The sequence below is a fragment of the Halobacillus naozhouensis genome (assembly GCF_029714185.1).
Classification (GTDB): domain Bacteria; phylum Bacillota; class Bacilli; order Bacillales; family Halobacillaceae; genus Halobacillus_A; species Halobacillus_A naozhouensis.
Map to the genome: position 1 here is coordinate 2305623 of NZ_CP121671.1, position 57671 is coordinate 2363293.

At 41.8% G+C, this 57671-nt stretch carries 58 protein-coding genes (2 of these 58 cut by a window edge); 11 read left to right on the forward strand and 47 right to left on the reverse strand.

The genetic code is table 11. The features are described from left to right. From lysA to P9989_RS12230, 20 genes are all read right to left on the reverse strand, one after another. Nucleotides 1-1212, reverse strand: partial view of a diaminopimelate decarboxylase gene (lysA, locus tag P9989_RS12135; protein ID WP_283075178.1) — the 5' portion only. 99 nt of this gene lie to the left of the window's left edge; only the first 1212 of its 1311 coding nucleotides appear in the window; its start codon is at nt 1210-1212; its stop codon lies off the left edge, out of view. 157 nt (nt 1213-1369) lie between these two features. Continuing rightward, on the reverse strand, nt 1370-2842 hold the full coding sequence (locus P9989_RS12140; RefSeq protein WP_283075179.1) for a spore germination protein: 1473 nt from the start codon (nt 2840-2842) through the stop codon (nt 1370-1372). A gap of 22 nt (nt 2843-2864) precedes the next feature. Continuing rightward, nucleotides 2865-3215 (reverse strand): stage V sporulation protein AE, encoded by a 351-nt coding sequence (spoVAE, locus tag P9989_RS12145; RefSeq protein ID WP_283075180.1) that lies wholly within the window; start codon nt 3213-3215, stop codon nt 2865-2867. Next, nucleotides 3215-4225 carry a stage V sporulation protein AD gene (spoVAD, locus tag P9989_RS12150; RefSeq protein ID WP_283075181.1) on the reverse strand — a complete coding sequence of 337 codons (1011 nt, stop codon included), beginning with the start codon at nt 4223-4225 and terminating at the stop codon, nt 3215-3217. Before spoVAD ends, spoVAE begins: the two co-directional genes overlap by 1 nt. A 12-nt stretch (nt 4226-4237) precedes the next feature. Continuing rightward, on the reverse strand, nt 4238-4690 hold the full coding sequence (spoVAC, locus tag P9989_RS12155; protein ID WP_283075182.1) for a stage V sporulation protein AC: 453 nt from the start codon (nt 4688-4690) through the stop codon (nt 4238-4240). 14 nt (nt 4691-4704) lie between these two features. Continuing rightward, nucleotides 4705-5115: a stage V sporulation protein AB gene (locus tag P9989_RS12160; RefSeq protein WP_283075183.1), complete on the reverse strand. Its 411-nt coding sequence runs from the start codon at nt 5113-5115 to the stop codon at nt 4705-4707. Continuing rightward, nucleotides 5102-5719, reverse strand: coding sequence for a stage V sporulation protein AA (locus P9989_RS12165; RefSeq protein ID WP_283075184.1), 618 nt, complete (start codon nt 5717-5719; stop codon nt 5102-5104). The genes P9989_RS12160 and P9989_RS12165 overlap by 14 nt, the downstream gene beginning before the upstream one ends. A 139-nt stretch (nt 5720-5858) precedes the next feature. Further along, entirely contained in the window at nt 5859-6602 is a 744-nt protein-coding gene (gene sigF / locus P9989_RS12170; protein WP_283075185.1) for an RNA polymerase sporulation sigma factor SigF, read from the reverse strand. 10 nt (nt 6603-6612) lie between these two features. Beyond that, nucleotides 6613-7053: an anti-sigma F factor gene (gene spoIIAB / locus P9989_RS12175; RefSeq protein ID WP_283075186.1), complete on the reverse strand. Its 441-nt coding sequence runs from the start codon at nt 7051-7053 to the stop codon at nt 6613-6615. Further along, nucleotides 7050-7403, reverse strand: coding sequence for an anti-sigma F factor antagonist (gene spoIIAA, locus P9989_RS12180; protein WP_163526285.1), 354 nt, complete (start codon nt 7401-7403; stop codon nt 7050-7052). Before spoIIAA ends, spoIIAB begins: the two co-directional genes overlap by 4 nt. A 92-nt stretch (nt 7404-7495) precedes the next feature. Continuing rightward, nucleotides 7496-8668 (reverse strand): D-alanyl-D-alanine carboxypeptidase family protein, encoded by a 1173-nt coding sequence (locus P9989_RS12185; protein WP_283075187.1) that lies wholly within the window; start codon nt 8666-8668, stop codon nt 7496-7498. Nucleotides 8669-8794: 126 nt separating this feature from the next. After that, nucleotides 8795-10096: a pyrimidine-nucleoside phosphorylase gene (locus P9989_RS12190; protein ID WP_283075188.1), complete on the reverse strand. Its 1302-nt coding sequence runs from the start codon at nt 10094-10096 to the stop codon at nt 8795-8797. A 16-nt stretch (nt 10097-10112) separates the two neighbouring features. Beyond that, entirely contained in the window at nt 10113-10931 is an 819-nt protein-coding gene (locus P9989_RS12195) for a purine-nucleoside phosphorylase (protein WP_283075189.1), read from the reverse strand. A 13-nt stretch (nt 10932-10944) separates the two neighbouring features. After that, on the reverse strand, nt 10945-12123 hold the full coding sequence (deoB, locus tag P9989_RS12200; protein ID WP_283075190.1) for a phosphopentomutase: 1179 nt from the start codon (nt 12121-12123) through the stop codon (nt 10945-10947). Nucleotides 12124-12221: 98 nt separating this feature from the next. After that, nucleotides 12222-13109 (reverse strand): site-specific tyrosine recombinase XerD, encoded by an 888-nt coding sequence (gene xerD / locus P9989_RS12205; RefSeq protein WP_283075191.1) that lies wholly within the window; start codon nt 13107-13109, stop codon nt 12222-12224. Between the two features lie 4 nt (nt 13110-13113). Further along, entirely contained in the window at nt 13114-13332 is a 219-nt protein-coding gene (locus P9989_RS12210) for a YqzK family protein (protein ID WP_283075192.1), read from the reverse strand. 238 nt (nt 13333-13570) lie between these two features. Continuing rightward, nucleotides 13571-14035: a ferric iron uptake transcriptional regulator gene (fur, locus tag P9989_RS12215; RefSeq protein ID WP_283075193.1), complete on the reverse strand. Its 465-nt coding sequence runs from the start codon at nt 14033-14035 to the stop codon at nt 13571-13573. A 113-nt stretch (nt 14036-14148) separates the two neighbouring features. After that, nucleotides 14149-14769: a stage II sporulation protein M gene (spoIIM, locus tag P9989_RS12220; protein WP_283075194.1), complete on the reverse strand. Its 621-nt coding sequence runs from the start codon at nt 14767-14769 to the stop codon at nt 14149-14151. Nucleotides 14770-14857: 88 nt separating this feature from the next. Next, a complete protein-coding gene (locus tag P9989_RS12225; RefSeq protein WP_283075195.1) occupies nt 14858-16036 on the reverse strand; it encodes an endonuclease Q family protein in 1179 nt (392 codons plus the stop codon). Continuing rightward, nucleotides 16033-16581 (reverse strand): NUDIX hydrolase, encoded by a 549-nt coding sequence (locus P9989_RS12230; RefSeq protein WP_283075196.1) that lies wholly within the window; start codon nt 16579-16581, stop codon nt 16033-16035. Before P9989_RS12230 ends, P9989_RS12225 begins: the two co-directional genes overlap by 4 nt. Nucleotides 16582-16681: 100 nt before the next feature. On the opposite strand from P9989_RS12230, the gene P9989_RS12235 reads away from it, so the two are divergent. Further along, entirely contained in the window at nt 16682-17602 is a 921-nt protein-coding gene (locus P9989_RS12235) for an aldo/keto reductase (protein WP_283075197.1), read from the forward strand. A 20-nt stretch (nt 17603-17622) separates the two neighbouring features. On the opposite strand, the gene P9989_RS21710 is transcribed toward P9989_RS12235, so the two are convergent. From P9989_RS21710 to P9989_RS12260, 5 genes are all read right to left on the reverse strand, one after another. Then, nucleotides 17623-17880 carry a hypothetical protein gene (locus tag P9989_RS21710; protein WP_428841940.1) on the reverse strand — a complete coding sequence of 86 codons (258 nt, stop codon included), beginning with the start codon at nt 17878-17880 and terminating at the stop codon, nt 17623-17625. After that, nucleotides 17877-18215, reverse strand: coding sequence for an iron-sulfur cluster biosynthesis family protein (locus tag P9989_RS12245; RefSeq protein WP_283075199.1), 339 nt, complete (start codon nt 18213-18215; stop codon nt 17877-17879). Before P9989_RS12245 ends, P9989_RS21710 begins: the two co-directional genes overlap by 4 nt. A gap of 124 nt (nt 18216-18339) precedes the next feature. Continuing rightward, nucleotides 18340-19134: an SDR family NAD(P)-dependent oxidoreductase gene (locus P9989_RS12250; protein ID WP_283075200.1), complete on the reverse strand. Its 795-nt coding sequence runs from the start codon at nt 19132-19134 to the stop codon at nt 18340-18342. A 5-nt stretch (nt 19135-19139) separates the two neighbouring features. Continuing rightward, nucleotides 19140-20105: an MBL fold metallo-hydrolase gene (locus P9989_RS12255; protein ID WP_283075201.1), complete on the reverse strand. Its 966-nt coding sequence runs from the start codon at nt 20103-20105 to the stop codon at nt 19140-19142. Between the two features lie 100 nt (nt 20106-20205). Continuing rightward, nucleotides 20206-21822 (reverse strand): M20/M25/M40 family metallo-hydrolase, encoded by a 1617-nt coding sequence (locus P9989_RS12260; protein ID WP_283075202.1) that lies wholly within the window; start codon nt 21820-21822, stop codon nt 20206-20208. Nucleotides 21823-21915: 93 nt separating this feature from the next. Between P9989_RS12260 and P9989_RS12265 the strand changes: the two genes are divergently transcribed. The 4 genes from P9989_RS12265 (at nt 21916) to P9989_RS12280 (ending at nt 26001) form a co-directional block, all read left to right on the forward strand. Further along, nucleotides 21916-22644, forward strand: a complete 729-nt coding sequence (locus P9989_RS12265) for a glycerophosphodiester phosphodiesterase (RefSeq protein WP_283075203.1) — start codon at nt 21916-21918, stop codon at nt 22642-22644. 299 nt (nt 22645-22943) lie between these two features. Beyond that, nucleotides 22944-23966 carry an NADPH dehydrogenase NamA gene (namA, locus tag P9989_RS12270; RefSeq protein ID WP_283075204.1) on the forward strand — a complete coding sequence of 341 codons (1023 nt, stop codon included), beginning with the start codon at nt 22944-22946 and terminating at the stop codon, nt 23964-23966. 74 nt (nt 23967-24040) lie between these two features. Continuing rightward, nucleotides 24041-24967 (forward strand): ribonuclease Z, encoded by a 927-nt coding sequence (gene rnz / locus P9989_RS12275; protein WP_283075205.1) that lies wholly within the window; start codon nt 24041-24043, stop codon nt 24965-24967. Nucleotides 24968-25362: 395 nt separating this feature from the next. After that, nucleotides 25363-26001 carry a YczE/YyaS/YitT family protein gene (locus P9989_RS12280; RefSeq protein WP_283075206.1) on the forward strand — a complete coding sequence of 213 codons (639 nt, stop codon included), beginning with the start codon at nt 25363-25365 and terminating at the stop codon, nt 25999-26001. 60 nt (nt 26002-26061) lie between these two features. Here the strand turns inward: P9989_RS12280 and P9989_RS12285 are convergent, their stop codons facing one another. Next, nucleotides 26062-26187, reverse strand: a complete 126-nt coding sequence (locus tag P9989_RS12285) for a hypothetical protein (protein ID WP_283075207.1) — start codon at nt 26185-26187, stop codon at nt 26062-26064. 374 nt (nt 26188-26561) lie between these two features. Here P9989_RS12285 and P9989_RS12290 point away from each other — a divergent pair, with 374 nt between their 5' ends. Continuing rightward, nucleotides 26562-28193, forward strand: a complete 1632-nt coding sequence (locus P9989_RS12290) for an acetolactate synthase large subunit (protein WP_283075208.1) — start codon at nt 26562-26564, stop codon at nt 28191-28193. Nucleotides 28194-28205: 12 nt separating this feature from the next. After that, nucleotides 28206-29648 (forward strand): aldehyde dehydrogenase family protein, encoded by a 1443-nt coding sequence (locus tag P9989_RS12295; RefSeq protein ID WP_283075209.1) that lies wholly within the window; start codon nt 28206-28208, stop codon nt 29646-29648. Nucleotides 29649-29676: 28 nt separating this feature from the next. Here P9989_RS12295 and P9989_RS12300 read toward each other — a convergent pair whose 3' ends face one another. The 6 genes from P9989_RS12300 to P9989_RS12325 form a co-directional block, all read right to left on the reverse strand. Next, nucleotides 29677-31011, reverse strand: a complete 1335-nt coding sequence (locus P9989_RS12300) for a Glu/Leu/Phe/Val family dehydrogenase (protein WP_283075210.1) — start codon at nt 31009-31011, stop codon at nt 29677-29679. 134 nt (nt 31012-31145) lie between these two features. Continuing rightward, nucleotides 31146-32393, reverse strand: coding sequence for a DNA polymerase IV (locus P9989_RS12305; protein WP_283075211.1), 1248 nt, complete (start codon nt 32391-32393; stop codon nt 31146-31148). A 93-nt stretch (nt 32394-32486) separates the two neighbouring features. Beyond that, a complete protein-coding gene (locus tag P9989_RS12310) occupies nt 32487-33611 on the reverse strand; it encodes a M20/M25/M40 family metallo-hydrolase (RefSeq protein WP_283075212.1) in 1125 nt (374 codons plus the stop codon). Between the two features lie 78 nt (nt 33612-33689). Then, nucleotides 33690-35237, reverse strand: a complete 1548-nt coding sequence (locus tag P9989_RS12315) for an acyl-CoA carboxylase subunit beta (protein ID WP_283075213.1) — start codon at nt 35235-35237, stop codon at nt 33690-33692. 2 nt (nt 35238-35239) lie between these two features. Next, a complete protein-coding gene (gene mce, locus P9989_RS12320) occupies nt 35240-36052 on the reverse strand; it encodes a methylmalonyl-CoA epimerase (RefSeq protein ID WP_283075214.1) in 813 nt (270 codons plus the stop codon). A gap of 15 nt (nt 36053-36067) precedes the next feature. Then, entirely contained in the window at nt 36068-37723 is a 1656-nt protein-coding gene (locus P9989_RS12325; protein ID WP_283075215.1) for an acyl-CoA mutase large subunit family protein, read from the reverse strand. Nucleotides 37724-37900: 177 nt separating this feature from the next. Between P9989_RS12325 and prli42 the strand changes: the two genes are divergently transcribed. Further along, nucleotides 37901-38020, forward strand: coding sequence for a stressosome-associated protein Prli42 (gene prli42 / locus P9989_RS12330; protein ID WP_139377165.1), 120 nt, complete (start codon nt 37901-37903; stop codon nt 38018-38020). A gap of 73 nt (nt 38021-38093) precedes the next feature. On the opposite strand, the gene P9989_RS12335 is transcribed toward prli42, so the two are convergent. The 11 genes from P9989_RS12335 to P9989_RS12385 all read right to left on the reverse strand — a co-directional run bounded on the left by P9989_RS12335 (nt 38094) and on the right by P9989_RS12385 (nt 50287). Then, nucleotides 38094-38609: a L,D-transpeptidase gene (locus P9989_RS12335; RefSeq protein ID WP_283075216.1), complete on the reverse strand. Its 516-nt coding sequence runs from the start codon at nt 38607-38609 to the stop codon at nt 38094-38096. 44 nt (nt 38610-38653) lie between these two features. After that, entirely contained in the window at nt 38654-39604 is a 951-nt protein-coding gene (locus P9989_RS12340; protein WP_283075217.1) for an aromatic acid exporter family protein, read from the reverse strand. A 78-nt stretch (nt 39605-39682) separates the two neighbouring features. After that, nucleotides 39683-40120 carry a BrxA/BrxB family bacilliredoxin gene (locus P9989_RS12345; protein WP_283075218.1) on the reverse strand — a complete coding sequence of 146 codons (438 nt, stop codon included), beginning with the start codon at nt 40118-40120 and terminating at the stop codon, nt 39683-39685. Between the two features lie 143 nt (nt 40121-40263). Then, nucleotides 40264-41583: a dihydrolipoamide acetyltransferase family protein gene (locus P9989_RS12350; protein WP_283075219.1), complete on the reverse strand. Its 1320-nt coding sequence runs from the start codon at nt 41581-41583 to the stop codon at nt 40264-40266. Nucleotides 41584-41601: 18 nt separating this feature from the next. Continuing rightward, nucleotides 41602-42585: an alpha-ketoacid dehydrogenase subunit beta gene (locus P9989_RS12355; RefSeq protein ID WP_283075220.1), complete on the reverse strand. Its 984-nt coding sequence runs from the start codon at nt 42583-42585 to the stop codon at nt 41602-41604. Nucleotides 42586-42603: 18 nt separating this feature from the next. After that, complete coding sequence (locus P9989_RS12360) at nt 42604-43623, reverse strand: thiamine pyrophosphate-dependent dehydrogenase E1 component subunit alpha (protein ID WP_283075221.1); 1020 nt, start codon at nt 43621-43623, stop codon at nt 42604-42606. Then, on the reverse strand, nt 43616-45037 hold the full coding sequence (gene lpdA, locus P9989_RS12365) for a dihydrolipoyl dehydrogenase (protein ID WP_283075222.1): 1422 nt from the start codon (nt 45035-45037) through the stop codon (nt 43616-43618). The genes P9989_RS12360 and lpdA overlap by 8 nt, the downstream gene beginning before the upstream one ends. 16 nt (nt 45038-45053) lie before the next feature. Continuing rightward, complete coding sequence (buk, locus tag P9989_RS12370; protein WP_283075223.1) at nt 45054-46139, reverse strand: butyrate kinase; 1086 nt, start codon at nt 46137-46139, stop codon at nt 45054-45056. 20 nt (nt 46140-46159) lie between these two features. Then, entirely contained in the window at nt 46160-47254 is a 1095-nt protein-coding gene (gene bcd / locus P9989_RS12375) for a branched-chain amino acid dehydrogenase (RefSeq protein ID WP_283075224.1), read from the reverse strand. A gap of 15 nt (nt 47255-47269) precedes the next feature. After that, nucleotides 47270-48169, reverse strand: coding sequence for a phosphate butyryltransferase (gene yqiS, locus P9989_RS12380; RefSeq protein ID WP_283075225.1), 900 nt, complete (start codon nt 48167-48169; stop codon nt 47270-47272). A 48-nt stretch (nt 48170-48217) separates the two neighbouring features. Then, nucleotides 48218-50287: a sigma 54-interacting transcriptional regulator gene (locus P9989_RS12385; RefSeq protein WP_283075226.1), complete on the reverse strand. Its 2070-nt coding sequence runs from the start codon at nt 50285-50287 to the stop codon at nt 48218-48220. A 137-nt stretch (nt 50288-50424) separates the two neighbouring features. On the opposite strand from P9989_RS12385, the gene P9989_RS12390 reads away from it, so the two are divergent. The 3 genes from P9989_RS12390 (at nt 50425) to P9989_RS12400 (ending at nt 53409) form a co-directional block, all read left to right on the forward strand. Further along, nucleotides 50425-50658, forward strand: coding sequence for a DUF2627 domain-containing protein (locus P9989_RS12390; protein ID WP_283075227.1), 234 nt, complete (start codon nt 50425-50427; stop codon nt 50656-50658). Nucleotides 50659-50755: 97 nt separating this feature from the next. Continuing rightward, a complete protein-coding gene (locus P9989_RS12395) occupies nt 50756-52663 on the forward strand; it encodes a DUF294 nucleotidyltransferase-like domain-containing protein (RefSeq protein WP_283075228.1) in 1908 nt (635 codons plus the stop codon). Nucleotides 52664-52740: 77 nt separating this feature from the next. After that, complete coding sequence (locus P9989_RS12400) at nt 52741-53409, forward strand: 3'-5' exonuclease (RefSeq protein ID WP_283075229.1); 669 nt, start codon at nt 52741-52743, stop codon at nt 53407-53409. Nucleotides 53410-53430: 21 nt separating this feature from the next. Here P9989_RS12400 and P9989_RS12405 read toward each other — a convergent pair whose 3' ends face one another. The 4 genes from P9989_RS12405 to recN form a co-directional block, all read right to left on the reverse strand. After that, nucleotides 53431-54780, reverse strand: coding sequence for an aspartate kinase (locus tag P9989_RS12405; protein WP_283075230.1), 1350 nt, complete (start codon nt 54778-54780; stop codon nt 53431-53433). A gap of 109 nt (nt 54781-54889) precedes the next feature. Further along, nucleotides 54890-55663, reverse strand: a complete 774-nt coding sequence (spo0A, locus tag P9989_RS12410; protein WP_283075231.1) for a sporulation transcription factor Spo0A — start codon at nt 55661-55663, stop codon at nt 54890-54892. Nucleotides 55664-55894: 231 nt separating this feature from the next. Next, the gene (gene spoIVB, locus P9989_RS12415; protein WP_390307102.1) at nt 55895-57163 is read right to left on the reverse strand and encodes a SpoIVB peptidase; all 1269 of its coding nucleotides are present in this window, start codon (nt 57161-57163) and stop codon (nt 55895-55897) included. Between the two features lie 263 nt (nt 57164-57426). Beyond that, nucleotides 57427-57671: the 3' end of a DNA repair protein RecN gene (gene recN, locus P9989_RS12420; protein WP_283075232.1), read on the reverse strand. 1483 nt of this gene lie beyond the right edge of the window; the window shows 245 of its 1728 coding nt (coding positions 1484-1728); its start codon lies off the right edge, out of view — the gene reads right to left on this strand; its stop codon occupies nt 57427-57429.

Below are 57671 nucleotides of genomic sequence, written 5' to 3' on the forward strand. Positions count from 1 at the left end.
GAATACAACCGCTGCTTTTCCAAAACGATTATAGTTATTCGCCATGGAATAGCCGTAAGCCCCTGTGCTAAATACAGCCAGTAAGTCATTATGTTCTACTTCTGGAAGCTCAACATCCCATAATAGCATATCTCCTGATTCACAGCACTTTCCTGCAATCGCGTAATCTTTAGAACTCTTGTCATTCATACGGTTAGCCAGCACAGCATCGTATTTTGCCTGGTAGAGTGCCGGCCTGATATTGTCAGTCATTCCTCCATCTACAGAGACATATGTGCGAATACCCGGTATTTCTTTGATCGCCCCTAACGTATAGAGTGTAAGACCTGCATCACCGACAATAGCTCGTCCAGGTTCAATCCAGATTTCAGGCAGTGGATAAGCTGAATCTGCTGATTGCTGTTTTACTTCATTGATTAGGGCGAGGGCATACTGATCGAGTGATAGCGGATCATCCTCTTCTGTATATCGAATACCAAATCCACCACCCAGATTTAGTACTTCAGCAATAAATTGGAACTTGTTACGCCACTCTTTCATCGTCGTAAATAACTTTCTCGTGGCTAATGTGAATCCACTCGCTTCAAATATTTGTGAACCAATATGACAATGAAGGCCTTTTACATGAAGTCTTTCATTATTATGAAGAAGCGAAAAAGCTTTCTCTGCCTGGCCGCTTGATAAATCAAAGCCGAACTTTGAATCTTCTTGCCCTGTTAAAATATAATCATGGGTATGGGCTTCAATCCCTGGTGTTACACGCAGAAGCACATCCATAGTTGAATTATTTTGTTCTACCAGTTCAGACAGCAATGCAATTTCGTAAAAGTTATCAACCACAATACAACCAATTCTAGCGTCAACCGCCATTTGAAGTTCAGCTAGGCTTTTATTATTGCCATGCATATGAATTTTTTCAACCGGAAACTCAGCTTTAAGTGCAGTATGGAGTTCGCCTTCTGAAACCACGTCCAAACTTAATCCTTCTTCTTTCGCCACCTGAAGCATAGCAACGGAGGAAAATGCCTTGCTTGCATAGGCCACCTGTGCAGGTACTTTCTGTTGTTCAAAGGTCTGAACAAATGCCCTTGCATTTTCGCGTATGCGTTCAACGTCATATACGTACACAGGGGTACCATAGGCTTCCGCTATTTCTTGCGCTGGGATTCCCCCAATTACTAGTTGTCCATCACCATTGATTGTCCGATTCATAGCCTTTTCCGCCTTTCCTCCCTTAATAAAAAGAAAATGTTCCTTTTATAAGGAAAAGGAACATTTTCAAATTATTTTTAATTTATCACAACTTTAGAACGCTGGCAATAAACTGGGTCACTCTGCTACTCTTTCTACTACGCCATGTATAATAGGCCTATCCTTTACGTCTATTATTTTGAGGATGGACAATACTTGGGCGTATTTTAGATAGCGGCACTGACATACGGATCAATACTTGCATAAGCGCTTTCGCATTGAATGGCAGAAATGGCCATAAATAAGGGGTGCTTAAGGATTTCGTTCTCGCCAGCAGCAGAATGTATGCGGTAGAACCTACAACGAATCCAGGCAATCCAAATATACCTGTAATAATAACTAAAACAACACGCACCATTTTATTAGCTACAGATAGTTCGTAACTTGGTGTCGAATAAGAGCCAATGGCAGCTAAAGATATATATAAGATGACTTCTGGAACAAACATCCCCACTTCAATAGCTATTTGTCCCACTAAGACAGCGGCTATTAACCCCATAGCAGTTGATAAAGGTGTCGGTGTGTGGATCGCCGCTATCCTTAGCATTTCTAAGCCTAAGTCAGCGATTAATAACTGGATAATGATCGGAATCGTGGATTCCTCAGTTGGTCCTATAAATGACAAATTTTCTGGGAGAAGTTCTGGATTTACGACAAATAACATCCATAATGGCAATAAAAAGACTGAAAAAAGGATCCCGATAAAACGAACCCATCTAACAAATGAACCTACCATTGGCGACTGACGATATTCTTCTGCATGTTGAACATGATGAAAGTATGTGGTAGGTGTAATGATCATACTGGGTGACGTGTCCACCATGACTAAAACATGCCCTTCAAATAAGTGGGCAGAAGCCACATCTGGCCTTTCAGTATAACGGACTAGTGGAAAAGGATTATATCCCTGTCTGACTAAAAATTCCTCGACTGATTTATCAGCCATCGATAAACCGTCCGTATCTATATTCTTCATTTCTTCTTTAATCAGCTGAACCATGCCTGGATCGACAATATCATTAATGTAGGCTATACAAATATCGGTTTTTGAACGCTCCCCCACTTGTAACATTTCAAATCGCAAACGTTCATCTCTGATTCTTCTTCGAGTTAGAGCCGTATTTTCTACAATATTTTCCGTATAACCATCTCGCGAGCCCCTAATAACCTTTTCAGTATCCGGCTCCGTCGGGGTACGTCCAGGGTAAGAGCGCACGTCTACGATAAAGGCTTCCGATGCGCCTTCTACAAATATAACGATCAATCCAGAGAGTACCCTGGTGATCGATTTTTCAATTGACTGAGTAAGTTCAACCTGTTGGTGAACTAATTCATCATGGATAGATTGAAACGCTTCATCCTCCCCCGTATTTTCATCGTCAAGTTCATTGAGCTGACGTAATATCTGAATGATATACGATGTATCACATAACCCTGTTACATAGTACAAATTAATTTCATGACCTAGAATAGTTATGCTTCTAAAGCCTACATCAAAAGAGGTGTTGACACCGATCCGTTCATTCATCAGCTTTCTGTTTTGTTCAAGTTTCATCACAATCGGTGTTTCTTTTTCTGCCGGTTTTGACATCGTCTCAACTCCTTCGTTGCTTCTACCCCTTAGGTTTAAAAACAAGAGCGACTAAAAATCCAAATAAAATCGCTGTTGCAATTCCTGTTGAAGTTAATTCAAAAATACCAATGGCTACTCCAATAAAACCATGCTCATCTGCTTGATCCATTGCTCCGTGCAGCAAGGAATGCCCAAAACTCGTGATGGGGACAGTAGCTCCAGCTCCTGCAAACCGAATTAAGTTATCGTACAGATCGAAGGCATCAAGCACAGCCCCCGCCACTACGAAGGAGGACATAACATGGGCAGGAGTTAATTTAGCAACATCAAGTAACAGCTGGCCAATCACACATATTCCGCCTCCAACGACGAAAGCCCATAAAAACTCCATCAGTTTTCCTCCTTCGTAAGTACAACGCCGTGAGCAATACATGGAATTGTTTCTTTTTGTTGAATCATCATCGGGTTCATTAAGGCGCCCGTTGCAACGATAAGGATTCGCTTATACTTACCTTGCTTTAAGTCATCAATTAATTTCGAATAGGTGACGACAGCGGAACAAGCACAACCACTCCCCCCGCTAAAAACCGGCTGGTCACTATGGTAAACCATCAGCCCGCAATCATTATGAACTTCATCCACATCATAACCATCATTCTTTAGCATATCTCGCACAATAGGTGTTCCCACACTCGATAGGTCACCTGTTGCAATCACGTCATAATCGGATGGCATACGTCCCATATCTTCTAAATGGACTTTAATAGTGCTCCATGCTGCAGGAGCCATCGCTGATCCGAGGTCAAAAGGATCATTCGTTCCATAATCCATAACCCGCCCAATAGTTGCTGCCTCAATACGGATTGAGGAAGGCTGAGTAGACACGAGTGCAGCCCCACTTCCAGTCACGGTAAATGTTGCTGTTTTCGGCTTTTGACCCCCATATTCAGTTGGGTACCTGTATTGCCTTTCTGCGGTAGCATTATGTGAACTTACTGCTGCAATCGCCTGTTTAGCATAACCAGATTCAACCAGCGCTGCCGATAATGCGAGGGTTTCCATTGAAGTTGAGCATGCTCCAAACATGCCAAGTAACGGAATTCCAAGCTGCCGCGCTACATAGTTCCCTGTGACGTTTTGATTCAATAGATCTCCTGTTAATAAAAGGTCGATACTGGTTTGGTCAACTCCAGCTTTTTGCAGGCAATAACGAACTGCTTCTGACATCAATTTTCGTTCTGCGAGTTCCCAGTTTGCTTCGCCACAATGCAAATCATCATAACTAAAATCAAATAAGTTTTTCAGTGGACCGGCCCCTTCAAGCGGCCCGACTACAGTTCCTGTTGATTGAATATAAACAGGTTTTGCAAATGTCCATGTTTGTTTTCCTGCTTGTCCCACAAGTCATTCCTCCTAAAATAGCAAATGCCAGAAATAACGAATGATTCCTAACACGTAAGCTGCCACGACCCCAAAGACGATAACAGAGCCTGCAAGCTTGAAAAGATTTGTTGCAATCCCCAGTACAATGCCTTCACTCTTGTGTTCTAAAGCAGCCGATGTAATGGAATTCGCAAACCCCGTAATAGGTACAGCTGAACCCGCACCGGCAAATTGTCCTAAACGATCGTATATCCCAAATCCTGTTGCAAGAGAGGATAAAAGAATTAAGGTGGCTACTGTAGGGTTACTCGCATCCTTTTCACTGAAACCGAACCAGGAAATATACATTTCGGATAAGAGCTGTCCAAAAGTACAAATTAACCCACCCACAATAAAAGCTTTTAAACAATTCATAAAATAAGGAGGCTTCGGCTGATAATCCTTACTTTTTTGCTTATAATTTTTAGCGTCAAATGATTGCATAATTTCGTCTCCTTTTAACGTACAAAAATCACCCATTGAAATAGCGAGCCAGCAATTTTACCTAAGGCAAATGCCATAAGCAAGGGAAACAAGTAAACTTCTACTCCAATCCGTTTAAACAATAAGGGAAACACATTTATGACCTCTGTTAACGCTGCAGCCAGCAAACCAATAAATATTCCATGAAACAGCCCCCAGATGATCAGCCCGATAACAGGGAAACTGATAGGAAGGTCCCCAAAAGATAAGTATATCCCGAAAAAGACTCCTGTCAGAATCGCTCCTTCGTACCACCGAATTTTCGATTTAGAACGACTAAGCTGCATTAAACGAGGTACTACCCCTAAAACGGTCAGAAAGGCTACAAACCCTGTTCCTACCGCAAAACCGGACGCAAGACCTATAATTGCCTCAATGATCCTCATCTTGCTCAACCTTGTTCTCATTAATGGCTACATAGTGATCTAAGTCTTCCTGATATTTAAATACTTCTACTTCCATAGGATTAGGCTCCTCATTGAATTTTTTATGGAACCAATGATTAAAAAACAAAATCATCCCCAGGCCTAACCCTATGGAATAAGGAACCTGAATCCACAGCGGATGCTCTTTCTTTTCACCCGTTAACATGAAATGCAGCTTTTGTTGAACCGCCTCCATACTGACATCGTAGTGAAAGTTCATAATCGTCATGGCAGCTCCTATAAATAGAAGCACCCAAATTGCAGAAATTAAGATTAGCGAAGGATTTTTCGCCTGTTTCTTGTCGACATGTACAACACATTGATTTGGTCCTAGTATTTCAAGTTCAATATGTGGAAACCGTTGTAAAATGAGTTCGATTAAAGGATGAACATCAATGACGACAATATTCTTATCCTTTTCCTCTATGTTATAAATGGCCATATTCTCAAGGATTTGTTTATAACTGCTTGAACCGGCCACCTTTGCCACATCTTTCACACGAACTACATGATTTGTTGAAACACGGATAGACTGCCTCATTCGAATATATACAGGAGTTGCCATTTGCTGTACGCCTCCCCTGAAAGATTTCTTTGTTAGTATGTGTGAAATGGAAAGAAACATACAAAAAAAAGCTACGCAGGAGTGCGTAACTTTTTCACCTTACTTATTGAGTTTTTCCTGTTAAATAGGCAAAACTTGTTCATTCATTCATGGTTTCTTTCATATGCACAAGGATTTTCTTCTCCAACCTTGAAACTTGGACTTGGGATATACCCAATCTTTCGGCTACTTCACTCTGGGTCTGATCCTTGAAATAGCGTAAATAAATAATTAAGCGTTCCCGTTTCTCCAGTTTATTCATCATATCATGGAGCGTTAAATGCTCGAACCAGTGGGAATCTTCTTCAGCTATCTGATCTACTAGTGTGATCGGATCACCTTCACTTTCATAGACCGTTTCATAAATGGATTGGGGAGATCGGCCCGCTTCTTCTGCTTGAACGACATCCTCTGCAGTAAGATCAAGGGAATCCGCTATCTCATTCACTGTAGGAGATCGCCCCAACTCCTTCAATAACTCTTCCTTTTTCCCACGCACTTTATGATATGTTTCCTTTAGACTTCGACTTACTTTCACACTGCCATCATCTCTAATAAACCGCTGAATTTCACCGATAATCATAGGAACAGCATACGTTGAAAATTTCACATCATAACTAAGATCAAATTTATCAACTGACTTCAATAAGCCAATGCATCCAATTTGATACAAATCATCGGGGTCATAACCTCGCTTTAAATACCGTTGAACAACCGACCATACAAGCCTCGTATTACGCTCAACTAAATAATGCCTCGCCTCTTGATCTCCGGCTTGACTCTTTTTTATTAACTCCCTTACTTCTTTATCGGATAGACGCTCTTTAGTAATATCTGTTTTCATACTCATCGCCCTAATTAGCCAGTGCTCTAGTTGACGTGAGCTGCTTTACCATCCGGATTGTCGTGCCTGCCCCTTCATCTGATTTGATCTCCACCTTATCCATGAAATTCTCCATAATGGTAAATCCCATGCCGGAACGCTCCCACTCAGGTTTCGATGTAAAGAGAGGTTCCCGGGCTTGTTCGATATCGGCCATCCCGATCCCATTATCCTTAATGATAATTTCGATTTGCTCATCTTCCATAGCACACTCAAGAAGTACCGTTTGATCAGGCTTATCTTCATAGCCATGAATAATCGCATTTGTTACAGCTTCTGATACTACCGTTTTAATATCAGTGAGTTCATCCATGGTTGGATTCATTTGACTAATAAAAGAAGCTACGGAAATCCGCGCAAGGGCTTCGTTTTGGCTGACACTTAAAAACTCGATTTTCATATGATTTTTCATGACGCCACCCCCAGCATCTGCAACGCAAAATCTTCATTGTCAACCAATTTAACAATTTTAAACATTCCGGATAGATCAAATAACCTGCGAACTTCTGGCGAGATAGAACAAATCACCATTTCACTGCCTGCAGCCTGAATTTCTTTATATCGTCCAAGCATGACGCCCAGTCCAGAACTGTCCATAAACGATAATTTTTCTAAATTAACGATTACATTTCCTACGTTATTCTGAGCAAGCTGGGCCTGCCATTCTTCACGAAGACTTGTCGCTTCGTGGTGATCTAATTCTCCGGCTAACCTGACGAGCAGCACATTCTCTTTTACAGCAAAATCTACATGAAGACTCAAGTTCTCTTCCTCCTCTATCTTTTAGAGTCACTTAAGTCTTTCGCAGATTTAATTGCATTTTCCTTCTCCAAAACAATACTAGTGGCATATCGCTAAAACTTCTGAAAACTCGTCAAATTTCTAAAGGATCGTTCGAATAACTCTAATATATTTGCGCGCTTGACCGGTTTTGTGGCCTCTAATCGGACTTTTGTTACTTCCTGCCCATTATTTGTAATCACAATCCATCCAAAGTGATCCCCTTTCTTGACTGGAAGATCAAGTGATTTACGCACCTTAAGAGTTGCCTTATATTTTCCTTTTGGCTGATTCTTTTTCTTTAGGACGACAACATCTTTTTCAGGGGCTAAAGGCAGGACTTTCGGTGTCCCTCTCGTAGTTTTCAGTGAATGAAGCACATCATTTTTTGAAAAAAGTTGAACTCCCTCATACTGACTGAATCCGTAATCGAGCATGCTAGTTACATCAGCATTACGTTTCTTTGGAGTTTCTGCTCCCATTACAACGGCAATCATATGAAGATCACCTTTCTTCGCAGAAGCAGTAAGACAGTATTTTGCCTTATCCGTATAACCCGTTTTTAAACCATCCACGCCAGGATATGATTTAATAAGTTTGTTAGTATTCACGAGCCAAAATTCATTCTCCTGACCTTTACGTAAATAGTCTTCATACGTGCTCGTATATTCCGTAATATCCTCATGTAATAATAATTCTCGTGCCATCACCGCCATGTCTCTTGCCGTACTGTAATGTCCTTTCGCGGGAAGACCTGTTGGATTTTCAAAGTGCGTGTTCTTCAGCCCTAGACTTTTAGCCTTTTCATTCATTAATTTGACGAAAGCTTTTTCACTGCCGGCAATTCGTTCAGCCATAGCCACACTTGCATCGTTCCCCGAAGCAATGGCAATTCCCTTAATCAGGTCCTTAACAGTCATCTCTTCCCCTGCTTCAAGAAATATTTGAGATCCTCCCATCGATGCTGCGTTTTCACTGACCCTCACTTTTTCATCTAATGAAATATTACTTTTCTCAAGCTCCTCCATGATCAGGAGGAGGGTCATAATTTTAGTCATACTGGCTGGCGGCAGTTTTTTATCTGCCTGCTTTTCGTATAACGTCATTCCACTGTTTTTCTCCATCAAGATAGCGGATGGCGCCGAATTTACCAGCTCTTCAGCTGTTTCCTCTGCCTTTGCGTAGGTTGGAGTATACATCACTCCTAAAACAGTGATCGCTATTAGTAAGCTGAGTAATCGTTTCATATGTTTCCCACCTTCTTCTGTAAGTGTTCCTATATTTCCCTGTATGAACACTTCTATACGGATATTCAGACGTAAAAAAAGAACCCCGACGCCATGGTCAGAGTTCTTACATGAAACTTAATGTCCTTATTTAATAACTTTATGAATCAATCGAGGAGCTTCTACTTTTTCATTCGAGATTATATAGGCTTGTTTAACTTTTTCGATGGAGGAATCGGGGTTCTCATCATCACTATGAAGTACGACTAATGTTTCGCCCGCCTTTATTGCGTCACCTATTTTTTTCTTGAGTGTAATTCCGACACCGTGATTGATCAAATCGTCCTTTGTAGACCGTCCAGCCCCCAGATACATGGCTGCTACACCTATAGACTCTGCATCAATTTCAGCGATATACCCATCCTGATCTGCCGTCACTTCAATATGGTGCGAGGAAGTTGGCAGGTTTGTTAAGTCATCCACCATGGACAGATCACCATTTTGGGCTTCAATAAAGCTTCTAAAGGCCTCAAATGCTTTACCATTTTCAAGATTCTGTTCAAGTGTCTCGTACGCCTCTTCGTAACTTGCGAAAATTTCAGCGAGAACCGTCATATGTGAAGCCAGTTCCAGTGACAGATTTCTTAAATCTTCTACCTTTTTACCTTGCAGGATTTCAGCAGCTTCTCTGATTTCGTTGGCATTCCCCACTTCGAATCCAAGCGGCTGGTTCATATCACTGATTACAGCAACCGTATTTCTGCCGAGACTGTTACCGATATTCACCATTTCACGAGCAAGTGATTCAGAGTCTTCAAGAGTTTTCATAAACGCACCACTGCCTGTTTTTACGTCGAGCACAATGCTGTCTGCCCCGGAAGCCAACTTTTTACTCATGATTGAGCCGGCAATGAGGGGCAATGAATCAACAGTGCCTATAACGTCTCTGAGCGCATATAACTTTTTATCAGCAGGCGCAAGGTTTCCTGTTTGACCAGCCACAGCTAACTTATGTTCATTGACGTTTTTAATAAATTGTTCCTTTTCCATTTCAATTTTGAGATCCTTAATGGCTTCCAATTTATCAAGGGTCCCCCCTGTGTGACCAAGCCCGCGCCCCGACATTTTAGCTACGGGCACCCCTACTGAGGCTACGAGCGGGCCGACAATAAATGTCACTTTATCACCGACACCTCCAGTAGAGTGTTTATCAACCTTATGGCCCTTTATCGCTGAGAGGTCAATGGTTTCCCCGGAATTGACCATTGCCTGAGTTAAGGTGGCGGTCTCCGCTTGTGTCATCCCTTGAAAATAAATGGCCATCGTAAAAGCAGCCGCCTGATAGTCAGGAATGTCACCTTTTGTGTAGCCATCAATAAAATAATCAATCTCCTGCTTCGTTAACTCTCCACCGTCTCTTTTTTTCACAATGATGTCGTACATTCTCATATTGTCCACCCCTATTTTATGCTGGTAATGTTTTAAGTAAATCTTTTACAAACCCAAGAAAGTCCTCTCTTACTTTGCCAGTTGTTTCAATTACTTCATCATGTGTTAGAGGCTGATCTAAGATCCCTGCAGCCATATTTGAGATACAGGAGATTCCAAGAACACGGATACCCATATGATTCGCTACAATAACTTCCGGGACGGTTGACATACCAACTGCGTCCCCTCCAAGAGTACGAATCATCCGTACTTCAGCCGCTGTTTCGTAAGCAGGCCCGGTATTTCCCACGTAAACTCCTTTTTGAATGTTCAAACTAAGCCGTTCAGCACTTTGTTCAGCATGATGAATTAATGCACGGTCGTAAGCTTCGGACATGTCAGGAAAACGAGGGCCTAGTTCTTCATCATTCACACCCATTAAAGGGTTGTCTCCCATGTTGTTGATGTGATCGGTGATGACCATAAGATTACCCGCCTCAAATGATTCATTCACTCCTCCAGCAGCGTTCGTCACAAACAACGTTTCCACTCCTAATTCCTTCATGACGCGAACCGGGAATGTTACTTGCTTCATGTCATAGCCCTCATAATAATGAAAACGCCCCTGCATGGCGATGACTTGGCGGCCCTCAAGCTTGCCAATGACTAGCTGTCCTTTGTGACCGGACACGGTTGATTCTGGGAAATGCGGGATCTCTTTATATTGGATCATGACAGGATTTTCTATTTCATCGGCAAGTACGCCTAAGCCTGAGCCTAAGATCAGTCCTACTGTCGGCTCAACCTCTACTTTCTCCTGGATAAATGCTGCTGCTTCTTGACTTTGTTGTCTCATATTCGAATCTCCTCTACTGAATATTTTTTAAGAAACTTTTTCCGTACTTCGGCATTTCAACTGAAAAGTTTTCTGCGATCGTAGCACCGATATCAGCAAACGTCTCGCGTTGTTCAAGTTCATTCCCCTTGTTTATGCCATTGTGATAGACAAGCAATGGTACTAGTTCTCTCGTGTGGTCGGTGCCATGATGAATTGGATCATTACCATGATCGGCTGTAATAATTAATAAGTCTTCATCATTAAGCCTATCGAGCACTTCCGGCAGCCGTGCATCGTAGGCCTCAAGTGCTTCGCCATAGCCTTGAGGGTCACGACGATGGCCAAACTTCGCATCGAAATCCACGAGGTTCAAAAAGTTTAAACCAGTAAAGTCCTGGTCCATAGATGCAACCAACTGGTCCATGCCGTCCATGTTATGTTTCGTGCGAATCGCCTCTGTGACACCTTCTCCATCATAAATATCAGAAATTTTACCCAATGCAATAACATCTAAATCAGCGTCAGCCATCTCATTCATAACGGTTCTTCCAAATGGTTTTAAAGCATAATCATGACGATTTGACGTTCTTTCAAAATCTCCAGGTTTACCGGTGAATGGTCGTGCGATCACTCGCCCTACCATATATTCTTCAGCCTTCGTCAATTCACGAGCATACTCGCAAATTTCATAGAGCTCTTCTAAAGGAACTACATCTTCATGGGCTGCAATTTGCAGAACAGAATCAGCAGATGTGTAAGCGATTAGATCTCCTGTATCCATATGGTGCTCCCCTAGTTCTTTGATAATCTCGGTGCCTGAAGCTGGTTTATTCCCCACGATCCCGCGTCCTGTTTTTGTCTTGATCTTTTGGAGCAATTCATCAGGAAATCCGTCTGGAAAAGTACGAAAAGGCTGATCGATGTATAGCCCCATAATCTCCCAATGGCCAGTCATCGTGTCTTTACCGTGTGAGGCTTCCACCATAGTCGTATAGTGTGCGGAAGAGTCCTCCACTTGTTTAATTCCATGAACCGGTGCAATGTTACCAAGCCCCAGTTTCTCCATATTCGGCATCGTCAATCCGTTCATATGTCCGGCAATGTGCCCAAGAGTATGGGCCCCTTTATCGTTGAATTTGTCAGCGTCAGGTGCTTCTCCAATACCAACTGAATCCATCACAATCAAAAATACCCTTTTAAATGATTTCATTTTGTTATACCTCCTAAAATATATTGTCTCTACTCTGTTCAAAACTATATCCTGAAAAGAAGATGTAGGATGTCAGACAACTTGAAAGAAAAAAATGATTACGCTCGTGGATGAAACGAGCGATAAACATCTTTAAGCCGTGATTTGGTTACGTGTGTATAAATTTGAGTCGTGGAAATATCGGCATGTCCAAGCATTTCCTGAACTGCGCGTAAATCTGCCCCGTTTTCTAACAAATGAGTAGCAAAGGAATGGCGTAAGGTGTGCGGAGTGATCTCTTTATTGATTCCCGCTTCAACAGCAACCGCTTTCAATATTTTCCAAAAACCCTGCCTTGACAACGGATTCCCGTGATGGTTGACAAACAACTCCTCAACCTTTTTGTGTTTTACCAATTTCCCTCGCGAACCATTCAAGTATCTTTCTACAGCTTCTTTGGCGAGATCGCCAAGCGGAATAATTCTCTCCTTAGATCCTTTTCCCATGCAACGAACAAACCCCATAGTTAAATGCAGGTCGCTTACTTTTAACGTGATCAGCTCGGTGACACGCAATCCTGTTGCATAAAGCATTTCAAGCATTGCCTTATTCCGGGCTGAGAGCGGATCATTTGATCTTATATTTAAAAGCTTTTCGACATCCTCAGAAGAGAGAACTTTCGGCAGCCTGCGTTCCTTCTTCGGTGTCTCTATATGTAAACTCGGATCTTGATTAGACACTTTTTCCCTAACCAGGAACTGATGAAAAAGGCGAATCGAAGAAAGCAGACGGGCTAATGTAGCAGCCGAACGGCCCTTATCATTTAATTCATACAGGTATTTCATAATGTGAGCACGAGAAACATAATCCCAATCACTTATGCTTTCCTTCGTTTGTAAAAAGTTTTGATATTGTTGTAAATCCCGTTGATAAGACTGGATAGTATTTGGCGATAAACCTCGTTCTACGGTTAAAAAGTGATAGAAATCCTCCAAAGCAAACTTCATGCTCTTACTCCCCTAGTCGAAAGAAAATTGAAAGACGATCCGTCCATTCTGAATCTAGTGGACTGACAACTTTGACAGCTGAACCATCAGGCGGGTCATAACGATGCTGCCGCTCATACTCTTGATGTATCATTCGTATGGCTGCGTAAAAAACACAGGTACATACAGTAAAAACGATAAGGACCTTTATTAAGTCCTGAAGACTGCGTTTGATTTTAGACATAATTAACCCCCTTAATGTCCTTTATAACAGGGTATGCCTAAAATCAATTCAAATATACATAAGATTCCCATCTATACTTCAAACGTACATGATTTTCATTTAATTGTAAATAGAAAAGGTACAGGAACAGCACCCTGCCCTGTTCAATAAACCCGCAATCCTTGTATATCCAAACAAATAGGTGAAACCGCTATAAAGATAGATTCATAGCGGCTTCATTGGATTGAATTTCATTCATTTACGAAGAACTGTTTGCTGGAATGGCTGCTTTTTGACAGACACGACAAATCCCATGAAAAGTCAGGCGATGGTCTTTAACTTGGAAATTCCATTGTCCCTCTATCAGCTTCTCTACATCACCTAATAGATCCTCCTCAATTTCCTCTACGGATCCACATTCAATACAGACGAGATGATGATGAAAATGCTCAGCCCCTTCTTTACGAAGATCATAGCGTGATACCCCGTCACCAAAGTTTATTTTATCCACAACTTTAAGCTCAGAAAGCAATTCTAGGGTACGATATACCGTAGCAAGACCAATCTCAGGCGCTTTCTCTTTTACGAGGAGGTAAACGTCTTCGGCACTTAAATGGTCTTCTTCATTTTCTAGAAGCACTCTCACCGTGGCCTCACGTTGTGGTGTCAATTTATAACTTTGGGAATGCAATTGCTTCTTTATGCGTTCAATGCGATGCTCCATCTCGTTCGTCCCTCCCTCGTAATTCCATTTTCATTATAAGCAGAGACAGAACGAGTGTCAAATTAAAATAATTATAAAGTGTTAATGATAATCATTATAAATAAGGTTGCTTATTAGTTGTAAATCCATTTTACCACTACTTCAAGAATGGGATTAGCAATAAATACTTCCACAATCGAAGCCCCCATTAAGATTACTAAAAGTACACCAAACATGGCACTATAGCGTGCGAACGCCTGGATTATCGGTTGATGGACCCGACGGATAAACAATTGCTTGCACAATGTTAGTGAAAAAATCAGCGCCAGGGCCCCTGCTGTTAAATAGACAGGAATAACCAATAAATTTTGCGGAGCAATGGAAGCTGAGGAGAGCAGTAATCCATACCAACCCATTTGATTGACGAGAAACCCTACAGAAAACCCAACGACAAGACCTTTAATAAACAAAAGCACTGTAATGATCGGCATGCCAACGATAGAAATCCCAAGCAAAAAAAGTAACAGCATATATTTAATATGATAGAGGATACTGTCTCTTAGCAGTGTCGTTTTGGATTGTCCTTCTGTCCCTATCATTTGCTCAAAAAATTGCTTTAGATAAAAGAATAAGTCCTGTTTTTGGACAAAATTCATACTGTTAACAATTACAGCACCAAAGATCATACCCATAATGAATAGAACGAAAATAAACACGAATATACTCATATGATTATTAACATCTTTTCTTACCATTTTTGCGCCCTGTCGCATGGATTCTTCATCCTTTCTCATAAACGATCTATGATTAATCTATGATGAAAGGATGAAAAGTAGACCAGGTTTACGAGAGTTTTGGCTGTACTTTTCCGTACACGCCTCCTCCCCCTTCTACTATAGTCAGTTCACCTGTTCTCATTGCGATGATTGAAGCTGCTACATGCCGGGGTATGACCTCTATCATTTCCTCGAAACTTGTTTTATGAATGATAGTCATTTCGGTCCCGAAGGCATCCAGTATTCTCCCATAAGTCTTCTTGCCAACTCCTGGAAGATAATCCAAAGGAACTTGATAAATATATTCAGGACGAGCTGGAGCATCACTAGTCCCACCGCTCAATTCTTCAATTCGATCAGCTACGCCTTTCACCATCTTTCTCGATCCACATGCTTCACAAACATGGTCAGCAGGAGAACCGGGATGAAAGCAGGCAGCGCAAACTGTCCTGTGATATTTGCCCAATTTAGGGTTCATGCCAAAATTTTTTCTAATTCCTCTGCCACCGGACTGGTGTAGTGCTTTGCCAAATTCTGAAAAAGAGGAGGCCCCTACCTCAACGAGCTGATATTCGCGTGCCAGTCTAATCGCCGAATGGGCATCTGAATTTGTAACAAAAGGATAGTCATGAAGTTCTTCAATTCGGTCTGCCATGTTGGAATCGGAACTCAGACCCAGTTCAACTCCATCAATAAGATCAGGATGAAAGACTTCCTTCAAACTTTTCTTTACCCCTTTGCCATACATACTCTTAAACGGAGTGAATACATGAGCGGGAATGAACCAGCCTCCTTGAGAATGAACATATTCTTGCAGTTCCCGCCCTGTCCCGTAGAATCGCTGTGAACTTAAATTAATATTTGTCATCTTATAGGACAACCACTCTGTAAATGCCTTCATTTTCACAAGAGATGGAAAATAACAAAGCACGTGAACCGGACCACTGCAGGCAGCATCATAAATTTCAACTTCGGAACCGAGAACCAACACAGTTTCTTCAAAACGAATCCCGCCATCTTCAAGTTCTTCCGCCCGGCCCTCGCTTATCAGATGAGTGAGTTCCTCCTGGACAGCCGGAACATGGGCATCGATCACGCCCACAATATCCAGCCCTTTCCTTCGACTGGCTTCTTCTAGGATAGCTGTGATTGTCAATGATTTTGATCCGGTAATTTTTACTGGATTTCCGTTCCAATCACTACCTACATGGACATGGAGGTCGGCAAAACATTTTTGTAAGCTCATTTAGCATTTCCTTTCAAGCTTAAATAGAGTAATGCATAAGCTGTCTTCGCATCATGGATTCGGTGCATACTTGCAAGCTGTTCCGCTTCCTCTAGTGTTAGTTCCTGCATTTCAACAAACTCATCCTCATCTAAAGAGGCTGCTTCTTTAAGCGGCTTCAATTGATCTGTATAATAGAGATGTACAAGCTCATCTGCAAATCCAGGTGAAGTATAGAAAGAGGTAATTAAGTTAAGTCGATCTGTCGTGTAACCTGTTTCTTCCTCTAATTCTCGTAAGGCGGTTACTTCTGGCTTTTCCCCACTCTCAAGTTTCCCTGCGGGGATTTCTAAAATACTTTTTTCCAGGGCTTTACGGTATTGCTCCACAAACACAATTTTCCCCTCATCCGTCAAAGCTATAATAGCTACAGCCCCTGGATGTTTGATTAACTCCCGTTTGGATGTTTGTCCATCGGGTAAAGTAACTGTATCAACTTGCAACTGAATAATCTTACCTTTATAAATAATTTCTGTATGATTTGTTTTTTCTTCAAATTTACTCAAAGACTTAGTCATCCTCTCTACTATCTTTATGTTAGTTTAACATAGAGGTAAATATACTCAGCAAAACTACTTCATTACATTATTGAAAGGAAGATAATATATGAATAAACGTCAGTTAGGAGCATCCAATTTATATGTTTCAGAAATCAGCTTAGGCGGTATGTCCTTTGGGAAGGATAAACGACAAGCGAAATCCATTATAGACCGGGCTTTGGAAGCAGGGGTCAATTATATAGATACAGCTGACCTTTATGACTTCGGCATGAATGAAGAAATTATAGGTGACGCCATTCAAGGCCGCAGGGAAGACTTGCTCGTTGGAACAAAAGTCGGAAATAATTTCAAGCGAGGAGAAGAAGGCTGGTCGTGGGACCCATCAAAAGCCCATATAAAAACAGCCGTCAAAGATAGTTTGCAACGGTTAAAAACAGATTATATTGATCTGTACCAGCTTCACGGCGGAACCATCGATGACCCAATTGATGAAACGATTGAAGCGTTTGAAGAGTTAAAACAAGAAGGGCTGATTCGTGAATACGGTATTTCTTCCATTCGACCAAATGTCATCCGTGAGTATGTAGAGAAATCGAACATCGTCAGCGTCATGATGCAGTATAACGCCTTAGACAGAAGGCCTGAAGAAGGGATTCTCGATCTGTTAAAAGATAATCAGATTAGTGTATTAGCACGAGGTCCGCTAGCGAAAGGCATACTTTCCTCTAAAGGAGTAGAAGTGGCCCAACAGAAAGCTAAAGACGGCTTTCTAGATTACAGCCAAGAGGAAGTACTCACAATTACAGAGAAATGGCAGCAGATGGCGGATGTTAAGCGTCCATCTTCCGCTCTCGCCCTGGAGTACATTCTATACCACCCGGCCGTCGCCACGGCTGTATTTGGCGCAAGTTCCTTGGAGCAGTTGAACGACAACCTGAACTACCTTGATGCTGTGCCACTCACTGAACAATTGTACGAGGCCATTCACGGTTTGACAAAGCCTATTACCTATCAAAATCATCGTTAAATTGAAATATGTACCTTTAATCACAATAAACGCCCACCATTTAAGGATGGGCGTTTATTTTTTAAACTTTTTCCAATCGAGGTTACTTTCATTGAGAAGTTGTTCGAAGCTTTTGTTCGCTTCTTTTCTTTTCCTTTCCTCCATTCTCCGCAGTCGGTCTTGCTCCTGTTTTTCCTCTTCAACATGTTTGAGCGCTGATTTTTAGCTCGGAGCTTATCAAGCACGTCCTGATTAAGATGCTCGCTAACTGAATCTGGCTGGTTTTTTTTCTCACTCATAACGGCACCTCGTTTTTGATCGTACCGGTTGGGATTATCGGATTCAATACTCCTTCAGGGCTGCTTAAACGGAAGAAGCCTTTGCTTGTGAAATCCAATTTCATCTCAGGTTTAAAAAACGTAGACTGCTGTCGGTCAATAATTACATTGAATTTTTCATTCTCAACCGCTTTATCGCTATCTTTAAACATGGTATCCGTTAACCTGATGGTTGGCTGTCCGTTTACCCCGCAGCCTAACCCCTCCGTATCATAAAACAATCTCAGGAAAGAATGATTTTCATCTTGTAACAGATTAAGCTGCTCATTTGCAGCATTCGTTATCGTTAACTTCACTTTTATTCCTCCCATTCGCCTTTATCATAAGAAAAACGGTAGAGGGTATGCAACCGATTTGCTTTAGCGCCACCATTGTTGACCTACTGCGATCAAGCTGTAACTACGGGCAGTAATAAATAAATTACTTTTTACTAAATTGTCGTTTAAGGCCACGTTCCACCAGCCCCGGAGCTAATTGGTAAGCCTTACTGCCTGAATCCATCCAGGCTGGCAAATTAATTTCCCTCCGCTTCGTAAATAAGTGTTTTACGACAGAAAGGGCTACTTTATTAGGATCGAGCATCACGTTCTCAACGGCTTTCTCGTAACCTCCTGAAGGATCTGCTGACTTAAAAAAATTTGTTCGAACAGGACCGAGATTTACCGATGTCACATAAACTCCGTCTTTTTCAACTTCCATTCGCAGTGCATTTGTAAATCCAATTACTGCGTGTTTAGAAGCTGAATAGACAGATGATCTAGGAGTAGCAATCTTTCCGGCCTGGGAAGCAATATTTACAACATGACCTTGTTTTTGATTTAAAAAATGAGGTAAGAGCTGATGAGTCGTTCGAATAAGTGACTTCACATTTACAGCAAGCATCCTGTCAATATCCTGCCATTTTGCCTCAGAAACATAATCAAATACGGCCATTCCTGCATTATTAATAAGGGCATCTATTGGACCGTGTTCGAAACAAATCCGATCAATTACATCCTTCCAGTCGGCATCATTAGATAAGTCCGCTTCATACCAGTAGCAAGGCACCTCAAACTCCTGCTGGACATGCTGTGAAATAATTCTTAACCTGTCTACCGATCGTGCAGCGAGAATAGGGATACCTCCTCTCCTTGCCACGTGGATAGCTAAATACATTCCGATTCCGCTGGACGCTCCTGTAATTAAAATTTTTCTCCCTGATAAATGTCTTTTCATAACTATCACCTGTTTACATAATATATTTTTTGTCTACCTTGAATAGCTGTTTGAACGAGTTGCTGTTGTTCTAAGTAATCTAATTGACCGAGCGTCTCTGACATGGTCAATCCAAATTGGCTGTCTATTTGTTTGGGAAACAGTTGTGCACAAACTTCATAGGCACATAGAGGTTTTGCTTGAATCATCTCTAGCACTGCATGAGCACGTTCAACCTGCTTTCTTAAACGTCTGTGAATAAGATCCATAACTTTGTCAAAAGACTTGCCGTGCCCTGGATACACAGTATTAACGTGATAATCAGCTATCTTTTCCATCGATTCCCTATATTGCAACAATGGCCTTGGGCGCTCCTCCCCTTCTATGTAAGAAGGCTCGAGCAATGGATTGGATGAAATATGGCCAAGTACATGATCGCCTCCCAGTAATGCACCATCAGCTTCTCTTACGAATGACAGGTGCGATTGAGCATGACCAGGAGTTTCAATCACCTTCCAATCCTCATGCCCTGGCAAGCGTTCTCCTTCGTATAATTCTTGTGTCAAAATACCTTTTGAGCTCAGCTCCAAAGGCTTGCGCAGTCCCTTAAGAAAACTGAAATACTGTGAAGGCACACCAGATTCCACATACATTTCTTCAAAGAACTCTTCATACCTTACGAAGAACGCTTCCTCTCTTTCCAGCCACGGCCGAACCTTAGGATGGGCCGCCACATTCTGCACCCGAGAAAGATACTCAATAAGCCCCATGTGATCAGGATGATGATGTGTCAGTATAACTTGCTCAATATCCTTTGGGCTATAGCCTAACTGCTTTAGTTGTGTCTGTAATGCCTCCCAGGCCTCGTCTGTTTTCACTCCTGCATCCACAAGTGTGAGTGCCTCACCAGCTAGCAGATAAGTATGAACATCACCGACTGCGTATGGGGTCGGCAATGTAAGTTTATGAATTGTATCTTTCAGGGTTTTCATAAATCATCCTCCATAAAATGAATCACCATTCATTTATTTCTTCTTTTATTGTAGCATGATATATCCCACAATGACGCACCTTCATTATTCCCCTGTAAGACTAAGAGCGAAAAAAATAGTGAAGGGTCTCGGTTACAATTTTAGGAAGCTTGTCAAAACTGTACGTGAGTTCTAATCGTTCTGTCCATTGATGGGCATCCTTACCTAGTGGACCAATGTTTATAATGGGCATGGTCAACGATTCCATGACATTCGATGGTAAATTAAATCCCTTCCCTTGAATTGGCATTTGTCTCAGCAGTTCCTCTATAGGGGATTGCTGAGAAGCAGGACCAATGAAACTTAGATCAGACAGGCCAGGAAAATACTCCTGTTCAGAAACAACTACGTCAAACTCTTTTTCTGCAAAAGTGATAGCCTGTTTAGCAGCCTCTTGAATAAGTGGATCCTCATGAGAGGACACCGCTGGATAAAAAGGCGGACTGTAAAACAGGACCATCATAGGAGTAATGTCCTTACACAAAGAGGCTAGTTGCTGCACAAGTAACGTAGAAAAATCACGATCTCCTTTATCACGTTGCTTGATTAATAAATTCTGCCGCCGTTCCACCTCTGATTTCCCATGACGATGAACTGCTTCGTTATACAACTGATCGTACGTGAAAATATGGATGGACGGATCAAACGACGAGGTCTGTGACGACTGCAAATAAAAAGAAGCCTGTTTATCATAATGAGCAATAATATTTTTCTTTGCCCGTTCAGCAGCTTGAAGTAATTTATCATTCAGTTCACTAATGGTCTGCTTCATATAAAGAACATTGTACATCGTCACCGCGGCCTGAGGCGTCTGAACAGAATACTCCTCTTTGAGATCCCGTTGCATTAAACTGATTGGAGGCGGCGTTCTCTCTCCATTCACTTCCTCTATAAACGCTTCGTTTAATTCCAATTCCTTTGCCAAATAACTGATCATCAGATTGGCATTCAGCCCTCCGAACGGCTCCCCGGCATGAGTTTCTTTTCCATAGCATAAAAAACCCGGGAGCAATTTCCCAATAGAGCCTGTGTAAAGATAATAGGATGAATCACCAGGATACTTACTAAACATGGGTTCACCATTAATGGTCGTCTTATACTCCAGATCCTCTTCCTGTTTCATTTTCTCAAGGACAGGGAGAGCTGTCAGCATTCCTTTGGAGTTCACTTCTTCATCTGGTACAGCCAAAAGCAGCAAATTGCCATCAAATTCACCATTCATCGCCTTTTCGAGTAATGATAAGTGAACGACAAGTCCTGCTTTCATATCCATCGTTCCTCGACCGAACAGCCAATCACCGGTTTGTAAATCACTCGCGGCATCTTCAGGCAGCTCATCGAATACTTTTCGAAACTCCTGGGTCAGCTCCTTCGGGTAAAAAGCAAGGTTTTCCCATGAACCATAGTCCTGAACGGATACAACGTCAGCGTGGGAAAGCAGGACAATCGTTTTTTTGGCATTCCCTTTTTTGACTAACGCTGTCAGAAGCTGACGTCCATCATCCAATGGGTGAAGGGAGAGATGGGATGGGTTATTTTGATAATAATCATGATCTTCTAAAATATAATATAAGTATTCAAAAATTGCGATTTCGGCTTTCGTACCTGTGATACTCGGGTACTCCACCAAGGAACAAAGAAGATCGGTTAATTGCTGCTTCGTCTGCCATTTGTTCATATACTGATGCTCCTTTTATCATTGACTTTTCTAAAAGAATAAACCACAATCAAACGTAACTATTCGAAGAGGTGACTGCCTATGACCAGGACCATGATTTATGCTCATAGAGGAGCAAGCAAGCTTGCTCCTGAAAATACAATGCCGGCTTATGATTTAGCCAGTGAATCCGGAGCAGACGGACTTGAGATTGATGTTCAGCTGACTAAAGATAATATTCCAGTTCTGATTCATGATGAAAATGTCCGTCGTACTACCAATGGGACAGGCTTCGTGCAAGATTATACATATGATCAATTAAGGCTATTAGATGCTGGCAGCTGGTTCTCTTCTAAATTTTCTGATTGTTCTATTGTAACACTTGATTATTTTTTACGCTGGTTTAAAAACCGGTCTATGCAATTAAATGTTGAGTTAAAAACGAATGTGATACATTACAATAATATTGAGGCCATCGTGTACGATCAGCTAAATTATCATCAAATGTTAGATCGCACTGTAATTTCCAGCTTCAATGTAGCAAGTGTTGAAAAAATAACAGCCATCGATTCAAATGTACAAACAGCATTCCTAACCTCGATCAAAAGAAAGCACCTCCCAAAGTATGCCTATGACCATGGAGCTTCTTCTCTTCATGTAAAATACCGCATGCTTGATAAAGCTCTCGTGAAACAATGTCACCATCACCGAATGCCGCTTCGCATTTATACAGTAAATCGCCCAAGTTGGATGACAAAATGCTTCAAACTTGGATGTGACGGTATATTTACAGATGTTCCCCACGAAGCTGTAGAACAACGTGATTTATTTGAATCCAAATAGTAGCCATATCATTCCATACCTGGGAAAAGAGTTTAATTAAAAAGATCTGCAACAACTCCGATAAATAGGATGGTCTGTTTATCGGCTTTTTGTTTTCACTCACTTCTTAATAAGCTCTCCTCCCCGTTTTACACCCTTCTACTTAGTTCAAATTAGTGGCCTGCCCGCCTTTCTTTTGGTATTTTGTTAATATGCAATGCTTTGTTAAAAGTTTCCGTTTTTCGCCTAAGGTACTAATACCTCTTTAAAGGTGAAAGATTAAAAAAGAGTTTTTAAGTTCATTATGAAGGAGTAACAAAATGAAACATAAACTATTTTCACCCTATACGATCAAAAATCTTACCCTGAAAAATAGAATAGTCATGTCTTCTATGTGTATGTATTCCTCTAATAATGAAGATGGAAAGGTTCAACCATTCCACCTTGCTCACTATGAGAGCCGGGCAGCTGGTCAGGTTGGTTTGATTATGACTGAAGCTACAGCAGTGCAGCCTGAAGGCAGAATCTCTTATCAAGATTTAGGAATTTGGGAAGATGATCAAATAGATGGTTTGAAATCAATCACAGAGGCAGTCCATCGTCATGATGCTAAGATTGGGATCCAACTCGCTCATGCAGGCAGAAAAGCAAATGTAAAGGAATCCTTTGCACCGAGTCCTGTTGCCTTTAATGCCTCTTTAAAAGAACCGCAGGAAATGAATAAAACTGATATTCAAAATACCGTTATATCCTTTCAAAAAGCGGCTTCACGTGCAGAACAGGCAGGCTTTGATGTAATTGAGCTTCATGGTGCTCATGGTTACTTAATTAATCAGTTCTTATCTCCGTTAACTAATCTAAGGAATGATGAGTATGGAGGAACTCCTGATAATCGTTATCGTTTTCTAAAAGAAGTACTTAAAGCAATAAACGAAGTATGGAATGGACCGATATTTGTCCGTGTCTCAGGAAATGAATACCATAAAGCTGGTAATTCAATGGATGATGTTATTTATTTTGCGGATCAAATGAAGCAGCAAGGCGTTCACCTGATCGATGTAAGTTCTGGCGGAGTGGTTCCTGCTGCGATTGAGCCATACCCAGGTTATCAAGTTAGTTACGCTCAACAAATTAAGGAAGGTGCAGAAATAGCTACTGGCGCCGTTGGGTTGATCACTTCAGGAAACCAAGCGGAGGAAATTTTGCAAAATAATCGTGCTGACCTGATTTTCCTTGCCCGTGCCCTTCTTAGAAATCCATATTGGCCAAAACAGGCTGCTGACGAACTCGGTTTTGATTTAAAAGGTCCGCTGCAGTACACAAGAGCTTGGACAGGCGGCTGACCCTTCCTTTTTAATTAAATGGGTGTGTCCGTTAAAATCAGATGGTATGATTAGATGGAAAGGAGGTCTACTATATGGAATTGTTTTTTCTTGGAACAGGTTCAGGCGTTCCTTCAAAAAACCGAAATGTGTCGTCATTAGTGTTAAGGATGCTTGAAGAACGTGGGACGATATGGGTCTTTGATTGCGGGGAAGCAACCCAGCATCAGATCTTACATACATCAATTCGGCCACGTCGTATTGAAACGATATTTATTACACATTTGCACGGCGATCACGTATATGGGCTTCCCGGATTATTAAGCAGCCGCTCCTTTCAAGGTGGACAAACTCTCGTTACGGTATATGGTCCCAAAGGGCTAAAAGAATATATAGATGTCAGTTTAAGGGTTAGTGGGACCCGCTTGCGTTACGACTTGCGGGTAATCGAGGTATCGGAAGGGATCCTTTTTGAGGATGAGAAGTTTACCGTCCATGCGATCAAGCTTGATCATGGTTTAGAAAGCTATGGTTATCTCATTAAAGAGAAAGATAAACTAGGAGAGCTGTTGCCTGACAAGCTTAAAAAACTTGGCATCCAACCGGGTCCGGTTTACCAGAAGATTAAAGAAAATGAGGTTACAACTTTAGAAAGTGGACAAATTATCCATCGTGAGGATGTAATAGGTCCACCTAAAAGAGGGCGGAAAATTGCCATTTTAGGTGATACAAGGTACATACCCGAGTTAAGTGAACAGCTGCGCGGAGTAGATACCCTCGTTCATGAGGCTACTTTTGCAAGTGAAGAGGAGACAATGGCTTATGATTATTTTCATTCCACGGTCAGACAAGCAGCGACACTAGCAAAGAAAGCTGGTGTTGGGGAGCTGATCTTAAATCATATTTCCTCCAGGTACCACGGTTCAGCTATTAAACAACTCGAGCAGGAAGCAAGGGCTATTTTCCCAAGGACAACCATTGCCTATGATTTATATCAGCATGCAATAGGGCAATTTGATTAGGGGCATGGTAACAACCTTAGAACCCCCCGACGCTAAAAGCGTTAGCTCATAATTTGAGCAAGTTAGAGTATAAAGCCTATTCACCTTTCTCTGCCACCCGTCATTCTCGCCCAGATCTGTTGGAATGGTGCGGTTATGGAAAACAAGATATTTGGCTCTATTCTTCCTGTCAAAACATTTGATACACTAGTATAAGTAATTGATCAGGTTAACAAACGACTAAATTTAACCCGAGTTGGTACCCTAGCTCACAATTCGGGTTGAAAGCTTTAAAAAATTGTAAGGTTAATGAGAAAAATACGGCGAACCTGGGAGTTTAATTTCTTGGGAGTCGTGTTTTTTGTTTGATCGTAAAAACGAACCACAAGACGTGATTTCGAAAGGAGGTCAGCTTCATGCATGCCACTATACGAAGAATGACATTTTACTTTTTGGGAATTATTATATTAACTTTTGGGATCGCCTTAACTATACAATCAAGATTAGGTACCTCTCCTTTTGACGCTTTGCTCGTTGGCTTATTTCGAACATTTGGACTGACCGTGGGCAGCTGGGAAATTGTTGTCGGCCTCACTATGATCTTGTTCAATGCCCTGGCAGAAAAACGCCGTCCTGAATATTTGGCTTTGCTCACTTCTCTAATGACTGGGGTCTCAATAGATGCCTGGCTTTTTGCTATAGATGGATGGGCGGTGCCGGAAACTTTGCTGACTAAAGCCACTTGTTTAGGTATTGGCGTTGTTACCAGTGCATTAGGAATAGCGATCAATTTACAAGCTGATTTTGCACCTAACCCATTCGACCGCTCTATGCTTGTAGTCAGAAATTTGACGGGCTGGAACGTTTCCGTTTCACGTGCAGCCATCAGTATAGTCCTCGTCTTGCTCGCAGCCTTGTTTAATGGAGCTATCGGAGTAGGGACCATCATTATTACTTTTTTAAGTGGGGTACTAATTCATCTGTTTACTCCTTACGTTTCACGGGCAGATCAATTTCTAGCAAATCGTTACAGATATACGAAGAAGCATGCGTAATTGCGCATGCTTCTTTTTAATCTTGCTGTTTTTTCAAAGCTTCCTGCAGAGATACGCTTTTTAATTTTCGTTTTGTAACATAGATAAGATTATAAAACCAAGGACAGTCCTCCCCCAGCTCAAACCAACTGGCATTAAAAAGCCTGTTTGTTCAACAAGTGAATTCATCATCGCTCTAATCACCATCAGTTCATTAGGATGCCCTTACCCATTTTTCGTTTGCCTTATTATGTCTTATAGTCATGAAACTGTGCAACACCAACCCTACGAAAATGATCCATACCCCAAATAGAGTCTTACTACCGACAAAACTTGATGAGAAAGTATATGGACTCATCGAAGTCATCGAGCTTTCTTAAAGCCAGGCAGCCATTATGCCCCAGGTGCTCATCAACTTGGGGTTGTTGAGTATGTCACGGTCATGTCAAGGGAAACTACAATTGCGATTGATGGAATTAATTACTTCGAAAAACCTAGAATCCTTTCAAAAATTCATAAGAAGTAAAGCTTTTACACAAGATAACGAGGAATGAACTACTAACGATAAAGGGTGTATTGTCATGAAAGTTGCAGAATTAATTGTGAAATGCCTCGAAAATGAAGGTGTAGAGTATATTTTCGGTGTTCCTGGAGAAGAGAACATCGACCTTATGGACGCACTTCTTGGGTCAAAGATCGAATTTATTGTTACCCGCCACGAAACGAGTGCAGCATTTATGGCCGGAACATATGGGAAATTAACAGGGAAACCTGGTGTATGTCTCGCCACACTTGGACCAGGGGCTACAAATTTATTAACCGGGGTGGCTAATGCAAATATGGATCATTGTCCACTGATTGCGATCACCGGTCAAGCTGGTATGAACCGTCAGCACAAAATTTCACATCAATATTACGACCTTGTCGACATTTATGAGCCTGTCACGAAGTGGAACGCACAAGTTAAGACAGCTGAAATCGTCCCTGAGGTTGTGAGGAAAGCTTACCAAGTGGCTGGTCAGGAAAAGCCTGGTGCTACACATATTGATCTGCCTGAGGATATTGCAGGAATGGAAGTCGATGCAGAACCACTTCTCATTACAGGACACGCGATCCCTCAATCAGATGAAAAAGTGATCCAGGAAGCGGCTGCTCTCCTTAACCAGGCCGATTATCCACTCATCCTTGCTGGGGACGGTATTACCCGTGCCCAAGCCACCGACCTATTTCGCAAATTTGTAAAGGACACTCAAATTCCTGTCGTCCACTCCTTCATGGGAAAAGGATCCCTTTCATGGAAGGAAAATATAAGCTTGATGACTGCCGGCATAAGCGGTAAGGACCATATTACATGTGGGTTTGAAAGGTCGGATTTAATCATTTGTATTGGATTTGATATGGCTGAAACTCCCCCAAGAAATTGGAATCCTGATGGTTCTACGAAAATCTTACACATTGATACAGAAGAAGCCGAGATTGATTCCTGTTACCCTGTAGCATTAAATGTGGTTGGAAATATTAAGGAAAACATTGAGGAACTTTCAAAAGTTGTGACCTACAAAGAAAGAGATCTTGACTGGGTTTCCACCATAAGAACTCAAATCTTAGACGAGTTCGAGCATTATAAGCAGGATGACAGTTTCCCCATCAAACCTCAAAAAATTATTACAGATCTCCGTGACGTGTTAGGGGATCAAGACATAGCTATTTCAGACGTAGGAGCACATAAAATGTGGATGGCGCGCATGTATCATACAGCAGAACCAAATACTTGCCTCATATCGAATGGTCTAGCTTCCATGGGAGTAGCCGTTCCAGGGGCGATTGGTGCAAAGATGGCATTACCTGATAGAAATGTAGTTGCAGTCTGCGGGGATGGCGCCTTTCAAATGACAGGAGCGGAATTAGAGACAGCCGTGCGCCTCAATCTCCCTATCGTTATTTTGTTATGGAGAGATGACGGCTATGGTCTGATTGAATGGCATCAAATGAAAAAGTTCGAGCGAGCTTCCCATATTAGTTTCGGTAATCCAGATTTTGTCCAGCTTGCAAAATCGTACGGATTTGAGGCGATGAGTATCGAGGAAACGAAAGAATTAAAGCCTGCACTGGAGAAAGCGATAGCGATGAACAAGCCAGTGTTAATTGATTGCCCAGTTGATTATAGTGAAAACATGAAACTGACTGAAAAACTGAAAAACATTAACTGCTGAAGAGGTGAGAGTATGAAAATTGGTTCCATTATAAACGGCCAGGAATACAAAGAGGAACATCGTGAAACCTTATCTGTCTTTAATCCTTTTAATCAGGAAAAAGTAGCTGAAATTGCCTTAGCAGGAGTCGAAGATGTAAATAAAGCTATCGATCAAAGCTTTGACACCTTTCATAGCACGATGAAGACTATGCCAGCCTATCAACGGTCAAATATATTACTCAAAACCGCAAACCTGCTGGCGGACAGAAAGGAATCCTTTGCTGAAATCATAGCCAAAGAAGCCGGCAAACCACTGAAATATAGCCGTGGTGAAGTGGATCGTGCTGTCCAAGTACTTCGATTTGCTTCGGAAAATGCGAAACATATTTATAGTGAAGTGATTCCTTTGGACGCTGCAGTAGGAGGAGAAAATCGTCTTGGTTTTACCAAAAGGGCTCCTCTCGGGGTAGTATCAGCGATTACACCGTTTAACTTCCCGCTAAATCTGTCCCTTCACAAACTGGCCCCAGCTCTAGCTGCAGGCAATGTAGTTATATTTAAGCCAGCTGAGAAGACGCCGGTATCAGCTTATATGCTTGTACAACTGTTTCATGAAGCCGGTCTTCCTACTGGAGCCTTGAACCTTATTATGGGCAAAGGCGAAGTTGTCGGTGACGTGCTTGTACAACATGAAAAAGTGCAGAAAGTTACATTTACTGGGAGCCTGCCTGTAGGAAAAAATATTCGTGAGAAAGCCGGTTTTAAAAAAGTTACTTTAGAACTTGGCTCCAATTCCCCTAACATCCTTTTTGAAGATGCTGATATGGAACAAGCAGTTGAAGACCTGGTGAAAGGAGCCTTTGCTTTTTCCGGACAAGTTTGTATATCAGCACAGCGAATTTATGTTCACCATTCCCTATATGATTCGTTTCTAAAGGAATATGCAAAGCAAACAGAAGCTTTAACGATAGGTGATCCACTTAACGAAAATACTGATTTTGGACCCATGATCAATAAAGAGGCTGCTGAAAGAGCGAAAACATGGATCGATGATGCTCAATCGAATGGAGCTAGAATTGTAACGGGCGGGGAACTGAACGGAACTATGTTATCGCCTACCATCATGACCGACGTAAAAAGTGATATGAAAATCATTGCTGAAGAGGTTTTTGCACCAATAGTGTCAGTCATTCCATTTGAAACAGAAGAAGAGGTCGTAAAACACTCCAATGATTCCATTTACGGCTTACAAGCAGGGGTGTTTACAAAGGACATCAATAGAGCTCTCCGTGTCGCGGATCATCTTGAGATGGGTGGGGTGTGGATTAATGAAATTTCAACCTATCGTCAGGATAATCATCCGTATGGTGGTGTGAAACAAAGTGGGATCGGACGCGAAGGGGTCAAATATGCGATTGAGGATATGACGGAAATAAAATTCATTGGAATTAATCTAAACGAAAAAAGACTATGACGGTGTGTCATAGTCTTTTTTTGAGCGCTTATTTCATGTCATTATGGTTAGATTCCATATCAGACCCTCTTATCCAGCCACGTGCCTCCATCGCTTTGACTAAGTGATTAATTCCAACCATATAAGCAGCATCCCTCATCCGACACTTCTTATCGTTTTTCATTTCCAGCACTTTCTCAAAACCAAAAAGCATATGCTCTTCAAGCTTTTCATTTACTTCTTTCTCTTTCCAGTAATAGTTCATCGTATTTTGAACCCATTCAAAGTACGATACCGTGACACCACCTGCATTACAAAGGATATCAGGGATCACGAATACCCCTTTTTCTTCAAGAATCTTATCCCCATCAGGTGTCGTTGGCCCATTGGCCGCCTCGGCAACAATTTTCGCCTGAATATTACCGGCTGTTTCCTTCGTAACCTGATTTTCAATTGCAGCTGGAATAAGAATATCGACAGGAAGCCCAAACATCTTATCATTCGTGATCGACTCTGCATCAGAAAAATCGGAAGCATAATTACTACCGTCCTTCACAAAGTCAAGCAAAGCCGGAATATCGATCCCCTCTTCGTTATAAATTCCTCCCCGTGCATCTGTAACAGCAACAATTTTCACTCCTAATTCATGCAAAAACTTAGCTGTCATGCTTCCAACATTACCGAAACCCTGGAGGGCAGCTGTAGACTTACTTAAATCCATGTCTAAAACTTTAGCAGCTTCCCGAATTGTAAAAACTACTCCCCGTCCTGTAGCCTCCAGCCGGCCTAGAGAACCACCTATAATAACCGGTTTACCTGTGATCATTCCTGGAATATTATAACCTCGCAGCTGATCAAATTCATCAATCATCCATCCCATAACCTCCGGGCTCGTATTCACATCAGGAGCCGGAATATCTTTTTGTGGGCCAATAATTGGAGTGATTTTTCTGATATACGTACGACTAAGCGTTTCAAGTTCTGACACAGATAGGTTCTCAGGGTCAACAATAACCCCGCCCTTTCCACCGCCAAACGGAATATCCACAATCGCTGTTTTTAAGGACATCCAGACCGAAAGGGCCTTTACTTCATCCACATTAACATTGGGATGAAACCTGATTCCGCCTTTCGTTGGGCCGAGGATATCAATGTGTTGCGACCGAAAACCTGTGAAGTTTTGGATCGTTCCATCATCCATGCGAATCGGAAGTGACACTTCCAGCACCCTCATTGGCTTTTTCAGTACGTGATAAACGTTCTCGTCTAACCCTAGGGCCTTAACAGATTCCTGTATTAACCCTTTAACAATGTCGTATGGATTATGATCGTGTGTAGTAATATCTGATTCTGCTTTATCTTGATTCTGCTTTTCTTTTGCCATATCTCTATCACTCCTCATTTGGAATCTCTCTTTCTAAAATTCCAATAAATTCTCCTTTTTATACCGAAAGACAGGGTAAAAAAAGAAAGGATAGCCATGCAAATAAAGCTAAGCTATCCATAGTTATCATGAGGTTAGTTATTTTTAAAGTCATCTAAAAAATCTTTCTGAAAACTGGTCGTCATCCTGGCATCTGAAGGACTTTTCAACTTTTGAAAAGGATTATGTCCATATTTCTCGGTTAGTGTATCAATCACATGGTACAATTTTTCTTTACCAGCATGTTTCTGGTAGCTGAATAAATCGAGTTGCTGGGTAACTTCAGCTTGCTCGACTAGATCCTGGGCTGTAATGCCGAGCAGTCTGATAGGCTGCTGGTTCCAATGTTCATCAAATTGATGATATGCTGCTTGAAACAGCTCATCTGACGATTCAACAAAATCAGGGAGCTGGCGGCTTCTTGTTATAGTCTTTCGATCGTGATACCGGATCATTAGCTGCACATTTCGGGCAAGTACACTTTTTTTCTTCATTCGTGCTTCTACCTTAGCCGCCAGCCTTCTCAGAACTTGCCTTACTTCGACTTCGTCTGTCGTGTCATGAGGCAATGTAGTGGAAGTGCCAATACTTTTAAACTCATGAACCGCTTCTGGGTCTACCGGGCGATTGTCGATCCCATTCGCTCGGTTCTGTAACCGCTCTCCGTTGATTCCGAGCACATTTTTCAGTTCGATAACATGATGATTGGCAAGGTCACCAATTGTCTCCACTTTCATTTTTCTAAGCTTTCCTGCTGTTTTCTCACCGACACCATACATGTCCTCAATTGGCAGCGGCCACAGCTTATTAGGAAGGTCTCTTTTACGTAAAATGGTTATCCCCATCGGTTTTTTCATATCTGAAGCCATCTTCGCCAAAAACTTATTGGGCGCTATTCCAATACTGCAAGGCAAATCAAGCTCATCTTTTATCCTCGACTGAATTTGGTCAGCAATTTCTGGGGGCGAGCCTTGTTCATGACAGGCCGTAATATCCATATAGCCCTCATCAATGGATACAGGCTGAATCATGTCCGTCACTTCGGTGAGAATCTTAAACATTTCCTTAGACGCTGCCCGATATCTTTCGAATGTAGGCGACATCACAATTAAGTCTTTGCAAAGTCGTCTCGCCTCTCCTACCGGCATAGTGGTTTTCACTCCGTACTTCCTGGCTTCATAGCTGCTTGTAACGACGATGCCGCGACGTTCTTCGGGATTCCCGGCAATCGCCAGCGGTTTACCTTTCAAGGAAGGGTCAAAAGCCATTTCAACCGATGCATAGAAGCTATTCATATCGACATGAAAAATAACCCGGCCATTTTTAGGGTACCACTTTGACATAAAAATCCACCCTTTTCGAACGGTTGTTCTTATATTATACCATAACAAAAGACAGCCATGGTTAACACGGCTGCCTAATTCATCGAGTTTTAATTATTTGCTAGCTTCATCTATGATGGCTGTTACAAGTTCTGCTATTTTGACTAATTCTCCAACGGGAATCCGTTCATTAGTTGTGTGAATTTCCTCATAGCCCACTGCCAAATTAACCGTCGGAATGTTATGGCCGGCAATTACGTTGGCATCACTTCCACCACCACTCGTTAGTAATTTGCTTTCACGGCCAATTTGTTTGGCCGCCGCCCTGGCCACTTCTACCACATGGTCACCCTCCTGCTGTTTAAAGCCTGGATACATAATATCAACTTGGAGTTCAACTTCTCCGCCCATCTCCTCAGCCGTTTGGATAAAGGCTTGTTTCATTTTCTCAACTTGCTCATTCATTTTGTCCGGAACAAGGGAACGGGCTTCTGCCAGAATTTCAACGTGGTCGCATACGATGTTCGTCTGTTTACCACCTTCAAAACGGCCGATATTTGCAGTCGTTTCCTCATCAATACGTCCGAGAGGCATTTTAGCTATCGCTTTAGAAGCGAGCGTAATAGCAGATACACCCTTCTCTGGGGCAAGACCCGCATGAGCTGTACGTCCTTTGACAATCGCATTAAGTTTAGCTTGGGTAGGAGCAGCTACAATAATATTGCCCACCTGCCCATCACTGTCGATGGCATACCCATACTTTGCTGTTAAGTGCGAAGGATCAAGGGCCTTCGCACCGACCAATCCGCTTTCCTCTCCGACCGTAATAATAAATTGTAGATCGCCGTGTTCCACATTTTGTTCTTTGATTGAACGAATTGCTTCCAGTATCGCCGCTAAACCTGCTTTATCATCCGCACCGAGAATAGTTGTTCCATCAGTCACGATATAATCATCTTTAATAGCCGGTTTTACTTTATTGCCTGGAACAACGGTATCCATATGCGACGTGAAATAAATCGTGTCAACGTCCTTTTTTGTTCCTTTTAAATTACAAATTAAGTTTCCAGCTCCATGACCAGTTTTATTTTTGGCATCGTCTTCGAACACCTCTAGGCCAAGATCTTCGAATTTTTTAGTCAATACTTTAGCAATCTTAGCTTCATCTTTTGTTTCGGAATCCACCTGAACCAGTTCAAGGAATTCCTCAATTAAACGCTCTTTATTTACAGCTACCATGCTTTCTACCTCCCGAGTGTATCTATGTAAATACTCGTTCCTCTTAGTACGTTAGCGCAAACTACAGCACAGTGTCAATTAGAGAGGAATATTTCCATGTTTTTTATAAGGTCGATCTTCGTGTTTATTTTTCAGCATATCAAGCGCCTTTATAAGGGTCGTTCTCGTTTCTCTTGGATCTATAACATCATCAACCATTCCAAGCCCAGCCGCAACATACGGATTTGCAAATCGTTCTCGATACTCATTGATTTTGTTCTGTCTTGTTTCTTCAGGATTCTCACTGTCTTTTATATCCTTAGCAAAAATAATATTGGCTGCACCTTCAGGACCCATAACAGCAATTTCTGCATTTGGCCAAGCATAAACCAAATCAGCTCCGATTGATTTACTATTTAAGGCCACATAAGCCCCACCGTATGCCTTACGAGTAATGACGGTTAATTTAGGAACCGTCGCTTCAGAATAGGCATATAAAATTTTAGCGCCGTGCCGAATGATACCCCCATGCTCCTGCTTAATGCCTGGAAAGAACCCTGTAACGTCTTCAAACGTGACGAGAGGAATATTAAACGAATCACAAAAACGAATAAACCGGGCAGCTTTATCACTTGAATCAATATCAAGACCGCCAGCCATATATTTAGGCTGATTACAAACAAGCCCAATTGTCTGCCCCTTCAAACGTGCAAAACCGACAACGATATTTTTGGCAAAATCCTTGTGTATTTCAAAAAAGGATTGCTCATCAACTACCTCTTCAATAATAACACGCACATCATACGGTCTGATGGGATCGAAAGGAATTTTATCCGTTAAATCAGGACGATAATCTTCTTCGTCAGCTACCTCAATCCGTTCCGGTTTCTCCTTACTGTTGGGCGGTAAATAACGGACTAAATCTCGAACAGCATCAAGAGCGGATGCTTCATCCTCCGTTTTAATATGAGCATTTCCGCTCAACGTATTATGAACGTCAGCTCCTCCCAAATCTTCTGCTGAGATTTGTTCTCCAGTCACAGTCTCAATTACCTTTGGACCCGTAATAAACATTTGCGACGTTTTTTCAACCATAATAACGAAATCAGTGATCGCAGGCGAATACACAGCTCCTCCTGCACAAGGACCCATAATGACAGAAATTTGCGGGATAACGCCGGAATAAATTGAATTACGATAGAATACCTGTCCATATCCATCCAGGGATGAAACTCCCTCTTGAATACGTGCACCACCGGAGTCATTTAACCCAATGAATGGTGTGCCATTTTTAGCGGCGAGATCCATGACCGCAGCGATTTTTTTACCATGCATTTCACCGAGTGCACCACCGTATACAGTGAAATCCTGGGCGAATAAGTAAATATCCCGCCCTTCTATTTTTCCAAAGCCGGTCACTACTCCTTCTCCAGGCGCATCATTCCCATTCATCCCAAAATCACTTTGACGGTGTTCAATAAAGGGATTAAGTTCAATAAAACTACCCTCATCTACTAAATACTCAATTCGTTCCCTGGCCGTCCATTTTCCTTTATCGTGCTGTTTGTTGATTCGTTCATCACCGCCGCCAAGTTCGGACTGTCTTCGCTTATCGTAAAGTTCGTTAATTTTATCATAAATGTCCATGTTTATTGCTCTCCCTTCAGATCTGTTAATTCAAAGAGGACACCACCGGAAGCTTTTGGGTGTAGAAAGGCAATCTGGCTATTGTGGGCTCCTTGCTTCGGTTCCGTATTAATCAACGGGATACCTTCCTCTTGATACTGTTGAAGGCGCTTATTAATATCATTTACCTCTAAAGCGATATGGTGAATCCCTTCACCTTTTTTAGTAATAAACTTACGAATAGGAGATTCATCGCTTAAAGGCTCAAGCAATTCGATCCGCGTCTCTCCGATAGGTAGAAAAGCAACTCGGACCTGCTCTGAACTCACCTCTTCAACCGCTTCGACTTCTAGTCCAAGAGTATGTTGGTAAAAAGCTAATGATTGTTCGATATTCTCGACTGCAATTCCGATGTGTGACACTTTTTCAGGTGCCGATCTCATTTCCTTGTTCATTAACTGTTTTATATAAATGGCTGTAGCATCAGTGGGAGCCCCACTTGTGAAAATTTTCTTTACACCTTGAGCCTCTAAATGAGGGATGTCCTCAGCAGGTATCACACCGCCGCCAATCACGGGGATATCTGAAGCTCCTTCCTTTTCAAGAGCCGCAACCACTTTTGGAAAAAGTGAATTGTGAGCGCCTGACAAAGATGAGAGACCGACCACATCCACATCCTCCTGTACAGCAGCACGAGCAATTTGAACCGGTGATTGGCGCAGCCCTGTGTAAATGACTTCCATGCCATGATCTCTTAAAGCCTGAGCAATAATCAGGGCCCCCCTATCGTGTCCATCAAGTCCTGGTTTAGCGATCAGTACGCGTATCGGTTTCATTATCCATCATCCTTCCTACATTCCTGTGTACTCTCCAAATTCTTCACGAAGTACGTTAGCTATTTCACCTACTGTTGCGTACACCTTCACAGCATCAACGATATGTGGCATAACGTTATTATTCACTTTGGCCGCCTCTCGAAGCTCTGCAAGACAATGCTCTACTTCGGCTGCATCACGAGTACTGCGAATTTTCTTCGTCTTATCGATTTGACCAGCCTCTAACGTTTCATCCACTCGCAGCAAATCAGGGTTCACTTCTTCTTCCAGCTTGTACTCATTTAAGCCAACTACAATATCTTCATTTGATTCAATCCGTTTCTGAGCTTCATAAGCTGTTTGATGAATTTCTCTTTGCATGAATCCTTCTTCGACAGCTTGAACTGCTCCGCCTAATTCTTTAATTCGCTCAAGATATTTATTCACTTCATCTTCTATCTCATCTGTTAACGCTTCCATATAATGAGAACCACCCAGTGGATCAATCGTATCAGCCACACCACTTTCTTGTGCAATAATCTGCTGAGTTCGTAAAGCAATCCTGGCCGAATCTTCAGTTGGCAGGGCTAACGCTTCATCACGGGAGTTGGTATGTAAGCTTTGCGTACCTCCCATCACAGCGGCTAGAGCTTGAATCGTCACACGTACGATATTGTTATCAGGCTGCTGTGCTGTTAACGTGCTGCCGCCTGTTTGCGTATGAAACCGCAGCTTCCAGCTCTTCGGACTTTCGGCTTTGTAGTGTTCCTTCATAATTTTTGCCCAAATTCGTCTGGCTGCACGAAACTTAGCTGCCTCTTCGAAAAACTGATTGTGAGCATTGAAGAAGAATGCCAGTCTTGGGGCGAACTGATCTACTTCCAGTCCTGATTCAATTGCTGCATCGACATAAGCCATCCCGTTAGCTATCGTAAAAGCGACTTCTTGAACAGCTGTCGAACCAGCTTCGCGAATATGATAACCGGAAATACTGATGGTATTAAATTTAGGCAAATGTTCGTGGCAGTAGCCAAAGATATCGGTTATGAGCCGCATGGACGGTTTAGGGGGATAAATATATGTACCGCGTGCAATATATTCCTTTAATATGTCGTTTTGAATGGTACCCGTTAACTGCTCAGGGCTGACCCCCTGCTTCTCACCGACAGCAATATACATGGCCAGCAATATTGACGCTGGAGCATTAATCGTCATCGAGGTACTTACTTGATCGAGCGGGATTTGCTCAAAAAGCTGTTCCATATCAGCTAATGAATCGATCGCCACTCCTACCTTGCCAACCTCCCCCTCTGCCATTGGGTCGTCCGAGTCATAACCAATTTGTGTAGGAAGATCAAAGGCTACAGACAAACCGGTTTGTCCCTGTTTTAATAAATACCTAAAACGCTCGTTGGTTTCCTCAGCTGATCCGAAACCGGCATATTGACGCATCGTCCAATACCTGCTTCGATACATAGTCGGCTGAATTCCGCGTGTATACGGAAATTGACCAGGGAACCCCAGCTTTTCCGTGTAGGTGTCTTCCGGTTCGGTCGGGGTATATAATCGTTCAATCTCAATTTCTGAACTTGTTGTAAAGGTTTGCTTTCGTTCAGGGAAACGCTTTTCTGTCTTTTTCACATCTTGTTTCCATTGTTCCTTAATCTGTTGATAGTAATTTTGATTACTCACTTTTCGTTTCCTCCTCTTTAAGAACCTTCCCTCTCTAGCATACCAAAAATAAAGCGCTTACGTTTCTTAAAATTAATGGAATTCACAATTATATTGTAAATGATTTTCTGCCCTTGTCCAAAACTATGATTACATGTAAAATAATTAAAGGAGATTGTGAAAAGGAGGTTATATACCTTGGCTCATTCTAAGAAAAAGAAATCCAAGCGCGAGCGCCGGATGAAAGTTGTCATCTATTTGATGATTCTTTCCATGGTTCTCTCCTCTCTTCTTGCTGGAGCGTCTTTCTTTATGTAATATAAATAGCCGCAAGTTAAGTGTACAAGCACTTAACTTGCGGCTTATTCTTAACTAATATAAAAGGCTAAGATCACTTTAAAAACTGGGCGAGCTTGTCTTTTTCCCAGCTTTTGTACATGTCATCAAACGAAACCGAGGAGTCATCAACAATGATTACTTCTGTCCCTTCTTCCACAAGTTGATAAAGCTGCTCGACCCGCGCATTCGTCAACCGTATACAACCAGCGGAGACAGACTTTCCTATTGACTCCGGCCGGTTGGTTCCATGCACACCAAAGATCCGACCATCTGTACCGTTTGCATCAAATCCTATCCATCTGCTTCCAAGTGGATTTTCAGGAGCTCCTCCTGGAATATCTTTTTTTCGATAGTAAGGGTCTTTAGCTTTGACCCGTATTGTAAAATGTCCTTCCGGAGTTAATTCTTTTGTTTTTCCGGTAGCCGCTTTAGAATGGAAAATTTCCTTACCAGACTGGTACACCGTAATTTCGTTTGATGCTTTATTGACAAATATCACCGGTTCTCCTGTTGTTGCAGGAGGTAAAAATGTGGTGACCATCATGACAAATATGGCAATTAATTGCATAGCCTGTCATCCTTTTTTCTAAGTTTCCCCGCTAAGAGAAACCCCTATACATCACTCTTCTTAAAAGACCTTTTTATTATTAGATATTCCTCGATCTCATTTAATAAATGAAATAAACTTGCTCGTTCTTCAAACTCTTCTCTAGAAACAGGCAGGTCATCATTTCGAAATTCTTCTTTCATGTCCTTCAACCGGTTCAAGTAAAGGACAGCTGTATTTCCTGGATGAATTCCTTGAGCTAATTCTTCAAAAAACTGTCCAATCCTCCAGGCATGTTTATTAGAGCCGGAAATGCGTGTAACCAGGGGCAGCATACGCTCCAACAATTCGAATTGCTTTGTCCGCATGTGAAAATAATGGTAATAAGGATTGTGTGTGCGAAGTAAGTGATTTTCCACATCACGAGAAGACAGCGATTTTGCTTTTTCTAATAATGCAGCTGTTTCTGTTAACTCTTTGCCGGTCCAGCTTTCATTACTGTCTTTAAGAAAGTGTGAAAGCTCTTTCAAGATGATTGCAAAATTATCCTCGACTTGACGCTGAAAACCTTCTAACTCCCCTTCAAGACTTGGCATATAGACATTTAACAGCAGTGCAGTCCCTATTCCAACAAGCATCAGCATCAATTCGTTCCAAATTAGAGCAGCTGTAATTCCACCTGAGCCGTAAAGGTGGAGGATGATAACAGAACTTGTAACAATACCAGGCGTAATTTTGAGCCATACTGCAGTGGGAATGAATACGAAAAGCATCAGCCCAATTGCGAATGGATGATAGCCAATCAATTCAAAGAATACAAAAGAAAAAACCATGGCTACTAAACAGGCTGCAAACCGATGCCAGGCCGATAGGAATGAACGCTTCCTCGTAATTTGAATACACAATATGGTAAGAATTCCAGCTGATGCATAGTTATCGACATGAAGAAGCTGTGCAATCCAGATGGCGAAAGGTGTTCCTGCAGCTGTTTTAATCGTGCGGTATCCTATTTTCACTACTCGGTCACCTCAAGTAACACAATTCTATGTAAAAAAGGATCTTTGACTTGAGCAAAGATCCCCCTTATCTCATCTTTATACTTCTTCACAATAGTCTTCGAAACTGCGTTGCAGCTTACCGATGACCTCCATCGGTTCAAATCCTTCAATATCATGCCGCTCAACCATTGTTTGGATTTTCCCGTCTTTCATCAGCGCAAAGGACGGAGAAGAAGGAGGGTAGCCTTCAAAAAACTGACGAGCTCTTTCCGTTGCCTCACGGTCCTGTCCCGCAAAAACCGTAACCAAATGATCTGGACGCTTATCATAATGGATGGCATGGGAAGCAGCGGGACGGGCAATCCCTCCGGCACAACCGCAAACTGAATTAATCATCACGAGAGTTGTTCCTGATTTCGTTAATGCTTCTTCCACTTCTTCAGGGCTCGTTAACTCTGAATAACCCGCATTTGTAATTTCATCACGTGCCTGGGTAACGACGTCATTCATATAAATATTAAAATCCATATACATGGCTCCTTTTCTAAGTATTATCAACATTTTACCAAGTTTAACGCAGTCTTTCAATAAAGTTGCTACTCTGAGCAGGTAAGACATATAGAAAGGGAGAGATAACTATATATAAAGAAGCCCCAGGCTCAACTGGGGCTTTCCTCTTAATAAACAGAAGTATGCTCTTTGGACATGCTTTCAAGAATTTCTTTAACGCGGGCAAGGAAATTTCCAGCCACAAGGCCATCAAGTACTCTATGGTCTAAGGATAAACATAAGTTTACCATATCACGTGCTCCGAACATGCCGTCCTGATAAACAGGTTTTTTCACAATGGACTCAACTTGCAAGATGGCTGATTGAGGGTGATTAATAACTCCCATTGACTGGATGGAACCGAAGGAACCGGTATTATTTACCGTGAACGTTCCGCCTTCCATATCCTTCGAAGTCAATTTCCCTTGTCTAGCCTTTCCAGCAAGGTCAGTAATATCCCGGGCAATGCCTTTAATGCTCTTCTCATCCGCATCCTTGATAACAGGGACAAAAAGCTCGTCTTCTTTTGCAACAGCAATATTGAGATTGATGGCTTTGCGCTGAATAATCTTGTCACCAGCCCATGTACTGTTAAGTTCCGGGTAGTCTTTCAAAGCCTGGGCCACTGCTTTAACAAAGAAAGAGAAGAACGTTAGGCTGTATCCTTCTTTTTCTTTAAATTGTTTCTTAAGCGAATTGCGAAGCTCTACTAAATTCGTGACATCAACTTCAACCATCATCCACGCGTGTGGAATCTCGGTTGTGGACTTCACCATGTTTTGGGCAATCGCTTTTCTCACCCCTGTCACAGGTACCTCAACATCACCTTCTCCAGCTTGTACATTTGGTGCAGCTGGAGCAGCTTTCGTTGGTTCCTGGTTCGGTACCGTTTTAACAGAGGGCTGATCAGGCGCCTCTGTCGACTCACTAGCAGCAGGTATTTCCCCGCTTTCAATAATTTTCTCAATATCCTTCCGGGTTATCCTTCCGCCACGACCGGAACCTTCGACCTGATTCAAATCGATCTCGTGTTCTTGAGCCAGTGTCAACACAGCTGGAGAATAGCGTTTCTTGCTGCCTTTTTCTTTCTTGGTTTTGTTTTCATCAGGTGAAGAAGCTTTCTGCTTAGGAGCTTCATCCTTGGAGGATTCCTCCGTTTTTTCCTTCGTGTCTTCACTTGGTCTACCAGCATCAGCAGAACCGGTACCTTCAACGTCGATATAACACATCAGTTCACCGACTTCTATTGTATCGCCTTCTTGTGCGATAAGCTCTTTAATTGTTCCCGTGAAAGAGGACGGAACCTCTGCATTTACTTTATCTGTCATAACCTCTGCAATTGGATCGTATTTGTTGATTTGATCTCCTGGCTGCACAAGCCAGGAATTGATCGTACCCTCCGTGACACTTTCACCAAGCTGAGGCATGTTGATTTTCTCTAATCCCACAAAGAACTCCTCCTCTAATTAAAATTCTGCTAAATCCCGCATCGCTTTTTCAACTTTATCAGGATTCATCATAAAGTATTTCTCCATAGTTGGGGCATATGGCATAGAAGGGACATCAGGACCAGCTAACCGTTTGACAGGCGCGTCCAAATCAAACAAACAGTTCTCACTGACTACCGCTGCTACTTCAGATATAATCCCGCCTTCTTTATTGTCCTCTGTGACTAGTAATACTTTCCCAGTTTTTGAAGCGGCTTCGATAATAGCTTCCTGATCAAGTGGATACACCGTTCTTAAATCGAGAATATGAGCATCAATGCCCTCCTCAGCCAATTTCTCGGCAGCTTGCAGAGCAAAGTGCACACATAGTCCATAGGTAATAACAGTAATATCCGAGCCTTCACGTTTAACATCAGCCTTGCCTAGAGGAAGCGTATAATCATCTTCCGGCACTTCACCTTTGATCAATCGGTATGCCCTCTTGTGCTCAAAGAAAAGTACTGGATCATTATCACGAATAGAGGCTTTAAGCAATCCTTTTACGTCGTAAGGAGTAGAAGGCATAACTATTTTAAGCCCAGGTTGATTGGCGAACACCGCTTCAACAGACTGGGAGTGATAGAGCGCCCCATGAACACCGCCGCCATACGGTGCACGAATGGTCATAGGTACATTCCAGTCGTTATTCGAACGATAACGGGTCTTCGCGGCTTCAGAAATAATTTGATTTACAGCTGGCATAATAAAATCAGCAAATTGCATTTCAGCAACAGGCCGCATCCCGTACATCGCAGCGCCGATCCCCACGCCTGCGATAGCAGATTCTGCCAGTGGAGTATCTAACACACGATCTTCTCCAAATTGATCATATAACCCATCAGTAGCACGGAATACGCCTCCACGCTTGCCGACATCTTCACCCAGAACAAATACTTTCTCATCACGTTCCATTTCTTCTTTCAATGCTTGGGTTACAGCTTGAATATAAGATATGACTGCCATTTTTAAAGCTCCCCCTCCTTACTCTTCATATACATAGTTCAATGCAGATTCAGCTTCAGCATACGCTGCGTTTTCAGCATAGTCTGTTGCTTCATTGACTAATTTGTTTAGTTCTTCGTTCATTTCAGTTTCTTTTTCTTCTGTCAAAATGTTCTGCTCGCGCAAATAGTTCGCAAACGTAACTATCGAATCTTTTTTCTTTGCTTCGTCAACTTCACCACGTTCACGGTAGGTACGGTCATCATCGTCACTTGAGTGCGGAGTCAACCGATAAGAGACCGCTTCAATGAGGGTCGGCCCATCGCCATCTCGGCCACGATCTGCAGCTGCTTTGACAGCTTCATAAACAGCGAGCGGATCATTTCCATCCACTGTATAACCAGGCATACCATAGCCCACGGCACGGTCAGATACTTTCTCGCAAGCAAGTTGTTTCTGCACAGGAACCGAAATAGCATATTTGTTATTTTCCACCATGAAAATCACTGGTAATTTATGAACACCGGCAAAGTTTGCTCCTTCATGGAAATCTCCCTGATTTGATGAGCCTTCTCCAAATGTAACAAAAGAGACAAAATCCTTTTTCTCCATTTTTCCAGCCAGTGCTATTCCTACAGCATGTGGAACTTGCGTCGTAACTGGTGATGACCCTGTAACTATGCGATTTTTCTTTTGGCCAAAGTGTCCTGGCATTTGGCGTCCACCAGAGTTTGGATCTTCTGCTTTAGCAAATCCTGAGAGCATTAAATCTTTAACAGTCATACCAAAGGAAAGCACGACACCCATATCACGATAGTAAGGCAATGCATAATCCTTCTCGCGGTCAAGAGCATAAGATGCCCCCACCTGAGCTGCTTCCTGTCCTTGACAGGAAATTACAAATGGCACCTTCCCAGCTCGGTTTAGCAGCCACATACGTTCATCAATTTTTCTTGCTAACATCATTGTACGGAACATGTCTAACACTTGCTCATCAGATAATCCTAATGATTTATGGCGATTGTCAGTCACGTGAAACCCTCCTTTTTTATTATCCATGTATTTGATTGCCATCAACAGCCATTGCCGCCTCCCCAATCGCTTCAGCGAGCGTTGGGTGCGGATGAATACTATCAGCAATTTCCCACGGAGTAGCATCAAGAACTTTGGCAAGACCGGCTTCTGAAATCATATCCGTCACATGCGGACCGACCATATGAACACCTAGTAGATCATCATTCTCTTTATTAGCAATCATTTTTACAAACCCATCTGTCTCTCCAAAAACAAGAGCCTTGCCGATAGCTTGAAACGGAAACTTACCTACTTTAACATCATAACCTTGCTCTTTCGCTTGTTGTTCAGTTAAGCCGACACTTGCGACTTCGGGGTTCGAATAAATACAAGTTGGCACCTGCTCAGCATTCATTGGGTGTGGATGTTGATTTGCCATATGCTCAACAGCGATAATGCCTTCATGTGAAGCCACGTGTGCCAGCTGCATACCGCCTATTACATCACCAATCGCGTAAATATGAGATTCTTTCGTTTGGTAATTCGCGTTGGTTTTAATGAAACCATTCTCCACTTCGATATCTGTATTTTCTAAGCCGATATTGGTAACGTTGGCATTACGGCCAACAGAGACTAACATTTTCTCCGCATCATAAGTAACCGTCTCACCACCCAATTCCGCTTGAATCGTTACACCTTCGCCTGTCTGGAGTGTTTCTGATAGCACCTTCGCATCGGTTACAATCTCAACACCCTTTTTCTTCATTTGTTTTACCATCTCTTTAGAAATGTCCTGATCTTCAGTAGGTAAAATGTGTGGCAAGTATTCCAATACTGTTACTTTCACCCCGAAGTCTGCTAGCATAGAAGCCCATTCGATTCCGATAACCCCTCCACCCACAATAATGATGGAAGCGGGAAGCTCGTCCATATGGAGAGCTTCATCTGATGTCATGACAAATTCTCCATCGACCTCTAACCCTGGCAGTGACTTAGGGCTTGAACCTGTAGCAACTAATACATTTTTCGGTATCAACATTTCATTTTCTTCGCCATTGTTCATCTCAACAGAAATCGTGCCGGCTGTCGGTGAAAAGATAGAAGGACCGAGAATTCTGCCAAAACCTTCGATTACATCAATTTTTCCTTTTTTCATCAAACCCTGTACACCCTTATGTAAGGTATCAACAATTGATTGTTTACGTTGCTGTACCTTTGTAAAGTCTAAAGTTGGTTCAGATGTAGTAACACCAAAATCCTCAGCTTCTTTTGTTTGTCGAAATACTTCCGCACTGCGTAAGAGTGCTTTAGAAGGAACACACCCACGATGCAAGCATGTCCCTCCTAGTTCTCGCTTCTCAACTATCGCAACTTTCAACCCTAGTTTAGATGCACGTATCGCAGCAACATAGCCGCCAGTGCCCCCACCTAATACAACTAAATCATATTCTTCGGCCATACCTGTCTACTCCCTTCTATTCCACAAAGTTTGGGTATTGTTTCGGGATTTCCTCGTTTTGCAGCACTCGAAGCGTCCCTTCGTTTAGAGCTTCTAACTCGTTTTCGCCAGGATAAACAAGCACGTCTGCAATCCAGTCAATCCGTTTAGAAATCTCACTTATAAAAGCCTTCCCATAAGCGAGTCCACCCGTCAATGCTATCGCGTCCACTTTCCCTTCAAGAACCACACTCATGCTTCCGATCTCTTTAGCAATTTGATAGGCCATGGCGTCGTATACTAGTTTTGCCTTTTTATCGCCATGTTCGACCATATTTTCTACTTCGACTGCATCATTTGTATCTAAATAAGCCATTAACCCGCCTTGTCCTACTAGCTTTTTCATTACTTCATCCCGATATAATTGCCCAGAATAACATAGAGAAACCAGATCTCCAGCGGGTACAGTCCCGGCCCGCTCTGGAGAAAAAGGTCCGTCTCCATGAAGACCGTTGTTCACATCAATAACCCGTCCGTTAACATGGGCTCCTACTGTAATTCCACCACCCATATGGGTGACTAACAACCGAGATTCTTTATATGTCTGCCCAAGGTCTTTTGCTGCCCTTCTGGCTACAGCCTTCTGATTCAAGGCATGAAAAATACTTTTCCTCGGTATCTCCGGTACACCAGAGATACGCGCCAGATCATGTAATTCATCGACAACAACAGGATCGACAATATAGGCACCGATATTTAAACCTTTAGCAATTTCAGAAGCGATGATCCCCCCTAAGTTAGAGGCATGCTCCCCGTTGTATCCTTCTTTTAAGTCCTCAATCATCGCTTCATTCACTTCATACGTACCGCCTTCAATCGGACGAAGCAATCCTCCACGTCCGCAGACAGCACTCAATTTACTAATATTAATTCCTTCTTCATCAAGCACACTTAGAATTACTTGCTTACGAAATTCATATTGATCGATGATTCTTTTATATTGATTAACCTCTTCTGGTTTATGACGAATCGTCTTTTCCAAGACAACCAGCTCATTGTCAAATACACCAATTTTCGTTGACGTTGAACCAGGATTAATAACAAGTATTCGGTTTAATTGCAAAATCTTTGACCTCCGTTACTCTATCTTCTACTTAAAATGTGATGACCGTTTTTCAGAAACTGGCTGCGGGATTTGCGCATTTGTTCAATTCGTTCTTCAGCCATTCGATCTGCAGCTACATAAGATGGGATGTTGTCGCGGCGGGAGATCTCAAATACTCCTGCTACATTGGAATAGATAGTTTCTACACGCTTCATAGCACGCTCTTCATTGTATCCGTGGAGTTCGTCTGCCACGTTAATAACCCCACCAGCATTAATTACATAATCAGGTGTATAAACGACACCCTTTTCATGAAGAATATCTCCATGTCTCGTTTCTTTTAATTGGTTATTCGCTGCTCCAGCGATCACTTTAGCCTTAATTTGCGGAATAGTATCATCATTAATAGTTGCTCCTAATGCACAAGGTGAATAAATATCACAGTCGACACTGTAAATTTCATCTGTGCCAACAGCTTTTGCCCCAAATTCATTAACTGCACGCTGAACAGCCTCTTCATTAATATCTGTTACGATTAAATTCGCACCTTCCTCATGTAAATGACGACATAGGTTGAATGCTACGTTACCAACACCCTGCACGGCGACGGTTTTACCTTCTAATGAATCACTTCCGAATCCTTCTTTAGCGGCTGCTTTCATACCGCGGTACACACCATAAGCGGTTACAGGTGATGGATTCCCTGAAGAACCAAACGCTTCTGAAATTCCTGTTACATAATCAGTCTCTTCATGGATAAGATCCATATCCTGAACGGTCGTTCCCACGTCCTCCGCAGTAATATAACGTCCGTTAAGTCCTTGGATAAAACGACCAAATGCTCTGAATAAGGCTTCGTTTTTAACTGTTTTCGGATCACCGATGATGACGGTTTTTCCTCCGCCAAGGTTAAGTCCTGCAGCCGCATTCTTATAAGTCATTCCCTTAGCAAGACGAAGCGCATCTTCTATTGCTTCCTCTTCTGTTTCATATTGCCAGATTCGTGTTCCGCCTAAAGCAGGTCCGAGTGTCGTATCATGAATAGCGATGATCGCTTTTAAACCTGATTGCTCATCTTGACAGAAAAGTAATTGCTCATAATCATATTTTGTCATATACTTGAAAATTTCCATTGTTTATTCCTCCAATTATTTGCTTGTTTGTAGGGCTAGCGCTAGTGAATATACTTTGCTCTGAGCAGAATCAGCTCGAGATGTTAATACTATTGGAGCTTTAGCCCCGCTTATCACTGCAGCCACCTTTGCACCTGCATAGTACATAAATGATTTGTATAGAGCGTTGGCTACCTCAATAGTAGGGACAACGAGAATATCAGCCTCGCCGGCAACTTCTGAAGTAATTCCTTTTTGCTCAGCAGCCTGGCGGTCTACCGCATTGTCAAATGCCAATGGCCCGTCTACGATACAGTTTTTGATTTGACCACGGCGATTCATTTGCGTCAGAACAGCTGCATCCTGTGTGGCTGGCATAGTTGGATTAACGACCTCAACTGCTGCGAGCGAGGCAACCTTTGGTAAGGTCCAGCCTGACTTGACTGCCACTTCTACAGCATTATTAATAATGTGAACCTTTTCCTCAATAGTTGGGGCAATATTCATTGCCGCATCTGTTAAAAAGATAAGGCGCTCCTGGTTTGGAACTTCGAATAAAGCAACATGGGATAGTACGCGGCTTGTGCGCAACCCGAATTGTTTATTCAACACAGCTTTTAATACCTGTTTTGTATCAATCTGCCCCTTCATCACCACATGTGCTTCCCTGTTCCGAACGGCCTTTACAGCTTCTTCGGCAGCTACTCCAGCCTTAGCATGCTTAACTCGAATGCCTGGTTGAGTCAGGTCAAGCTCCACCTGTTCTGCAAGATTTTCTATTTCAGGCTGGTCACCTACCAGCAGGAAGTGCCCTATATTAAGTTGCAGGGCATGTTTAACGGCCCTCAGAACTTCTCGGTCTGCTGCCTGAGCAACAGCCACTACCTTCAGATTTTTCTGATCTATTTTATGAAGCAGCTCATCTAAGGTTTTCAATTTGTTCACCTCTTATCCATAAATCATAACCATGCAATTTATTGCAGGTTATTTGGCTCGTTCTTTATCAAGCTTATATTTATCAAGTTTGTAATAAAGATTTCTAATCGAAATACCTAACGCTTTTGCAGTTTTGGTTTTATTAAAATTGTGAGACCGGAAAGCATCTGCTAATAGGTCCTTCTCATAGTCATCTACAGCATCCTGAAGTGTTCCGCCAAGCCATACTGCCTCTTCTCCAGGTACGTCAGAAAAAGCAGATTCATGATTGACAAGAGAAGGGATATGTTTCTTCTCAATAACATCTTGAAAATTCTCCATATAGATCATTGCTCTTCCGATTATGTTCTCAAGTTCCCGAATATTTCCCGGCCAATCATAATCCATCAGTTTGTCTAAGGCTTCATTATGAATGGTTCCCACAATCCTCCCATAATCTTCATTCAATTTTTGAATAAGATGATTCGCGAGCGGAACAATATCTTCTTTTCTTTCTCTTAGAGGAGGGATGTAAATCGGTAATCGATTTAAACGATAATATAAGTCTTCTCGAAAGGTTTTTTTCATTATTGCTTTCTCTAAGTTAATATGTGTTGCTGCGATCACGCGCACGTCTACATGAACAGGTTTAGTCCCTCCAACCCGAACAATCTCCTGGTCCTGTAAAACGCGCAACAGCTTAGCTTGCATAGTTAGTGTAAGTTCACCGATCTCATCCAAAAAAATACTGCCATGATTGGCTTCTTCAAAAAGACCTTTCCTGCCGTCTCGTTTCGCACCGGAAAAAGTCCCATCTTCATATCCAAACAGTTCACTTTCAAGTAACGGTTCAGCTATCGCCGCACAATTCACCCGAATAAATTTATTGTGTCTCCGCTTGCTTTCATTATGAATCGCATGGGCAAAAAGCTCCTTGCCTGTCCCCGATTCACCACGCAACAGCACCATAGCAGGTGTTCTTGCCCCGACTTTTGCCTGCTCGAGAGCCAGGGTCATCTCTTGTGAATCTCCAATGATGTCATCGAATGTGTATTTCGCTTCCAGGTTTCGTATTATCTGCCGCGCCCGTTTTAACTCGCTCGTCAATGCCTGGATTTCTGAAACATCATGCAAAACACCGACGCTTCCCTTTAACTTTCCATCGACTATTACAGGAGCCACATTGACAAGTACCTCTTTCTCAGCAGGCCCCACCTTCATTCGTACTCCACGAACGGGGCGCCTCGTTTTAAGCACTTTCATATGCATACTTTCACCCTCAGAAATGTCAACAGTTGCAGGCCTGCCAACAATTTCATTCTCTTTCAGACCAGTTATACGAGTATAAGCGGGATTAACCATTAAACCGTTTCCATTTTCATCTACGACTGAAATTGCTTCATCTGAAGACTGAATAATCGCTTCAAGCATTGTTTTGACTTCTTTTAAATCGGTGTTCTCTTCGGCTAAATCGACGACTTCTGTAATATCTTTAAAGACCGCATAAGCCCCGATAACTTTCTGGTCTTTCCCGATAATTGGGATTCGTGTGGTAATCACCTTGTATCCGTTTTCAAGCTTGAGTTTTTGATTCACTTCTTTACGCTTAGACTTCAATACTTGCGGAAGTCTGGAATCTGAAATAATATGCCGTACATGCTGGCCCACAACCTCACTCTTATGCTGGCCGAGAATACGCTCTGCACTTTTATTCATAAACGAAACCTGTTCACTTTCATCAATTACAATCATTCCGTCGTGAATACTATTTAATATTAACGTTTGGTTATCTGTTTGCTGTTTTATTTCGGTGAGTAAAGATTCCTTCTCCTCTAACAGCTCAGATGTGATGTATGCTACGTCACCTGGTATTAATACTGTGTTACTTGAACGCTCTGCACGAACATCTTTGAAAACTTGGTCACTGCCTGTCGCCTCTATAACAATGTCTATATCTTTATGTATAAAATTTCGCCAGTCCTCACCTGTTTCGATCCCCCATAAGGAAGCTTGTTCTAATCCTTCGGCATTAGGATTCACGTCTGTTACAGCAACAACTGTCATACGATCTGTTTCTCTCAATAACCGCAATAAGGCTATTCCGCCTTTGCCTGCTCCGATAATGAGTACACGTTTCATTTCATCACACCTTGCAATATTTTGCGCACTTACATCGTATCCTATTCTGCATTATTTAGCAAGAGAGGACTCTATTTTCAGTTCACAGTGGATTTGATATACTATACAAGGATTGAATAATAAAGGAGAACAGGTTTATGCGTATCATCGCGTTATTATTATTGGTTACCCCCGGGGTAATAGCAGTGATTGGAATAAAATTAATTCGAGACGCTCTGTTTAATGTCTTTCATCCGATGTTCTTTCACGTTGCGATTCAAGGGATTGTAGGGTTGCTGTTTGTGGTAGGAGGAGTAGCTTTTATCGGAGGATTTATACTTCACAGAGACCGTAAACGAAATCTCACAAAAGGACGTTTCAGAAAGAAGTAGAGCCTTATGCTCTGCTTTTTTTAGTCATAGATGGGCAACCTTATAAAATGAGAGACCTGATAAGATCGCACCTATTTTTATAGAAGGAGTGCTGCTTGTGAATGACCCCGTGGAATTTTACCGAAGTCAATACCCATTCGACTTGTTAACAGATCAAGAATTTAATGAAATTTTCAGCAAAGCAGAAATCAAAGAATATAGTAGCAATGAGTTTATCATCCATGAAGATGAGAACGATGAAATAATTAATATTCACTTTCTCATTACAGGATTAGCTAAAAATATCATGCACCGTTCAAACGGAAAACAGATTTCCGTTCGCTTTTATTATCCTGGCGATTTAGTTGGAGTCATGATCCTCTTAACGAGTGGTGAAATGAGATTTTCAGTCCAGGCACTTGAACATGTAAAAACGCTCCGCTTTGAGCGTACAGCCTTTCTGGAAGTCATGTCGAATAATACCCAATTCTCAAAGGTAGTCATGGATGGAATCAGTCATCTTATGAAAAGCTTGTATGACGAAATTAAATATAAAAGCTCAACCGATGACCAGGATGATCGAGAGCTTTATAAGAAAAGAGCCGGTGCCTATATGGAACCGCCTGCTTTCATCCATCCTGCTGAATCAATTGAGAAAGCAGCTCGAATGTTACAACAAAAGAAGATTGAAGCTCTAATAGTGAGCGAAGATAAAGAAAGCTTACTCGGCATGGTAGGGTACGGAGATTTGCTGAAAGCTTATTTCGAAAATAGCCATAAAGATCCGGTTAGAAACCATATGTCAGAAGAATCTTATTCCATTAGTGACCAGGAGTTTATATATGACGCTTTAAGCTATTTAAAACACCATCCGACAGAAATTATACCCGTACACCATAAGGATAAAATTGTCGGGATACTAAGGCAGTCCTCCTTCTTTACAATCAAGAACTCGGTGTACTTTGATTTAACGTACCGGATTTCTAATGCTACAAATCTTGAAGAGATTCAAATATTATCTCCTGTTTATAACAGTCGCTTTCAAGAATTTGTGGCAAGTCTGATTGAGGATCAAATGTTTGCTTATGACATTGCTGAACTGATTACCAACTATAATGACCGAATTCACAAGCAAGTCATTCAAATTGCCGAGGACGAAATGGTTGCTGAAGGGTACGGCACACCCCCTGTGAACTATTGCTTCCTCGTAATGGGAAGTGAAGGCCGTAAAGAACAGGCATTTTCCACAGACCAGGATAACGGGATGATTCTGTCTGACTATGAACAATCAAAGAATAAACAACACATCGAGCAGTATTTCCGCTATTTTTCTGAGAAAATTAATGCCATGCTAGATCAGTGTGGATTTCCTTACTGTAAAGGGGGAATCATGGCTAAGGAAGATAAGTGGAGACAGCAAACAAGTCAATGGCACCAAAGTATTAATACATGGATTGAAAAAATGGATGCAGAAGAAATTAGGGACTTCACGATATTTGCTGACTTCCGCCCTATTTTTGGCGACTTTTCACTGGCTTATGATTTAAAAAAGTATGTTACTCAACGAGTTCAAAAGTCACTTGGATTACATCAGCTGCTCATGAAGGATACCCTCAGATTTCGGGTTCCAGTTCAACCATTTGGCCGAATTTCAGGGGTTAAAAAGAAACGCACCCTGAATATTAAAAAGTCAGCCATTATGCAGATCGTCAATGCGATTCGAATTTATAGTATGAAGTATGGTGTAGAAGCGATCAATACAGTGAACCGCCTGGATGCCTTAGGGGAACAGGAACGCTTTCATCCAAGAGATGTTGAAAATGCCAAGCTTGCTCTTCACCGGCTTATGCTTTTTCGGATAAGGGAAAACCTGAATCAAATGCGATCAGAGTACCCTCTCTCAAATGAGTTACCATTATATGAATTAAATAAATCCGAGCGGCGCGCTTTAAAGGATGCTCTACTAATAGCGAAGCGATTACAACAAGTACTCGAACTCAGTTATAACCGAAATCGGGTGAAGTAATGCTTCCTACTGACTTACAAATTTTAAAATATATCTTTATCGAGAAACCCATTTACTACACTAAAATACGTCAACAGATGAACTGGGGAACGTACAAAGAGCTGCAGGGGAAACTGAGAGAATTTAAGATTGACCCTGACATAAGAAAATCTAACCTGCTTGATCTGGACTATACTATTTTTGATTTAGAAACGACAGGATTCATACCTGAAATTGGTCATGAAATTATTTCGATTGGGGCTGTGCGGAACCATGGTCTCGATTCATGCCACATAGATACCTTTCATCACATTATTCGGCCGATCAGACCTGTTTCTGAGGCTACTCTAAATTTAACCGGTTTGACACGGGAACAGTTAGCAACTGGACGAACCTTTGTGAACAGTTTGAAGCATTTCCTGGATTTTAGCAGAGGTTCTATTCTTGTAGCCCACCCTGCTAAATTTGATGTACGCTTCCTCCAAACAATGCTCAAACGCTGGAAATTACCTGAATTCACCCCCCCTGTTATTGATTCGCAAATGATGGCTGAGTGGTTATTTCCTGCAATGAAGCCACAATTGGATCCGCTGATCAAACAGTTTCAAATCGAACGAAGAGAACGTCACCATGCATTGAATGATGCTATGATGACTTCCGAACTGTTTTGTAAATTACTCGATTGTACCATTCAACGTGACATTCAGACATTTGATGATTTATATCAAGTGTTACTTCAAACAAAAAGAGCGAGAAAGCCTAAATAGGTGCTTTCTCGCTCTTTTTTATTACAAGAAAAAGGTACGGTAAAGAGACCGGACTGCCGGTTCTAAACCACTCGATTTAATTCCGAACATCATGGACACTTCCGATGACCCCTGGTTGATCATCTCAATGTTAACGTTCGCGTGTTGAAATGCGGTTGCAGCCTGACTCGCAATCCCAATTGTTTCATTCATGCCCTCTCCCACAAGCATGATCATAGCCATATCTCTTTCAACCGTTATCGTATCAACTTTTAATTCCTCAGCAATTCGATTGGTCACGATCGTTTCTTTAGCTTTTGGCAGTTGATGTTCACGAATAATAACTGACATATCATCAATTCCTGAAGGAGCATGTTCAAATGAAATCCCTTCATCTTCTAAAATTTGTAAAAGTCTGCGGCCAAATCCTAGTTCGCGGTTCATTAAGTATTTACTAACATAAAGGTTCAAAAATCCGGAATCACTTGCTATTCCTTTCACATGTCCCTCATCCGCTTCTCGCACTGAAACGATCATGGTACCTTCTCCATCAGGATTATTCGTATTTTTTATACAAACGGGAATCTTTTCCTTAAATGCCGGAATCAAAGCTTCGTCATGAAATACCGAAAACCCAGCGTATGATAGTTCACGCATTTCTTTGTACGTCAACGTTGTCAGCTTCATCGGGTTATCGACTATAGTAGGATTTACACAGAATACAGAATCTACATCGGTGAAGTTTTCATATAATTCGGCTTTAATACCTGCTGCTACTATTGACCCTGTTATATCCGACCCCCCGCGTGAAAACGTTACGAGCTCACCTTCCGGGGTATATCCAAAGAACCCTGGTATAACAAGGATCTCCTTCTGCTTTCTAAGTTCATATAGTCGGTCAAAACTTTCATCAAGCACCAAAGCTCCTCCTGGTTCATCACGCACCAGAATACCCGCTTCTTCTGGGTTTACATAAGATGCTTCCTGTCCACTTGAGCGTAAATATGCACTTAAAATTAGGGCCGTTCCATCTTCACCACATGATTTTAAACGGTGCAAACCTGAGTTATAATCTTTTTCAGTATGTTCACAAGCCTTATCAATGCGGCTTTGGATCGTACGGAGGATTTCTTCGGAGATCTTCAAGTCCTTCACAATAGTTGCAAAACGCTCTATTACCCTGTCATAGGCCAACTCATCCCTTGTTCCGTTATAAATGGATTCTCCTAATTTGATTAACAAGTCCGTTGTTTTCGTATCGTCAGGGTACCTTTTTCCAGGAGCTGAGACGACAATCACTTTTCTATTATGATCTGAGGCAATAATATTTGTCACTTTTTTTAATTGATTTGCATCGGCTACAGAACTTCCGCCAAACTTAACAACCTTCATTATGTACAACTCCCCAATTCAATCTAATAATTTAGAATTGTATCATAAACACATTCTTTTTGAAAATTAAAAATCCCTCACCTATCATGGCGAGGGATTCCTTTTCGTATTAACTTGCTTTATGTTCCAGCCGCAGACGGTCAGCAACCATCGCGATAAATTCACTATTCGTCGGCTTAGCTTTTGTGGAAGAAATTGTATATCCGAATAAGGACGAGATCGCATCAATGTTACCCCGGTTCCATGCTACTTCGATCGCATGGCGAATTGCACGTTCAACCCGAGAGGCTGTGGTATTAAATTTAGTAGCAATATCTGGATACAGAACTTTAGTTATGGACCCAAGAAGCTCAAGATCACTATAAACCATTGTAATAGCTTCTCTTAAGTACAAGTATCCTTTAATATGCGCAGGTACGCCTACCTCATGGATAATATGTGTAATGCTTGTATCCAGGTCAGGCTTTTTCGGTTTAGTATAGCTGCTTCCAACCGCACGATTAATCGGGTCGCCAGCGTGTTTAATTTGTCTTACCTGTTCACTGAGGTGGTCCAAGTCAAAAGGTTTCATCATAAAGTAAGCTGCACCTAATTCAACGGCTTTCTTAGTAACTTCTTCTTGTCCAAAAGCGGTAAGCATGATGACTTCAGGCGGATTTTCAAATTCTCTAACCTGTTGCAGGACAGCAAGCCCATCTACATGTGGCATAATAATATCTAATATTAGTACATCCGGCTTTTTATTACCTAGCATGTCCAAACAATCTTTGCCATTATATGCTGCACCAATCACTTCAATATCCTGAGTTTCCGCAAAATTCTCCTCAAGAAGCTTTACTAATTCACGGTTATCATCTGCTAAACAAACTTGTACCTTTTCCATTACACTTCCTCCTCACAAAATATTCCTAATCTTCCACTAAACCTATTCGACATTTAAAATAAGAACCCTTTTTATTATAACAAATAAATTCGAATTATTTAACATTATCTTTAAAATGCTTCTTATTGCTCTTATATTCTTTAAAATTCGATAAAAAGCAACACTGATTGTCGAATTTTGTCGAATTGAAAAAGGGTGTTCAAAATTTCTCTTTTGACACACCCTCTTTCATCATCCAGCTTTATTTAATTCTTTTTCCTCACTTTTATAAATATCAACTCCGGCTTCTTTCAACATCCATTCAATATGAACCCCGTAACCTGACGTAGGGTCATTTACGAATACGTGTGTGACAGCACCGATAATCTTACCATTTTGAATGATCGGGCTACCGCTCATACCTTGTACAATCCCGCCGGTTTTCTTCAATAGTTCAGGGTCAGTTATTTTTACAATCATTCCCTTTGTGACAGGCTTATCCTTGGGCATATTACTGACAATTTCAACATCGAATTCCTGGAGCTTTTCACCCTCAAGTACAGTTAAAATTTTTGCAGGGCCTTCTTCGACCTGTTCTGAGTATCCAACAGGTAAACCATCTGGATACTTCTCATTAATGATTCCATCATCTAATTTCCCGAAAATACCGAACGCACTGTTTTCCGTTATGGTCCCAATCCGATCTTCTTTTAAGGAAAATTCAGCTCTTTTTTCGCCGGGAACACCCTGGCTTCCTTTTTCGATTGAGGTTACATTTGACTCTACAATGGTTCCTTTATTAATTTCAATTGGCTGCCTTGTATCCATATCTGCAATGACATGGCCCAGGGCACCATACTTCCCTGAATCTGGATGATAAAAAGTCATCGTCCCGATTCCAGCGGCTGAATCACGAACGTAAAGACCGATTTGATATTGATCATCTTTTTTATTCAAAGATGGAGTAAGCGACGTCTGAAACGTTTCTTCTCCTCTTTTGACTGTTAATTCCACTGGTTCATTTTGATCTCCTGACTTTTCTACAATCTTAGAAAGCTTCTCCATACTGTTTAATTCTTCTCCATTTCCTTTTAGAAGAATATCTCCGACTTGAATATCTGCTTTCTCTCCCGGTGAAGTTGACTCTTCCTTATTTTCATTAACAAGATGATGTCCGACTACAAGAACACCTTTCGTTTGAAGCTGAACTCCAACCGAATGACCGCCAGGAACTAAACGGATATCCTTCATCTTTCTTACATCCGTTTTCTTTAAAGGAATTCCGGCAAATTCATGAAATACCTCACTAGTGTTTGGCTCGACAGTGTCAGAAGAAAAAGCTGTTCTTGCTTCATCTGTTTGACTCCAAGCTTGAGAAGACTCAATTGACTGGGAAGTACTAATACGAAGTTCTGTAGGGATGGATAAATATTCTTGAAATGGGCTAAATAAAGGTAAAGCGAGCATCAACAACAGGAGAACGGAGCCACATATATATCTAATTTTAAATTGGTGAAACACTGGTAAACACTCCCTCTCACTCCTGTGCCAATGAATTGGCTTACTTATAATGTGGTCCTCAACTGCTGTTTTTAAACGAGCATAATCACAGAAATTATAGGATGCATTGCCTTAGAAAGAAACATTCTCCAATCTTAAAGTGAAGCAGAAATGTATAAAGATATAAAAGTGTACAATATCTAAGGAAATACTGCTTTATACAGCTAATCATGAAATATTTCCCATAAGAAAAACGCATGGAAATCCATACGTTTTTTACAAGTCTAAGCATTCTGTTTATGTTTAGTGGCGAGGGCTAACAATTCTTTTGCATGTTCGATCGTTGTATCTGTCATCTCGGCGCCTGTAATCATCCTGGAAATTTCATCCGCTTTTTCCCCTGCGGATAACTCAGTAACTACAGTGGACGTTCGATCGTTAGTAACATCTTTTTCAATTCTAATATGAGTATCAGCCATAGCGGCAACCTGTGGCAAATGTGATATGCACAAAACTTGGGAGTCGATAG

Bases quoted from the DNA above. Each gene is read 5' to 3' on its own strand.
- P9989_RS12140 (WP_283075179.1), bottom strand. From the start codon at position 2,842: ATGTCAAAACCGGCAGAAAAAGAAACACCGATTGTGATGAAACTTGAA.
- spoVAE (WP_283075180.1), bottom strand. From the start codon at position 3,215: ATGGAGTTTTTATGGGCTTTCGTCGTTGGAGGCGGAATATGTGTGATT.
- spoVAC (WP_283075182.1), bottom strand. From the start codon at position 4,690: ATGCAATCATTTGACGCTAAAAATTATAAGCAAAAAAGTAAGGATTAT.
- P9989_RS12160 (WP_283075183.1), bottom strand. From the start codon at position 5,115: ATGAGGATCATTGAGGCAATTATAGGTCTTGCGTCCGGTTTTGCGGTA.
- P9989_RS12165 (WP_283075184.1), bottom strand. From the start codon at position 5,719: ATGGCAACTCCTGTATATATTCGAATGAGGCAGTCTATCCGTGTTTCA.
- sigF (WP_283075185.1), bottom strand. From the start codon at position 6,602: ATGAAAACAGATATTACTAAAGAGCGTCTATCCGATAAAGAAGTAAGG.
- spoIIAB (WP_283075186.1), bottom strand. From the start codon at position 7,053: ATGAAAAATCATATGAAAATCGAGTTTTTAAGTGTCAGCCAAAACGAA.
- P9989_RS12185 (WP_283075187.1), bottom strand. From the start codon at position 8,668: ATGAAACGATTACTCAGCTTACTAATAGCGATCACTGTTTTAGGAGTG.
- P9989_RS12190 (WP_283075188.1), bottom strand. From the start codon at position 10,096: ATGAGAATGTACGACATCATTGTGAAAAAAAGAGACGGTGGAGAGTTA.
- P9989_RS12195 (WP_283075189.1), bottom strand. From the start codon at position 10,931: ATGAGACAACAAAGTCAAGAAGCAGCAGCATTTATCCAGGAGAAAGTA.
- deoB (WP_283075190.1), bottom strand. From the start codon at position 12,123: ATGAAATCATTTAAAAGGGTATTTTTGATTGTGATGGATTCAGTTGGT.
- xerD (WP_283075191.1), bottom strand. From the start codon at position 13,109: ATGAAGTTTGCTTTGGAGGATTTCTATCACTTTTTAACCGTAGAACGA.
- P9989_RS12210 (WP_283075192.1), bottom strand. From the start codon at position 13,332: ATGTCTAAAATCAAACGCAGTCTTCAGGACTTAATAAAGGTCCTTATC.
- fur (WP_283075193.1), bottom strand. From the start codon at position 14,035: ATGGAGCATCGCATTGAACGCATAAAGAAGCAATTGCATTCCCAAAGT.
- spoIIM (WP_283075194.1), bottom strand. From the start codon at position 14,769: ATGGTAAGAAAAGATGTTAATAATCATATGAGTATATTCGTGTTTATT.
- P9989_RS12225 (WP_283075195.1), bottom strand. From the start codon at position 16,036: ATGAGCTTACAAAAATGTTTTGCCGACCTCCATGTCCATGTAGGTAGT.
- P9989_RS12235 (WP_283075197.1), top strand. From the start codon at position 16,682: ATGAATAAACGTCAGTTAGGAGCATCCAATTTATATGTTTCAGAAATC.
- P9989_RS21710 (WP_428841940.1), bottom strand. From the start codon at position 17,880: ATGAGTGAGAAAAAAAACCAGCCAGATTCAGTTAGCGAGCATCTTAAT.
- P9989_RS12250 (WP_283075200.1), bottom strand. From the start codon at position 19,134: ATGAAAAGACATTTATCAGGGAGAAAAATTTTAATTACAGGAGCGTCC.
- P9989_RS12255 (WP_283075201.1), bottom strand. From the start codon at position 20,105: ATGAAAACCCTGAAAGATACAATTCATAAACTTACATTGCCGACCCCA.
- P9989_RS12260 (WP_283075202.1), bottom strand. From the start codon at position 21,822: ATGAACAAATGGCAGACGAAGCAGCAATTAACCGATCTTCTTTGTTCC.
- P9989_RS12265 (WP_283075203.1), top strand. From the start codon at position 21,916: ATGATTTATGCTCATAGAGGAGCAAGCAAGCTTGCTCCTGAAAATACA.
- namA (WP_283075204.1), top strand. From the start codon at position 22,944: ATGAAACATAAACTATTTTCACCCTATACGATCAAAAATCTTACCCTG.
- rnz (WP_283075205.1), top strand. From the start codon at position 24,041: ATGGAATTGTTTTTTCTTGGAACAGGTTCAGGCGTTCCTTCAAAAAAC.
- P9989_RS12280 (WP_283075206.1), top strand. From the start codon at position 25,363: ATGCATGCCACTATACGAAGAATGACATTTTACTTTTTGGGAATTATT.
- P9989_RS12285 (WP_283075207.1), bottom strand. From the start codon at position 26,187: ATGGTGATTAGAGCGATGATGAATTCACTTGTTGAACAAACAGGCTTT.
- P9989_RS12290 (WP_283075208.1), top strand. From the start codon at position 26,562: ATGAAAGTTGCAGAATTAATTGTGAAATGCCTCGAAAATGAAGGTGTA.
- P9989_RS12295 (WP_283075209.1), top strand. From the start codon at position 28,206: ATGAAAATTGGTTCCATTATAAACGGCCAGGAATACAAAGAGGAACAT.
- P9989_RS12300 (WP_283075210.1), bottom strand. From the start codon at position 31,011: ATGGCAAAAGAAAAGCAGAATCAAGATAAAGCAGAATCAGATATTACT.
- P9989_RS12305 (WP_283075211.1), bottom strand. From the start codon at position 32,393: ATGTCAAAGTGGTACCCTAAAAATGGCCGGGTTATTTTTCATGTCGAT.
- P9989_RS12310 (WP_283075212.1), bottom strand. From the start codon at position 33,611: ATGGTAGCTGTAAATAAAGAGCGTTTAATTGAGGAATTCCTTGAACTG.
- P9989_RS12315 (WP_283075213.1), bottom strand. From the start codon at position 35,237: ATGGACATTTATGATAAAATTAACGAACTTTACGATAAGCGAAGACAG.
- mce (WP_283075214.1), bottom strand. From the start codon at position 36,052: ATGAAACCGATACGCGTACTGATCGCTAAACCAGGACTTGATGGACAC.
- P9989_RS12335 (WP_283075216.1), bottom strand. From the start codon at position 38,609: ATGCAATTAATTGCCATATTTGTCATGATGGTCACCACATTTTTACCT.
- P9989_RS12345 (WP_283075218.1), bottom strand. From the start codon at position 40,120: ATGTATATGGATTTTAATATTTATATGAATGACGTCGTTACCCAGGCA.
- P9989_RS12355 (WP_283075220.1), bottom strand. From the start codon at position 42,585: ATGGCAGTCATATCTTATATTCAAGCTGTAACCCAAGCATTGAAAGAA.
- P9989_RS12360 (WP_283075221.1), bottom strand. From the start codon at position 43,623: ATGGATAATAAAAAAGGAGGGTTTCACGTGACTGACAATCGCCATAAA.
- lpdA (WP_283075222.1), bottom strand. From the start codon at position 45,037: ATGGCCGAAGAATATGATTTAGTTGTATTAGGTGGGGGCACTGGCGGC.
- bcd (WP_283075224.1), bottom strand. From the start codon at position 47,254: ATGGAAATTTTCAAGTATATGACAAAATATGATTATGAGCAATTACTT.
- P9989_RS12385 (WP_283075226.1), bottom strand. From the start codon at position 50,287: ATGAAACGTGTACTCATTATCGGAGCAGGCAAAGGCGGAATAGCCTTA.
- P9989_RS12390 (WP_283075227.1), top strand. From the start codon at position 50,425: ATGCGTATCATCGCGTTATTATTATTGGTTACCCCCGGGGTAATAGCA.
- P9989_RS12400 (WP_283075229.1), top strand. From the start codon at position 52,741: ATGAACTGGGGAACGTACAAAGAGCTGCAGGGGAAACTGAGAGAATTT.
- P9989_RS12405 (WP_283075230.1), bottom strand. From the start codon at position 54,780: ATGAAGGTTGTTAAGTTTGGCGGAAGTTCTGTAGCCGATGCAAATCAA.
- spo0A (WP_283075231.1), bottom strand. From the start codon at position 55,663: ATGGAAAAGGTACAAGTTTGTTTAGCAGATGATAACCGTGAATTAGTA.